Annotated in this window: 61 protein-coding genes and 1 riboswitch; of the genes, 33 read left to right on the top strand and 28 right to left on the bottom strand. The window is 39.6% G+C overall.

The genetic code is table 11. The features are described 5' to 3' along the window. Positions 1–185 precede the first annotated feature (185 nt). The 3 genes from PSF42_RS00900 (at position 186) to fabV (ending at position 2535) form a co-directional block, all read left to right on the top strand. Positions 186–341, top strand: coding sequence for an MbeCy (locus PSF42_RS00900; protein WP_125890884.1), 156 nt, complete (start codon positions 186–188; stop codon positions 339–341). 114 nt (positions 342–455) lie between these two features. Continuing rightward, positions 456–1016 (top strand): hypothetical protein, encoded by a 561-nt coding sequence (locus PSF42_RS00895; RefSeq protein ID WP_125890885.1) that lies wholly within the window; start codon positions 456–458, stop codon positions 1014–1016. Positions 1017–1335: 319 nt separating this feature from the next. Further along, a complete protein-coding gene (fabV, locus tag PSF42_RS00890) occupies positions 1336–2535 on the top strand; it encodes an enoyl-ACP reductase FabV (protein ID WP_125890886.1) in 1200 nt (399 codons plus the stop codon). A 101-nt stretch (positions 2536–2636) separates the two neighbouring features. Here fabV and PSF42_RS00885 read toward each other — a convergent pair whose 3' ends face one another. Continuing rightward, positions 2637–3194: a toxin-antitoxin system YwqK family antitoxin gene (locus tag PSF42_RS00885; protein ID WP_125890887.1), complete on the bottom strand. Its 558-nt coding sequence runs from the start codon at positions 3192–3194 to the stop codon at positions 2637–2639. 220 nt (positions 3195–3414) lie between these two features. On the opposite strand from PSF42_RS00885, the gene PSF42_RS00880 reads away from it, so the two are divergent. Continuing rightward, positions 3415–4620 carry a nicotinamide mononucleotide deamidase-related protein YfaY gene (locus PSF42_RS00880; RefSeq protein ID WP_272679284.1) on the top strand — a complete coding sequence of 402 codons (1206 nt, stop codon included), beginning with the start codon at positions 3415–3417 and terminating at the stop codon, positions 4618–4620. Between the two features lie 6 nt (positions 4621–4626). Further along, positions 4627–5400 (top strand): nucleotidyltransferase domain-containing protein, encoded by a 774-nt coding sequence (locus PSF42_RS00875; RefSeq protein ID WP_272679283.1) that lies wholly within the window; start codon positions 4627–4629, stop codon positions 5398–5400. A gap of 5 nt (positions 5401–5405) precedes the next feature. On the opposite strand, the gene PSF42_RS00870 is transcribed toward PSF42_RS00875, so the two are convergent. Beyond that, complete coding sequence (locus tag PSF42_RS00870; RefSeq protein ID WP_213913303.1) at positions 5406–5837, bottom strand: hypothetical protein; 432 nt, start codon at positions 5835–5837, stop codon at positions 5406–5408. Between the two features lie 137 nt (positions 5838–5974). Next, positions 5975–6400 (bottom strand): universal stress protein, encoded by a 426-nt coding sequence (locus tag PSF42_RS00865; RefSeq protein ID WP_125890891.1) that lies wholly within the window; start codon positions 6398–6400, stop codon positions 5975–5977. A 326-nt stretch (positions 6401–6726) separates the two neighbouring features. Between PSF42_RS00865 and PSF42_RS00860 the strand changes: the two genes are divergently transcribed. Continuing rightward, positions 6727–6933 carry a ParD-like family protein gene (locus PSF42_RS00860; protein WP_004910200.1) on the top strand — a complete coding sequence of 69 codons (207 nt, stop codon included), beginning with the start codon at positions 6727–6729 and terminating at the stop codon, positions 6931–6933. Continuing rightward, entirely contained in the window at positions 6926–7696 is a 771-nt protein-coding gene (gene map / locus PSF42_RS00855) for a type I methionyl aminopeptidase (protein ID WP_125890892.1), read from the top strand. The genes PSF42_RS00860 and map overlap by 8 nt, the downstream gene beginning before the upstream one ends. Before the next feature lie 66 nt (positions 7697–7762). Here map and PSF42_RS00850 read toward each other — a convergent pair whose 3' ends face one another. The 5 genes from PSF42_RS00850 to PSF42_RS00830 form a co-directional block, all read right to left on the bottom strand. Beyond that, positions 7763–8194: a carboxymuconolactone decarboxylase family protein gene (locus tag PSF42_RS00850; RefSeq protein ID WP_125890893.1), complete on the bottom strand. Its 432-nt coding sequence runs from the start codon at positions 8192–8194 to the stop codon at positions 7763–7765. Between the two features lie 106 nt (positions 8195–8300). Further along, positions 8301–9077 (bottom strand): DeoR/GlpR family DNA-binding transcription regulator, encoded by a 777-nt coding sequence (locus tag PSF42_RS00845; RefSeq protein ID WP_442959215.1) that lies wholly within the window; start codon positions 9075–9077, stop codon positions 8301–8303. A gap of 3 nt (positions 9078–9080) precedes the next feature. Further along, the gene (locus PSF42_RS00840) at positions 9081–10037 is read right to left on the bottom strand and encodes a D-threonate 4-phosphate dehydrogenase (protein WP_442959216.1); all 957 of its coding nucleotides are present in this window, start codon (positions 10035–10037) and stop codon (positions 9081–9083) included. A gap of 16 nt (positions 10038–10053) precedes the next feature. Further along, positions 10054–11328 carry a D-threonate kinase gene (gene dtnK / locus PSF42_RS00835; protein ID WP_272679280.1) on the bottom strand — a complete coding sequence of 425 codons (1275 nt, stop codon included), beginning with the start codon at positions 11326–11328 and terminating at the stop codon, positions 10054–10056. A 10-nt stretch (positions 11329–11338) separates the two neighbouring features. Further along, positions 11339–12292 carry a 2-keto-3-deoxygluconate permease 1 gene (locus tag PSF42_RS00830; protein WP_272679279.1) on the bottom strand — a complete coding sequence of 318 codons (954 nt, stop codon included), beginning with the start codon at positions 12290–12292 and terminating at the stop codon, positions 11339–11341. A 427-nt stretch (positions 12293–12719) separates the two neighbouring features. Between PSF42_RS00830 and PSF42_RS00825 the strand changes: the two genes are divergently transcribed. Next, the gene (locus tag PSF42_RS00825; protein ID WP_004263460.1) at positions 12720–13664 is read left to right on the top strand and encodes an SPFH domain-containing protein; all 945 of its coding nucleotides are present in this window, start codon (positions 12720–12722) and stop codon (positions 13662–13664) included. 163 nt (positions 13665–13827) lie between these two features. Here PSF42_RS00825 and PSF42_RS00820 read toward each other — a convergent pair whose 3' ends face one another. Beyond that, positions 13828–14571 (bottom strand): ankyrin repeat domain-containing protein, encoded by a 744-nt coding sequence (locus tag PSF42_RS00820; RefSeq protein ID WP_213913297.1) that lies wholly within the window; start codon positions 14569–14571, stop codon positions 13828–13830. A 108-nt stretch (positions 14572–14679) separates the two neighbouring features. Between PSF42_RS00820 and PSF42_RS00815 the strand changes: the two genes are divergently transcribed. After that, on the top strand, positions 14680–15003 hold the full coding sequence (locus PSF42_RS00815; RefSeq protein ID WP_272679278.1) for a hypothetical protein: 324 nt from the start codon (positions 14680–14682) through the stop codon (positions 15001–15003). A gap of 28 nt (positions 15004–15031) precedes the next feature. Continuing rightward, the gene (locus PSF42_RS00810) at positions 15032–15301 is read left to right on the top strand and encodes a hypothetical protein (protein WP_272679277.1); all 270 of its coding nucleotides are present in this window, start codon (positions 15032–15034) and stop codon (positions 15299–15301) included. 52 nt (positions 15302–15353) lie between these two features. On the opposite strand, the gene PSF42_RS00805 is transcribed toward PSF42_RS00810, so the two are convergent. From PSF42_RS00805 to PSF42_RS00795, 3 genes are read right to left on the bottom strand one after another with little or no spacing between them, the layout of a single operon-like run. Further along, complete coding sequence (locus PSF42_RS00805; RefSeq protein WP_272679276.1) at positions 15354–16610, bottom strand: PTS ascorbate transporter subunit IIC; 1257 nt, start codon at positions 16608–16610, stop codon at positions 15354–15356. An 11-nt stretch (positions 16611–16621) separates the two neighbouring features. Next, entirely contained in the window at positions 16622–16909 is a 288-nt protein-coding gene (locus PSF42_RS00800) for a PTS sugar transporter subunit IIB (protein WP_004910231.1), read from the bottom strand. Between the two features lie 22 nt (positions 16910–16931). Further along, on the bottom strand, positions 16932–17378 hold the full coding sequence (locus PSF42_RS00795) for a PTS sugar transporter subunit IIA (protein WP_125890898.1): 447 nt from the start codon (positions 17376–17378) through the stop codon (positions 16932–16934). A 359-nt stretch (positions 17379–17737) separates the two neighbouring features. Between PSF42_RS00795 and PSF42_RS00790 the strand changes: the two genes are divergently transcribed. Next, positions 17738–18772 carry a LacI family DNA-binding transcriptional regulator gene (locus tag PSF42_RS00790; protein ID WP_125890899.1) on the top strand — a complete coding sequence of 345 codons (1035 nt, stop codon included), beginning with the start codon at positions 17738–17740 and terminating at the stop codon, positions 18770–18772. Between the two features lie 255 nt (positions 18773–19027). Beyond that, entirely contained in the window at positions 19028–19921 is an 894-nt protein-coding gene (locus PSF42_RS00785; protein ID WP_125890900.1) for an endonuclease/exonuclease/phosphatase family protein, read from the top strand. A gap of 70 nt (positions 19922–19991) precedes the next feature. Here PSF42_RS00785 and PSF42_RS00780 read toward each other — a convergent pair whose 3' ends face one another. Beyond that, positions 19992–20279, bottom strand: coding sequence for a hypothetical protein (locus PSF42_RS00780; RefSeq protein ID WP_125890901.1), 288 nt, complete (start codon positions 20277–20279; stop codon positions 19992–19994). A gap of 1053 nt (positions 20280–21332) precedes the next feature. On the opposite strand from PSF42_RS00780, the gene PSF42_RS00775 reads away from it, so the two are divergent. Beyond that, positions 21333–21722 carry a hypothetical protein gene (locus tag PSF42_RS00775; RefSeq protein WP_125890902.1) on the top strand — a complete coding sequence of 130 codons (390 nt, stop codon included), beginning with the start codon at positions 21333–21335 and terminating at the stop codon, positions 21720–21722. 124 nt (positions 21723–21846) lie between these two features. Here PSF42_RS00775 and PSF42_RS00770 read toward each other — a convergent pair whose 3' ends face one another. Next, on the bottom strand, positions 21847–23454 hold the full coding sequence (locus tag PSF42_RS00770; RefSeq protein WP_272679320.1) for an FGGY-family carbohydrate kinase: 1608 nt from the start codon (positions 23452–23454) through the stop codon (positions 21847–21849). Between the two features lie 65 nt (positions 23455–23519). Continuing rightward, entirely contained in the window at positions 23520–24248 is a 729-nt protein-coding gene (locus tag PSF42_RS00765) for an SDR family oxidoreductase (RefSeq protein WP_213913292.1), read from the bottom strand. A 233-nt stretch (positions 24249–24481) separates the two neighbouring features. Between PSF42_RS00765 and PSF42_RS00760 the strand changes: the two genes are divergently transcribed. Further along, the gene (locus PSF42_RS00760; RefSeq protein ID WP_125890905.1) at positions 24482–25516 is read left to right on the top strand and encodes a LacI family DNA-binding transcriptional regulator; all 1035 of its coding nucleotides are present in this window, start codon (positions 24482–24484) and stop codon (positions 25514–25516) included. Between the two features lie 51 nt (positions 25517–25567). Here the strand turns inward: PSF42_RS00760 and fetB are convergent, their stop codons facing one another. Together fetB and fetA are read right to left on the bottom strand one after the other, a co-directional pair. Continuing rightward, positions 25568–26344 carry an iron efflux ABC transporter permease subunit FetB gene (gene fetB, locus PSF42_RS00755; RefSeq protein WP_125890906.1) on the bottom strand — a complete coding sequence of 259 codons (777 nt, stop codon included), beginning with the start codon at positions 26342–26344 and terminating at the stop codon, positions 25568–25570. A gap of 9 nt (positions 26345–26353) precedes the next feature. Beyond that, complete coding sequence (gene fetA, locus PSF42_RS00750) at positions 26354–27007, bottom strand: iron efflux ABC transporter ATP-binding subunit FetA (RefSeq protein ID WP_125890907.1); 654 nt, start codon at positions 27005–27007, stop codon at positions 26354–26356. A gap of 467 nt (positions 27008–27474) precedes the next feature. On the opposite strand from fetA, the gene PSF42_RS00745 reads away from it, so the two are divergent. Beyond that, a complete protein-coding gene (locus PSF42_RS00745; protein ID WP_272679275.1) occupies positions 27475–28236 on the top strand; it encodes an SDR family oxidoreductase in 762 nt (253 codons plus the stop codon). 153 nt (positions 28237–28389) lie between these two features. Here the strand turns inward: PSF42_RS00745 and tkt are convergent, their stop codons facing one another. Then, positions 28390–30399 carry a transketolase gene (tkt, locus tag PSF42_RS00740; RefSeq protein WP_272679274.1) on the bottom strand — a complete coding sequence of 670 codons (2010 nt, stop codon included), beginning with the start codon at positions 30397–30399 and terminating at the stop codon, positions 28390–28392. 36 nt (positions 30400–30435) lie between these two features. Continuing rightward, positions 30436–30888 (bottom strand): ribose 5-phosphate isomerase B, encoded by a 453-nt coding sequence (gene rpiB / locus PSF42_RS00735; RefSeq protein WP_004263541.1) that lies wholly within the window; start codon positions 30886–30888, stop codon positions 30436–30438. A 323-nt stretch (positions 30889–31211) separates the two neighbouring features. Between rpiB and PSF42_RS00730 the strand changes: the two genes are divergently transcribed. From PSF42_RS00730 to PSF42_RS00695, 8 genes are all read left to right on the top strand, one after another. After that, positions 31212–32324 carry an MDR/zinc-dependent alcohol dehydrogenase-like family protein gene (locus PSF42_RS00730; RefSeq protein ID WP_004910265.1) on the top strand — a complete coding sequence of 371 codons (1113 nt, stop codon included), beginning with the start codon at positions 31212–31214 and terminating at the stop codon, positions 32322–32324. 129 nt (positions 32325–32453) lie between these two features. Beyond that, positions 32454–33725, top strand: a complete 1272-nt coding sequence (locus PSF42_RS00725; RefSeq protein ID WP_125890910.1) for an MFS transporter — start codon at positions 32454–32456, stop codon at positions 33723–33725. A gap of 11 nt (positions 33726–33736) precedes the next feature. Then, positions 33737–34738, top strand: a complete 1002-nt coding sequence (locus PSF42_RS00720; protein ID WP_102139240.1) for a dihydroxyacetone kinase subunit DhaK — start codon at positions 33737–33739, stop codon at positions 34736–34738. A gap of 10 nt (positions 34739–34748) precedes the next feature. Then, on the top strand, positions 34749–35402 hold the full coding sequence (gene dhaL, locus PSF42_RS00715; RefSeq protein WP_125890911.1) for a dihydroxyacetone kinase subunit DhaL: 654 nt from the start codon (positions 34749–34751) through the stop codon (positions 35400–35402). A 158-nt stretch (positions 35403–35560) separates the two neighbouring features. Then, on the top strand, positions 35561–36523 hold the full coding sequence (locus tag PSF42_RS00710; RefSeq protein ID WP_125890912.1) for a sugar-binding transcriptional regulator: 963 nt from the start codon (positions 35561–35563) through the stop codon (positions 36521–36523). A gap of 266 nt (positions 36524–36789) precedes the next feature. Continuing rightward, positions 36790–36859: riboswitch (Fluoride riboswitch) on the top strand. A 110-nt stretch (positions 36860–36969) separates the two neighbouring features. Then, positions 36970–37350 carry a fluoride efflux transporter CrcB gene (gene crcB / locus PSF42_RS00705; RefSeq protein WP_213913287.1) on the top strand — a complete coding sequence of 127 codons (381 nt, stop codon included), beginning with the start codon at positions 36970–36972 and terminating at the stop codon, positions 37348–37350. Positions 37351–37450: 100 nt separating this feature from the next. Further along, a complete protein-coding gene (locus tag PSF42_RS00700) occupies positions 37451–38608 on the top strand; it encodes an AAA family ATPase (protein WP_272679273.1) in 1158 nt (385 codons plus the stop codon). Next, a complete protein-coding gene (locus tag PSF42_RS00695; protein WP_272679272.1) occupies positions 38608–39075 on the top strand; it encodes a hypothetical protein in 468 nt (155 codons plus the stop codon). Before PSF42_RS00700 ends, PSF42_RS00695 begins: the two co-directional genes overlap by 1 nt. Before the next feature lie 38 nt (positions 39076–39113). On the opposite strand, the gene PSF42_RS00690 is transcribed toward PSF42_RS00695, so the two are convergent. Beyond that, on the bottom strand, positions 39114–40064 hold the full coding sequence (locus tag PSF42_RS00690) for a sugar-binding transcriptional regulator (RefSeq protein WP_125890915.1): 951 nt from the start codon (positions 40062–40064) through the stop codon (positions 39114–39116). A gap of 177 nt (positions 40065–40241) precedes the next feature. Here PSF42_RS00690 and dalD point away from each other — a divergent pair, with 177 nt between their 5' ends. From dalD to PSF42_RS00660, 6 genes are all read left to right on the top strand, one after another. Continuing rightward, complete coding sequence (gene dalD, locus PSF42_RS00685) at positions 40242–41630, top strand: D-arabinitol 4-dehydrogenase (protein ID WP_272679271.1); 1389 nt, start codon at positions 40242–40244, stop codon at positions 41628–41630. Positions 41631–41641: 11 nt separating this feature from the next. Next, positions 41642–43111, top strand: a complete 1470-nt coding sequence (gene xylB / locus PSF42_RS00680) for a xylulokinase (RefSeq protein WP_272679270.1) — start codon at positions 41642–41644, stop codon at positions 43109–43111. Between the two features lie 90 nt (positions 43112–43201). Further along, positions 43202–44491: an MFS transporter gene (locus PSF42_RS00675; RefSeq protein WP_125890918.1), complete on the top strand. Its 1290-nt coding sequence runs from the start codon at positions 43202–43204 to the stop codon at positions 44489–44491. Positions 44492–45130: 639 nt separating this feature from the next. Beyond that, positions 45131–46354, top strand: a complete 1224-nt coding sequence (locus PSF42_RS00670) for a hypothetical protein (protein ID WP_125890919.1) — start codon at positions 45131–45133, stop codon at positions 46352–46354. A 6-nt stretch (positions 46355–46360) separates the two neighbouring features. Next, a complete protein-coding gene (locus tag PSF42_RS00665) occupies positions 46361–47596 on the top strand; it encodes a Zn-dependent hydrolase (RefSeq protein ID WP_272679269.1) in 1236 nt (411 codons plus the stop codon). Positions 47597–47652: 56 nt separating this feature from the next. Beyond that, positions 47653–48837 carry an amidohydrolase gene (locus PSF42_RS00660; RefSeq protein WP_272679268.1) on the top strand — a complete coding sequence of 395 codons (1185 nt, stop codon included), beginning with the start codon at positions 47653–47655 and terminating at the stop codon, positions 48835–48837. A gap of 130 nt (positions 48838–48967) precedes the next feature. On the opposite strand, the gene PSF42_RS00655 is transcribed toward PSF42_RS00660, so the two are convergent. Next, the gene (locus tag PSF42_RS00655) at positions 48968–49141 is read right to left on the bottom strand and encodes a DUF2526 family protein (protein WP_125890922.1); all 174 of its coding nucleotides are present in this window, start codon (positions 49139–49141) and stop codon (positions 48968–48970) included. Positions 49142–49208: 67 nt separating this feature from the next. After that, positions 49209–49769 carry a helix-turn-helix domain-containing protein gene (locus tag PSF42_RS00650; protein ID WP_272679267.1) on the bottom strand — a complete coding sequence of 187 codons (561 nt, stop codon included), beginning with the start codon at positions 49767–49769 and terminating at the stop codon, positions 49209–49211. A gap of 81 nt (positions 49770–49850) precedes the next feature. Here PSF42_RS00650 and PSF42_RS00645 point away from each other — a divergent pair, with 81 nt between their 5' ends. Together PSF42_RS00645 and PSF42_RS00640 are read left to right on the top strand one after the other, a co-directional pair. Further along, positions 49851–50516 (top strand): AzlC family ABC transporter permease, encoded by a 666-nt coding sequence (locus tag PSF42_RS00645; RefSeq protein ID WP_125890924.1) that lies wholly within the window; start codon positions 49851–49853, stop codon positions 50514–50516. A gap of 3 nt (positions 50517–50519) precedes the next feature. Beyond that, the gene (locus PSF42_RS00640) at positions 50520–50837 is read left to right on the top strand and encodes an AzlD domain-containing protein (protein WP_410480058.1); all 318 of its coding nucleotides are present in this window, start codon (positions 50520–50522) and stop codon (positions 50835–50837) included. 176 nt (positions 50838–51013) lie between these two features. Here PSF42_RS00640 and PSF42_RS00635 read toward each other — a convergent pair whose 3' ends face one another. After that, a complete protein-coding gene (locus PSF42_RS00635; RefSeq protein ID WP_004263611.1) occupies positions 51014–51202 on the bottom strand; it encodes a YegP family protein in 189 nt (62 codons plus the stop codon). A 299-nt stretch (positions 51203–51501) separates the two neighbouring features. Continuing rightward, the gene (locus tag PSF42_RS00630) at positions 51502–51900 is read right to left on the bottom strand and encodes a hypothetical protein (protein ID WP_272679266.1); all 399 of its coding nucleotides are present in this window, start codon (positions 51898–51900) and stop codon (positions 51502–51504) included. A 178-nt stretch (positions 51901–52078) separates the two neighbouring features. Here PSF42_RS00630 and PSF42_RS00625 point away from each other — a divergent pair, with 178 nt between their 5' ends. After that, positions 52079–53083, top strand: a complete 1005-nt coding sequence (locus tag PSF42_RS00625) for a luciferase-like monooxygenase (protein WP_272679265.1) — start codon at positions 52079–52081, stop codon at positions 53081–53083. Positions 53084–53176: 93 nt separating this feature from the next. Here PSF42_RS00625 and PSF42_RS00620 read toward each other — a convergent pair whose 3' ends face one another. From PSF42_RS00620 to hxpB, 4 genes are all read right to left on the bottom strand, one after another. Continuing rightward, the gene (locus tag PSF42_RS00620; protein ID WP_102139226.1) at positions 53177–53566 is read right to left on the bottom strand and encodes a YkgJ family cysteine cluster protein; all 390 of its coding nucleotides are present in this window, start codon (positions 53564–53566) and stop codon (positions 53177–53179) included. 247 nt (positions 53567–53813) lie between these two features. Then, positions 53814–55205, bottom strand: coding sequence for an L-cystine transporter (locus tag PSF42_RS00615; protein ID WP_272679264.1), 1392 nt, complete (start codon positions 55203–55205; stop codon positions 53814–53816). Positions 55206–55386: 181 nt separating this feature from the next. Next, positions 55387–55962 (bottom strand): metal-dependent hydrolase, encoded by a 576-nt coding sequence (locus PSF42_RS00610; RefSeq protein ID WP_272679263.1) that lies wholly within the window; start codon positions 55960–55962, stop codon positions 55387–55389. Positions 55963–56154: 192 nt separating this feature from the next. Then, complete coding sequence (hxpB, locus tag PSF42_RS00605; RefSeq protein WP_004263628.1) at positions 56155–56820, bottom strand: hexitol phosphatase HxpB; 666 nt, start codon at positions 56818–56820, stop codon at positions 56155–56157. A 284-nt stretch (positions 56821–57104) separates the two neighbouring features. Between hxpB and PSF42_RS00600 the strand changes: the two genes are divergently transcribed. After that, positions 57105–57644 (top strand): YniB family protein, encoded by a 540-nt coding sequence (locus PSF42_RS00600; protein WP_125890929.1) that lies wholly within the window; start codon positions 57105–57107, stop codon positions 57642–57644. Positions 57645–57671: the final 27 nt, after the last annotated feature.

Genomic DNA, 57671 nt, shown 5'->3' with positions numbered 1-57671 from the left:
TGTTTTGTATCCGCTCAATTAATATCAATTCCTAGTAGTATTTCTTATTTTTATTCAATGGCTTATTAAAAAACAAAACGTTTTTTATTGTGTCAATTAACGCGTAATTCGTGTAAAAAACCGTAAGTCAGACCGTTCCGTTAGTGTTTTATGTCACTATTCTGGTTCTTGAAGAGGAACGGGCTATGTCTAACATGAAAACTGAAGTTGTAGTTGTACGATTAACTAAACATGAACGAGCATTATTAGATACAGTAAAAACAAAACCTTTATTGGCTGACTGGTTGAAGGAAATTGCTATGGCAGAGGTTAAGCAACAGGAAAATAAAAAGAGTAGTTAATTATGCAGAAATCAATCGAGTCATTTAATGTGATGATAGAAAAGTTAATTTTTTGATTAATTATTCGTTTTTGATAGTATCAAATTAGATGACTTAATTGGAATTTGAGAAGTGATGATAAAAGGACTTTTGTTTACGTTAATACTCGTATTTGTGTCTGGTTGTACAACGAAAAAACTGGATGCCCCTTATGGTTTTAGGTGGGGGCAAACCCCCGAACAGATACGTAAATTGCATTTAAAAGAATTACAATGTACTGAATTCCAAGAGGGAGGTGCATTATGTTCATCAACGGACTCCCCTCAAATAGCAAATAAGCTGTTTTTATTGATGTTTTCCCGGGAAAAAAATACGTTAATGCTAGTTTCTTCCCAAGGAAAAGTGAGTCGAGACCAATCAGTCATTTTGGCTGAGTATGATGCAATTAACCAGAAAATGTTTGAAGTTTATGGTTTACCAAAGCAAACAATCGAACGCTATAAACGGGATGTTTATTTCTTAGATAAGATATCGGATGACGAAACAACGCCATTTAAGCGAGTCTATGAAAAAGATGGCATGCAGATTATGGTCGGTATTGTTAGTAATGCCCATTTTCGCAAAATTCACGATAGAAAAGACATTGTTTACTCAGTGATGGTTATCCATAATTTAATACCAACTAAGCCACAATAAGCAGCTATTAAGCTGTTTTACACTCGTTAATGCTATTTGTTCTTTCATTTGGCAATGCGTTTTCATCTATTGTTTTGTCTCTAGATGCGCTCTTGGCTTTGTTAGGCAATCAGCCCAGAGGAAAAATAATTAACTTGAATCGATAATTAGATTTATGACGACGTGTTATTGAAGCTATTAATGATTTTAAATGAGCAATTAATGGAAAAATCATCAATAAACTGGTCTGTTCTCCTTATTTATTGTCACACTGTCTTAAGTAAATGGATAATATCAGGTATATTAGAGCCTGATTGTTAGCTACCAAGAAAAAAATACTATGATTATCAAACCTAAAATTCGTGGTTTTATCTGCACTACAGCTCACCCAGCAGGCTGTGAAGCCAATGTGCGTGAGCAAATTGCCTACGTGAAATCACGTGGCGAACTGAAAAATGGCCCTAAGAAAGTTTTAGTTATTGGTGCATCCACCGGTTACGGTCTTGCCTCTCGTATCAATGCTGCATTTGGCAGTGGTGCGGCTACCATCGGTGTATTTTTTGAAAAGCCAGGCAGTGAAGGTAAAACAGGCTCTGCGGGTTGGTACAATTCTGCAGGTTTTGACAAGGCAGCAAAAGAAGAAGGCCTGTATGCAAAAAGCATTAATGGTGATGCTTTTTCTGATGAATGTCGTCAAACCGTTATTGATTTAATTAAACAAGATTTAGGCCAAATTGATTTAGTTGTTTATTCACTGGCCTCTCCAGTGCGTAAAATGCCTGAAACGGGCGAAATTGTACGCTCGGCCTTGAAACCTATTGGCGAGCCGTATAAATCTGTTGCGTTGGATACCAATAAAGATGTGCTGATTGAAGCTGTTGTTGAACCCGCAAACGAACAAGAAATTGCAGATACAGTAAAAGTCATGGGCGGCCAAGACTGGGAGCTGTGGATGAACGCATTAGATGAAGCCGGTGTTTTAGCCGATAATGCACAATCTGTAGCTTATTCTTATATTGGTACGGACTTAACATGGCCAATTTATTGGCATGGTACATTAGGTAAAGCGAAAGAAGATTTGGACCGTGCGGCTTATGCAATCAACCAAAAATTGCAAGCTAAGGGTGGAGCCGCTTATGTTGCGGTATTAAAATCCGTCGTAACTCAAGCCTCTTCTGCAATTCCGGTGATGCCTTTATATATCTCTATTGTATTTAAAATTATGAAAGAGAAAGGGATCCATGAAGGTTGTATTGAACAAATTCAGCGCTTATTTGCCACTAAATTATTCAATGGCTCAGTACCAGATACTGATGAAAAACATCGTCTACGCTTAGATGATTGGGAATTGCGTGATGACGTACAAAATACATGTCGTGAAATTTGGCAGCAGCTGAATGATAATAACATCAATGAGCTAACGGATTACCAAGGTTATAAAGCTGAGTTTCTCCGTTTGTTTGGCTTCGGCTTAAATGGTGTCGATTATGATGCAGATCTCAGCGGTGAAGTAAATTTTGAAGTGAAAGAGCTGATTTAGTCATATTAAGCACGATTTTAAATTTCTTAGAGACCCGCTATTTGCGGGTTTCTATTTTTAACTATCTTTGTAAATCACATGTTTTTGTCTTGTTAGCTGAATTATTGTAATACGATAATTTCACCATCACGGATCACGGCTTTAGAAATAACAGTTCCATTTTCATCAAATTCGGTGACTGTGCCAACGAGATCGCCATTTTTAAATGTACCAGTAATGTTTGGTTTATTACTCGGAGTGTCGTGATAAATTTTAAATGGTCCCGATAGTTTACCTTGTAGCGCAGTGAATTCGGTATCGATACGGCCACTTTCATGGTAGTTACGGATAGTTCCATTTACATTACAATTTTTAAGTTGAATTTGGGATTCAGGCTTGCCATTTTCATAGTAGGTCTTAATGTATTTATCAAAGCATCCTTTAGATACCCATGTTTTAAATTTTGGCTGACCATTATCGAACTCAGTCTCAAATGCTCCTTCAGAAAGGCCTTTCGGAGCCTCTATGGTCGGAAACTCTATCTTTTTTAATTCACTTAACTCCCCAAATTTCGAATCTGAGTTTGAATTGGAATTTGTTAAGCTTCCAAGTTGACATCCAGAAACAAATAAAACTAAAGAAAGTAATGCAATAGATTTAATTGGTTTTAGCTTGAACATGTAGCACCTATTATTGCTGTAAAAAAATAATGGATTCAATTGCATATAAAACTATAGCCTTTTTATGACTGTATATTGTGAGAATCATCCTAAACTACTTATTTTAATAAGCTATAAACGATTTTTAGGGCGTGGTAAGTGAATAAATATTGATGTTAGTCATCTTGATAATAAGGTAGTTTAGTAAGTTAATGCGATTTGTATAATCAGGGAGTCATGAATGTTAGTTGTTGAAATGTTGAGTACCGGTGATGAAGTTTTGCACGGACAAATAATTGATACAAATGCAGCTTGGTTGGCAGACTGTTTTTTTCAACAAGGTCTCTCTTTGAGTAAGCGAACCACTGTTGGCGATAATTTAGAAAGCTTAGTCGCTACTTTTCTTGAACGTAGTTTGTCTGCAGATGTTCTGATAGTAAATGGCGGACTTGGGCCAACGAGTGATGATTTAAGTGCTTTGGCTGCGGCTAAAGCTGCGGGAGTTCCATTAGTTGAGCATTTGCAGTGGATTGAAGTTATGGAGCGTTATTTTATTGCTAGAGGGCGAGTTATGCCTGAAACAAATCGCAAACAAGCACTACTTCCCGCCAATGCTGAATTAATTGATAACCCTGTAGGGACGGCTTGTGGCTTTTCCTTAGTTTTGAATGATTGTCTGATTTTTTTTACTCCAGGGGTTCCTTCTGAGTTCAAAGTCATGGTAAATGACCAAATTTTGCCTAGGTTACGTGCACGTTTTACTTTGCCAGAGCCGCCAATTTGTTTACGCCTAACGAGTTTTGGCCGCAGCGAAAGTAGTCTTGCGAAGCAATTTGACAGCTTACCTTTACCTGAAAATTGTGTTTTAGGTTACCGTTCTTCAATGCCTATTATTGAATTAAAATTAACAGGCCCTGCGTCACAAAAAGAGTTGATGGAGAGGGATTGGCAACTCGTGAAGCAAGGAGTAGGGGATAATTTGATATTTGAAGGTACTGAAGGTTTAGCTCAAAAAATTGGAAAATCCCTAAAAGAAAAGAAATTACACGTAGTCGTTAGTGAACAATTTAGTGCAGGGTTGTTAAGTTGGACATTAAATTCTGCAGGAATAGTCATGTCTTCCAGCCAAATCCTATCACTTGATGCGGGACAAACATTAGAAACCCTTGTGCAAAGAGCTCAAAAAATAGCGGCTAATCATCCGTTATCTATTGCTTTAGTCGTTGGTGAATATCATGAGCAATATTTAAACGTTGTATTATCAACACCAGATAAGTGTTATGCGCAAAGAATTCACTATTTACCAAACAACCATTCACAGAAAGAAAAGCAAGAAGTCAGTGTAATGTTAATATTAGATATGCTGTCTCGTTGGTTAAATGGTCGAGAGGTTATTGGCTATTACGAATGGTTAGTACAAACTGAAACACTTATCCTTGAGAGTTAGTAGGTTATGAAGTTAAACGATTATGAGTATATTCCTGTTCTTGAAGAGAAACCGTTTCAATCGGAATTTAAGTTAATAATAACAGAATCTATTAATTGGCTTAGGTGCATATTAAAAGAAAAACTCCATAGCGTTTATGTGTATGGCAGTGTGGCAAAAGGCTGTGCAAAGCCACAACAATCAGATTTAGACCTGTGTATTATACTGTGTGATGGTCTTACTCAATTAGAGGCTACCAAACTTAATGAATTACAAATTCAATTAATGATTAAGCACACCGAAGTCAGCAAAATTGATTTTGATATTGGTATTATTACGGATGTGATGAGTGAGGCTAATTTATATAGTTGGGGGTATTGGATTAAGCATCACTGCCGTTGCATTTATGGGGATGATTTAGCAACATGTTTTAACCAATTTACCCCTTCACGAGCAATAGCCGAAGCCGTTAATGGTGATTTTGTTGATGTGCTTAATGCTTATATCGACCAAATCAATAATTGTAATGATGATGCTGAGTTAACGTTATTATATCGGGCGGCATCGAGAAAGCTCATTCGTTCGACAGATATTTTACGTTGGAAAAATGATAATGACTGGCCAGAAACATTATCTGAATATGCACAAAAATTCGTTCAACGTTATCCAGAACGACAAAATGAAATAAATTATTTTTTATGTCAAAGTTTACAGCCTTTTGTTGATGTGCAATTCTTGGAACATTTAGTCCAGTTTATCTGCTGGTTGGATGTTGAACATTCTAATATTATTAATAAATGAGCCAATTATGGCTCATCGGGTTGTAGTGTATCAATGATATAATTAATACTTGAAATTCCGCTCTTGCAAGCTTTGTCTTTTAAAACAGTCGGCGTTTTATCAATGGCCATTTTTACTGAAGATAACTGTTCGGTGTAGGTTTGCGCTCCAATAATCTCTGGATTATTATGTAAGTATTCAATAACTCCATCGACTTTTTGATAAAACTGGTCACATGAGTCGCCATCCATTTTTAAAGTTTTTAGCTCATTAAGAGAATTTGGAATAAGCTGTTTCGTTTGCTGCTGTATTTGCTCGACATACTTCCCTGACTTTACTTGCTCAACTATAGTCATTACCTGATTTTTCATGTTAAAAAATGAGGTAATAGCGATAATTAAAGCGACAGCTAGAATAATATTGATGCTAATACTGATCCAAAGTAAGTATTTTTTCATTACATTCCTTGAGTGAAAAATAAATCTGTAATATCAATATATAGTCTAATTACGTGATTAACACTTATATATAAGATTAACACGAAAAAAAAGGTAACCGAACAATAGGCTACCTAGATTATCATAATTGATAACGCCTATCGCACAGTCAAAACAGAAATTTTTGAATTTTGAATAACCATTGATGCTGTCGAACCTAAAAAGTATGTGGACATGCCAGGGCGCTTTGAGCCAATAACGATTAAATCTGCAGAAATTTCTTCAGCAACACGTAAAATTTCATCTCTTGGTGTTCCCATTAAAACTTGTGCGCTGTACTTATCACTTGAAAGATTAAATTCTTTAATAATCTCCGCGAGTTGCCTTGTAACATTATCTTGTTCACTATCCGCTTTTTCAGCAAAACCAAATCCCATTGTGGTATAGAAAGGGATAGTAGGGATAATTGCTAAAAAATGAATATGTGCTTTTTCATATTCTGCAAGGTATTGAATATGAGTCATAACTAAATGTGCTAAGCTTTTTTCTGTTATATCAATAGGAACTAAAATTTTATTATACATGTTTTTCTCCAGCTTTTATTTATTGAGTTCATGTAGTAATCGGGTCGTTAGTTTATAAAGAGTAGGGTTGTTAAATCAGTAGATGGCTGAGTCAATCAAAATAATGTTAACTGACACATAGGAATTACACGCCTCGGGTTTCATCATAGCGGATCAACAACATAAATACTTTGACAGCGGATTTAACTTAAGAAACTTAATGGTGATATCTATAGGCTGTTTTTCATGCGCTTTGTGCTATGCAAAACTTGAGTGCTTTGAATCATCTTCTTCCTGTTATATGATCTATACATGGTTTGTATACATATCATATTGTTGAGGTTGCTTTGGGTATCGTAAAAATTTCAGATGAACTGCATGATTATCTACGCCATGCGAGCCAGGTTATGTCCCGTTCGATTAATTCACAGGCAGAATTTTGGATTAAAATTGGTATGCAAGCTGAACTAAACCCGAATAAGACATTTACTATGTTAATCAATGAAATGTTAGAGAAAGAGTCAATTGAATTAAAAGGAAAGGTTCATGAATAATATTACAATTAAAACAGCAGAAGAAATTGAACTAATGCGTGAGTCTGGACGACTTTTAGCTAGTGTTTTTAAGATGTTGGATTCATTTATTGTACCAGGTATTTCTACAATGGAGATTAATGATAAAGTTGAAAACTATATCGTTAATGAATTACAAGCAAGGCCTGCGAGTAAAGGCCAATATGGCTACCAATATGTTTTGAATACATCGTTGAATGAAGTCGTTTGCCATGGTGTTCCAAAAACAGATGAAATTTTAAAAACAAAAGACATTATTAATGTTGATATTACGCTAGAAAAAAACGGTTTTATTGCTGATTCAAGTAAAATGTATGTGATGCCTGAAGCTTCACCACTGGCACGTAAATTGGTCAAAGATACTTATGCTGCTATGTGGGAAGGCATAAAGCAAGTTAAACCAGGCGCAACGCTAGGTGATATTGGTTCTGCTATTCAACATTATGCGGAATCTAAAGGTTATAGTGTCGTGCGCGAATATTGTGGGCATGGTATTGGCCGTGAAATGCATGAAGATCCGCAAGTTCTTCATTATGGAGTACGAGGGAAAGGGGTTGAATTAAAAGAAGGGATGACATTTACGATAGAGCCAATGATTAACCAAGGTGGGATGAAAATAAAAACAAAGAAAGATGGCTGGACGGTCGTAACGAGAGATAAAAAATTATCAGCTCAATCCGAACATACGGTATTAGTCACTAAAGATGGATACGAAGTTTTAACATTACGTGATGAAGAAAAATAGCGTTAAAAATAGACTTTATAAGCTTGTTACCATAAAGGTAACAGGCTTTTTTTAAATTAATTTTTACTATTGTCTCAATGCTATTGCTATACGGTTAAAGGCACTCATTAAACCAATAGCGATAGTTAAATCAGAAATTTGTTCATCAGAAAAATGGTGTTTTAATTCATTAAAGAGAGCATCTGATGTACCACTGGTAGCTATATTAACGACAGCTTCGGTCCAAGCTAATGCAGCGCGCTCTAATGAATTAAAATGATGACTAACCTGCCAGCCAGCGAGAGTATCAATTTTTTTGTTACTGACACCATTTGAACGTAATGAGCTTGCATGCATATCTAGACAAAATGCACAGCCATTGATTTGTGAAACTCTTAAATAAACAAGCTCTATTAGTTCTTTGCCTAACCCGCTTTTATCCAATGCATTTTTGCAATCAATAAGCCCTTTATAAGCTTCGGGTGATAAATTGTTATAGGCTAATCTAAGTTCATTCATGCGGGATCCTTTACATATTTCGTTGTCAGATGAAATGCAATGTTTGGTGCGGTTTGGTTGGAAGGTTGAGCTACTTTATTTTATAAGGAAATCAAGTTCAATAGCATTAAGTGGCATTTGTGGAAACCAATATTAGATTAGTACGATAAGAATCTATAAATTTTTGCTGAATATCGAGTGGAAGTTGGTTATCTGTAATAATATCTGTCAATTCGTCTATTTGAGCGACACGAAATAATGACCATTTACCGTATTTACTACTATCAGCAAGCATAACAGAGCGTGTAGCATTTGTTATTAGGTCACGTTTTAGACCTGCTTTTTCTTCTGTTGGTGTTGTAATTCCTTTTTCTAAACTCCAAGAGTTACAACTAATGAATGCGATATCAGGATAAATACTACGTAATAAAACACGCCCATGCTCACCAATACAAGATTGGCTACTATCGTCAATTCTTCCACCAACAATTGTGACTTCAATTTGTTTGAATTCAGAAAGAAAAAGGGCAATATGGAGGTCAGAGGTAATAACACGCAGGGGCATATGAGTGAGCTCTCGCGCTAGCTCAAGCATGGTTGTTCCTGCATCAAGTAGAACCGTGCTACCTGGTTCAATTAAACGGGTTGCCACTTTCGCAATAGCCCGTTTCTCTCTTAGATTACGCTGGTTTTTTTCGGGCGTAGTGGGCTGAACAGGAATGAAACGGTTTAGGGTTACACCGCCATGTGTGCGAGAGATAACCCCAGTTTCATCAAGTTTAATGAGATCACGCCGGATAGTGGCCGCTGACACGGATAATGCTTGTACTAGTTCTTCAACAGTGACGAGGTTATGCTGTTTAAGATACTCAAGTATTAAATCTAATCTATCCATTGTGCTCATTAGTTATACTACATTCATCGCAAGTTTAAGTGAGATGGCCATACTTTCAGGATTTGCTTTACCCGTCCAAGCAATATCAAATGCGGTTCCGTGATCGGCTGAAGTGCGCAAGAACGGAAGGCCTGCAGTGATATTAACACCATCATAAAAACCTAATAATTTCAAAGGAATATGGCCCTGGTCGTGATACATGGCAACGACCATATCATATTGCCCTTGATAGGCTTGTAAAAATACAGTATCTGGAGGACAAGGGCCATAAACATTAATACCTTCAGACCTTACCTGTTCTATAGCTGGTTGTAAATATACGATTTCTTCATCACCAAATAAACCATTTTCCCCAGCATGAGGATTAACGCCTGCGATCGCAATACGTGGTTTTTCATAGCCAACGCGTTTTAAAAAGTCTGATGCGATACGAGACACGGTTATGATACGCTCGCTATTTAATGTATCTAAAAATTTACGCAATGCAATATGTGTTGTGACATGGATGACTTTTAATTTTTCGGTATAAAGCACCATGGCGTAATCTTTGGTATTGGTTAGCTGGGCAAGTAGTTCAGTGTGACCTGGGTAGTTGTGCCCGGCAAGGTGCAATGCTTCTTTATTTAAAGGTGCAGTGGCAACCGCTTTCACTTCACCAGCGAGTGCTAGTTCAGTCGCACGTTTAATACAGCGAAATGCTAAGTCACCAGCTTGAGCTTGAACCTTCCCCGCAATAAGCGCGCTAGGGTCGGCTAGGGGTTCATCAATAATATTGATGGTATCCGCTGAAAATAGGGCTTCTTTGATATTTTGTATCACATTGATTTTTATCTGAGGAACTACCCCCGATTTAATTAATCGCTGCATTGTTGATGCACAACCGATAACAACGGCAGAGGCTCCTGCAAGTTCACCTTCTGAAAGGGATTTGACGATAATTTCTGGGCCAATACCTGCAGGATCTCCCATCGTAATAGCAACAACATTATTTTTCACAATAAATTTCCTCAATATATTTGATGGCTTCGCATAAAGTGGTTATTTGACCAAACCCTCCCGCTTTGGTTATCACGGGTAAGTCATCGATTTCACTATCAATAAGTGTGCCGCAAGGTATACACGGCAGTACTTCAGATTGAATTCGATAACCTTTTGCTCCCAAAGTATTGGCAACCGCAATCGCAATATCTCCACCTGTTAAAAAAAGTCCCCCGATGCTGGCAACAGACAGCGTATTTAAGGTCAGCAAACTAATAAAGTCGCTGATATTTTTCCCCAATTCATTACGTGTCATACCGTAGGTATTGCATAGGTCATCAATATGATGCCTATCTTGCACATCTCGGCTGGTTCGTATGATGGTGTGTTTTTGTTGGTTTAATGTTTGACTAATTTCTTTGATGAGTGCAGCCATGTAGTTATCTTGTGTAGTGGCTGCAAGTGCTTGCGTGACATCAACATCAATGACACTGGCATCACAATGTGCTTGTGCATAGTTTACCTGTTCAATTGTTGTACTGCTCATTGAGCCAGCGACAATAAATAACGGTAGCCCTTGCTTTTTATCCATGAAAATGTTCTCAGGCAATGCATTTGCAAAGCCCGCAGCTCCAACGAGTAGGCAAGGTTGATCTATTGAAAATACGGCTTCAGCAATTAGTGCTAAATCTTCATCATTTTCAGCGTCCGTGACGATGATACTGCCTTGCGTTGGCGCTTGTGCTTGTAACCATGTTGCGAATTGTCCTGAACGTATTCGGTCTAGATAAACTTCAATAACGGGCAGGGTAGTCTGCTGATGGAGAATAGTTTGGATACGTGATGAAACTATTGGTGTTTTAGGGTCAGAAGCAAATTCAGTTTCAATAAGTGCTTTTCCATGAACGAGACATTCACCATTTAACGTTACACGTCCTGCCGCAGGAATAGCTGCGGCAACAATAGCAAGTTTTAAGCCTGTTTCTGACATAATTGTCTCTATTTCTGTCCCGATATTACCGCGAAATGTTGAGTCAATTTTTTTATAAATGACAGGTTTATCCTTCTGAGATAAAAAAGGTTTCAGGCTATTTCGTAGGTTTTCTGAAGCAACTTGTGCATTTAATGCGCGACTTTCTGTATTAAGCACAACGACATCAGCAAACCAAGAATGTTTTTGTGTATTATCAAGAAGTATCTCTGTGCGCGCATGCTTTTTAGCAAATTGAACACCGGTATCATTTGCCCCTGTAAAGTCATCCGCAATAACTAATAGCTTCATAAATAACTCCTTACTCTTCAGTTTTTTGGGGTTGTCTTGCTTGTTGGCGTTTAGCAACCCAAGAGGTCAGGATAGGGGTTAGAATAGCGGTGGTGATCACGGATGCAGCAATCAAAGGAGCCGCAGAAAGCGCGATAGCCTCTAAGGATGGGTCGGCTTGTGCGATAGCGAGTGGTGTTGCTACAGCATTTCCTGCGGTACTTGAGGCAGCAGCGCCTGCGATACCTGAACCTCCTACTAGACGGTCTGCTCGAATATTAAACCAGCCGCCAACAAAGGTAGTCAGCACACCGAGCAAGATACCTGCGAGTCCACCTTGTAATAGCATTTCTAAGTTGATCCCTGCGCCTAGTGCAAAAGCGAAGAAAGGAATTAATATTGGCCCACCTTTTGTTAGAAAATCGCGCATATGTGGGTCTAGATTACCTAAGATCATGCCAACAATTAACGGAACAAGAACCGCAACTAATGCCATTAAAGGGATATTTGCCATACCAGCTGCGCCTAGCGCAATCATGGTAAAGAAAGGCCCATCATTAAGAGATAAAATTGAGATAGCACCAACGTCTCGTTTATTACCAAACTCCCCAACTAAAGCGGCATATAAGCCACCATTTGAATTGCTCATTGCTGCAATAATTGCAACACCAGTTAAACCAAAAATTCCTTCCATTCCAAAGAGATAATCGACGCCTAGACCAAGAGCAATCGCAACGACTAGTTTTGTTAAGGTAATTGTACCTCCTTGTAATAAAGCTTGTGGCGCCGCTTTAAAACTAATTCCTGCACCCATACAAAGCAAGAATGCACCAATAAGAGCAGGGGCACCATTTTTAAACAGTGATGTTGTAAAGCCTCCGATTTCGAGGGCTTGAGGAGCAAAGGTGTTGATTAGGGCACCGAGTACTAATGGCACAACCATCATGCCACCAGGTATACGTTCAATCGATTTTTTTATTTGCATGGTTTTCTCCGCCATGATTTATTTTAGTCATAATGATTATATTTAATCAAATAAAAACAACAGTGATCAAGATCTCAATAATTCCCCTTACCATTTTTTGATGTTATATTCTGATTATTTTCATTAATTTGACCTAAAATAACGATAATTTGCTTTTTTATGGTATTTGTGTCATTTGAACGAATGAGGGAGTGATTATAAATAATCATACATGTGTTCTGTGATTGAAAATAAGCATTAATAATTTAAAAGGATAAAACTAGGTTTATAACAAAATTATCTGTAATGGCTCAGCGATTCATTTTTACCAAGATAGAAATAGCAGATTTAGTGCTTTTAAATTTAGGAATATTAGACTTGTAGTTAGAAAATAAGTGGTGACAATAAGGCGCTTTATTATAATTATTAATTTGATAGGGATTAACTCATGCAATTTAAATCAATGATTAAATTGGTTGTCGGTGCTGCATTACTTCTCGTTATTGGCCTCGTTGGTATTAACTCATACACCATTGTACAGGATGGCTCGGTTAAGGTGGGGACATTTTTAGGAAAAGTCGACCCAGTTGCTTATGATGCAGGTTTACATTTTCCAATTAATCCGTTTACAACATTTGATACGTACTCAACAAAAGATATTCGAGTATCTCTAAAAGAGTTAAGAGTACCTTCGCAAGATAAATTAAAATCTATTGTTGATATTACGGTAATGCTTCAGTTTGATGGTGCGAAAGCGCCTGTATTACGTATTAATGGGGGAACAGAAAGCGAAGCTTTGGATAAATATGTACGTCAAAAACTGATCTCAACGATTTTAGAATTTGGTAAAGATGTTGCTAATGCTCAAGATCTTTATACTGCAGATACACAGAGAAAATTACAAGAATCTATTCGTGATGCTATTCAAGGGTATGCTTCCCCTTATGGCTATACAATAAAAGAAATTATGATCCAAGATATTACTTTGCCTGAAGTTGTACAAGAGCAAGTAGTTAATACTAAAATGCGTCAAGAGCAAATTAACCAAGCAAAAGCTGAGGCTGAAAAAGAGCGTGAATTAGCTCAGAAAAAGGTTGTTATTGCTGAAGCGGAAAGAGAGTCTGCTGAACAACAAGCCATCGCTAGAGAGCGTAACGCACAAGCAAGTTCATTTGCTATGCGCCAAGAAGCTGATGCAAAATTGTATGCTGCACAGAAGGAAGCTGAAGCGAATGCGATATTGCAACGTACTATTACCCGTGAAATGATCAATTGGAAACAGTTAGAAATTGAACAAATCAAAGCCCATAAATATAAAGGTGAGGTACCTAATATTGTTGTTGGTGCAGACTACGATGGTAAAATGATTATGGATATGCGTAATAGCCAGTAATTTTAATGAATAAGAATAACTGCATTTAAAATCAGTTTTATTAATCTTTAAGTGAAAATATAAAGTTTAGCACTTTTATTCGCTGTTTAAATAGCCTGATTTCGATATCGAACTGGGATCAGGCTATTTAATTTATAGAGGGTACAGCCAATGTTCACATAAATTAATTACAAGATGGTTTACCAGTACGATGATTTAGAGCACCATTATCAATAAGTAATTTTTGCATTTCTGGAAGATTGTTCTTACATGCATAAGTTAATGCACTTTGGTCATAAGAAAACATGGTTACATCATCAGTCGTTGTGCTTCGGTTAATATCTGCTCCTTGCGATAATAAATATTTAACTGTTTCCATTCTATTATTACTTGCGGCTATCATGACTAATGTTTCACCATCACTTTCAATTTGTTGATTATTCAAATCTACTTCATCTTTCATCAGTTGATGGACTTTTTTTACAACATTGACATTATTACCAAGTACTGCTGATTTCAGCACGTTATATACGTCACCCGTATCGGTTGCCCAAAGATTCGCATTTTGCGAGATAAGATAATCAACCATTGCTTCATCGCCAATAAAGGCAGCCCATCCCAGAGCCGTTTGGTCTAAGCTACCGGTGTCTTTGGCTTCGATATCTTGTCCTTTAGCGACCATCTGTTTTACTTTATCTAAATCTCCCTGTTTTACGGCATCAAACCATTCGGCATTGGCACCTTCACTAGGGCTTTCATAGAAAACTCTCCAAGGTAAGCGTTCTTTATTCGCGAGTTCGAGCATAGTCGTGTAATCTGTTTTAAAATGCCTATATTCTGGAGGGTTATTATTATTAACGACTTGGGCTTGAGATACTGCCCCAAAAGTAATTAATGAAAAAGCAAATATAACTTTTTTAATATTCATATTGAAACCTTATTAATATTTAGTTATGTATCAGTATTGAAAAATAAATGGTATAAAGCAATAAAAATCATGTTTATTCTATTTTATATGGTTATTCTGATTTGTATTATGCTTATTGATAGAGGTTATGTTATCAATTTAATTAATGGTTATAACAACCGCCAGCAAACAGAAGAAAATGAAGCTATTGCTATTGGTACAGCATACCAGCGAGCACAGCTATTGAGTACAGATGATAGAAGTAAAGCCTCACAGCTTATTCAACAATATTTGGAAGCTCGGATTGAGTTTTTTAAGTCGGGTATCAGTGACGAAAATAACCAATGGTTGATGACTTCTTTGGAGAAGCAAAGCCAGTTGTGGGGAAATAGCGGTAAAAGAAGCAAGTCAAACACCAAACCCAATTGTGGCTTCTGTATTAAATGCATTTAGTGGCCTTTATCTTTCTCAGCAAAAGACGATGGCAAGTTGGCGACACCAAATTCCAAATGCCACTTGGTTTTTACTGATCTTTTTTGCTATCTGTTCAAATACTCTTAATGGCTACAATATACGCGGAACAAAAGGGAAAAATGGCTTGATACTCATATTGCCGTCATTAACCATGTTGGCGCTATTTATGATTGCTGAAATTGATGTTCCTGGTGAAGGTATGATCCACGTGACACCGGATGATTTGATTTTATTACAGGAATTCTTATTTAGGGATGGTGTTTGGTTGGGAAAGTAGTGTAGCTGTAAAAAAACTCCCCGCTAGCAAATTTGCCATGGGGAGTTCTGTTTTAGCGGACGATAATACCTAATAGAATTCCGATTGCGCCAAAGTCAGCGTCACTGAATGTAGTATTAGCAATACCAATATCCCCAAGAACAGGTAACAGGAATACGGGTAGGAAGGTAATCAATAGTCCTTGAGCGAATGCACCCAAGATAGCGCCACGACGACCGCCTGTTGCGTTACCAAACACACCAGCAGCTGCACCTACGAAGAAATGGGGGACAACGCCTGGAATAATAACCGTCATATTTAATGCATATAAAACGAACATTCCCAAAACACCCGCAGCAAAACTACTTAAAAAGCCGACTAATACTGCGTTTGGTGCATATGGAAAGACCACTGGGCAGTCTAAAGCAGGTTTTGCGTTAGGGACTAATTTGTCAGAAATACCTTTAAATGCAGGGACGATTTCTGCAATAACCATACGCACACCTTGCAGAATAATGTATACGCCCGCAGCAAATGTAATAGATTGCATTAATGAGAACATGAACCAATTCTTACCACCACTGACTTCACGAACGAAGTCACCGCCTGCAAACAAGCATGTGATGATAAAAATAATGAACATGGTGAAAGAGATAGCAACAGGAGTATCTCTTAAAAATAGTAAGCTTTTCGGGACATTCATGTCTTCTGTTGAATGTTCTTTATTACCGAATTTGCTGCCGATGAAGCCCGCTAGGACATACGAAATTGTTGAAAAATGGCCTATCGCAACATCATCTGAACCCGTTACTTTTTTCATGTAAGGGTGGGCAATGGCAGGGAAAAACACCATACAAAAACCAACAATCAGTGAGCCAACAGTCACTAACAGTGTACCTTCCATTCCTGCAGTGGCTAAAATAACCGCAATCATCATGGACATGAATAAAGTATGATGCCCTGTGAGGAAAATAAATTTCCATGGGGTTAAACGAGCAATCAAAATATTGATTAGCATCGCAAAAAACATAATTATTGCCATTTCACGGCCGAAGCTTTTTTGTGCAATAGAAACAATAGCTTCGTTATTTGGTACCACACCATTAATACCAAAAGCATGTTGGAAAATAGCTGAAAAATCACCTAACGAGCTGACAACTAATCCCGCACCAGCACCTAAAATCACAAAACCCATGATGGTTTTGATGGTGCCTTTAATACATTCAGTTACTGGTTTTTTCTGCGCGATCAAACCAATAAGTGCGATTAAACCCACAAGAATGGCTGGCTCAGATAAAACATCCTGCATCAGAAAACGAAAAAATGACATAGTGCCTCCGCTTACATTGCCCCAAGTTTTTGTAAAGCAACAGTCAGGCGTTCTTTCATTGCTACTTTATCAATCATATTTTCGAGAGCAACGATTTCGCCACCAACTTGTTGTGCAACTAATTGTTCTGCAATATCGCTTGTCCCAACAAAGATGTCACTCACAGTGCCTTTTGCCGATCCTAAATCGACATGGTCAACATCAGCGCTAACTTGTAAATCTTTCAAGATATTTTTGATGCTCATTTCCATCATCAGACTGGTACCTAAACCATTCCCACAAACAACAGTAATTTTCATAATGTTTACCTTAATATTGAGTTTATTCGTATTTAGCGATGATTTTTAGAATGTCATCGACGTTTTCTGATTGCATGATGTTATCTACATCTTCTTGGTTATCAAATAGTTCAGCTAATTTTGCGATAGCACCAATATGGCTATTGCTATCAGTTGCTGCCAATACAATTAACAACCGGATTGGGTCATTGCCTTCGGAACCAAATTCAACACCTTGTTTGATAACGGTTAGTCCAAGAGATAATTGGTTTACTCCGTCTTCTGGGCGCGCGTGAGGCATGGCAATACCGGGGCCTAATACATAATAAGGGCCAATTTTTTCGTGCGATTGAATTATTGCATCAATATATCTCGGTTCGATGAATTTATTATTAATTAATGGATTACAGGCGATTTTTATCGCTTCTTGCCAATCACTGGCACTGTCAACAACTTGAATGACGCTAGGGGTCAGTAATGTCGTTAGCATTGGGTTGCTCCTGGTAGAGTGAAATTATTATCTTTGTAATGGTTGAATGAATAGTAGTGCTCTATGGTAGCGCTATCTAGTTGAATCTTTCATTTTCGTGATAGCGCTATCATTTTGAGAAAATATAGCGAACAAATATGAAATGAGTACACTTGTCGGCTGATTAACAAATTCAACCTGTGGTAAGTTAATTGAGTTGGCGTTTTTTACTGTTTTTTAGATCTAATATAATGATATTGGCTATCTTTTAGTGTATTTAATTGAAAAAACGATAAAAAGTAAAAATACAGGGACAATGGTTACCAAAGATCTGCGTATCTTAGGGTTAATAATCAGCTTAGGCTAAGTAAAAGTATTACATGCAAAAATTACGAAAAAGAAAAAATACAGGGCGAGTCACATTGCAGGATGTCGCAAAATACGCAGGTGTTGGATCCATGACGGTATCTAGGGCTTTGCGTACACCTGAATTAGTATCTGATAAGCTACGAGAAAAAATTAATGCTGCAGTTGAAGAGCTTGGTTATATACCTAATTCTGCGGCAGGTATTTTAGCTTCAGGTCAAAGCCGTACAGTTGCTGTTTTAATTCCGTCTTTGCGTGATCATGCTAGTTCAGTTTTTCTGCAATCTTTACAGGAAGCTCTGAACAAAAATAGTTATCAAGTTGTTATTGGTAGTCATGATTACCAGCAGAAAAAAGAGTCTGAAGTCTTATCGACACTGTTGCAGAGCACCCCGGCTGCCTTGATCATTTTTGGGGCGATAAATTCAGAAAATGTGCTTAATTATCTAAAAAATTTAGATATTCCAGTTGTCAGTGTTGCAGGGGAGTCCAATCATCCAGTCACGTTGAACATCAAAAGCAATGTTGGAGATGCTGTCAGCTTTTTAACCAACTATATGTTACAAAAAGGATATAAGAAGATAGGCTATATTGGTGCTCAAATGGACAGCAAAATGCAAAGTCAGCAACTCAGTGGCTGGAACCGAGCGATGCTGACGTATAACCAAAGTGCAGACCAAAGTATTACAACTCCGTATGTGGCAACGATGGATTTTGGTCGTCAGGCAATTAGTGAGATGTTGACCCGTCAACCAGAACTGGAAGCTGTGATTTGTAGCCATGAAATGATTGCACTTGGTGTCATTTTTGAGTGCCAGAGGCGTTTAATTCAGATACCTAAAATGTTAGCGATTGCTTGCGTCGAAGGTTCTTCTAATTGTGATCATATCCATCCATCACTGACTTCAGTACGGATTGATTACAGTAAAATGGCTCGAGAGACAGCGAAAAGATTACAAAAATGGCTTGCTGATGCCGATTGTGATTTTATCGAACGTAAAGAAGGTGTTGTTTTCCCTTATAAATTTGAAGCAAGACAAAGTGCATAAAATTTAATTTTTATATTGGTCACATTTTTTTTGAATATTTTGCTTATCTTTAGCGCCTAATGGTGTGGTAACTCACTACTTTGATGGTTAAAAATGGTTTTTTTTTCTCTCAAAATAAGATTGTCGGTTTGGTCACTATATCTTTTTTATTCTCTGTTAATGTATGAAAACTGCAAGTTGATGAATTCAGGTTAGCTAGAATTTCATTCGATACTTGCATTATTTTGTCATATTAGACATTAACAGGGGAAAATAATGAAATTACTAAAAATAGCTATTTCTGGCGCAATTTTAGTTTCTTGTGGTGCAATGGCAACGATGACGGGTTCTGAAATTCTGAAGGTGCAGGACGGGGGAGCACCGAATAAAGTTTATATTTCAGACAAACCTACCATTAAAGTAGCCACTTATAACATTGGTAAAAATGAGTTGGCATCAGATGTCAGTAATTTTGATGGACTGAATACAGCGATTGCAAAAATAGATGCAGATGTGATTGTTTTAACTGAAGTTGATAACAAAACAGCCCGCAGTAAAAAAGTTCACCAGCTAGAAGAAATAGCTAAAGCCAATAAGATGGATTTTGTTTTTGGTAAGGCTTTGGATTTTGATGGGGGGGAATATGGTGTCGGAATTTTATCGAAATATAAAATCGATAAATCTAAAGTGATTAATTTACCCTCTGGTGATGCAGAGCAACGTGTTGTATTAATATCTCAGATATCAAAACCAGGCTTCGATACGCCAATTATTGTAATGGGTACACACCTTGATTGGCAGAAAGATCCAACCATTCGCATTGGGCAGGTTCGTCATATTTTAGATGCGAGTATTGGGGATACGGATACGGGATTTGATAATATTGCAGCCTCAATAAAAATATTAGCGGGAGATTTTAATTCAACAGCTAATGAACAGCCTATCCAAGAAATTCGTTATATGTGGAACCCAGTTGAGTTAAAAGGTGTTGATTATCGTAGTTGGCCAGCTGTGAACCCAGCCATTGATATTGACCATATTTTTACATTTAAAGGCCAAGTTTGGGATGTGAAAAAAATGGAAATTCCAACGGATAGTAAAGAGTTTCAATGGTCTAATGTTAGTGACCACCTACCTATAATTGCGGAATTAGAGCTACAAGAGCAATAAACACTTAACAGAAAAATTTTTGATAAAAGGCCTCATTTAGTTTGAAGGCCTTTCCAACTGTAATGATAAGTTAATTGGCTAGTATTTTTTTCCTTTCAATATAGCGTTTTTCAGCTATGCCTAAATAATACTCAACTGTTGAATATATTTTTTGGTGCTGTTCAGTCAATTGTTGTGATGTATCTAATGTCGCACTCATTTGCTGTTTAAAAACGGTAAGAAAACTTTGTATGCTATCGAAATGACCGACGATATTAGTATAGTAAAATTGGTATACATAAGATTCCTGAGAGTGGCTTAACTCGGTGTTATTTTTGATGTTATTAGTTGCAAGTAATAGTAATTGAATATTTGTCATGGTTTACCCTTTTCTTTGGGAAGCAATGCTACATGAGATGGAAAAATTATTTTGTCAAATTTAGCCGGATAATTTTATATATTGGCTAAAAGAAGTAATTTTCCCTAGGAATAATCCGTAATTTGCATTGGTTGGATATATCGAAAATTGGATAAAAGTAGGTATATAGAGAAATCTAATGGTAAATTACTATATAGATATTGTTAAATATTCTAATGTTTTTTGTGTTAGGTGACTACTGTTAACTTTTTTTTATCAAAAAACAAACATTCTGTTAATTAAATCGAATTTAATTTTAATCTTATTAATCAAGTAATTGCGGTTTATTGCGCTTAAGTTAAAACTGTGATTTGGTTAATTTTCTCTAAAAAAAGAGACACAAGATAATCGCACGTTAAAAGGGAGAGGGGAGATATAATATAAATCAATGTTTTTTATATTGAATTGAATTTTAAGTGTTTTCTTGTTTGGTTGAGTTAAAGTAGTCGAATGAGGAATTATTTTAAAATAAGGAATATATTATTAATTAATTTAAATTTACGCCTAAATTGAGTTAAAACGTGCATCAAATGAGTTAAATAATATTTAGACATGGTTATTATTAAATTGAATTGTTTTATTACATGTTTTTGCTTTTTTTTGTTAAGTTATGATGAACAATTAAATCTTATTATTGTTTTCGGTTTTTAGTGGGAAAAATTTTTTAGTTTAAAAATTAAAATTGAAACAGTTAATGTTTTAAGTACTATTTATATTCTTGGTTTAATATTGACATGCTTACTCACTCAGTGAGTGAAATGAAGGGTAAATAAGGATGACTATATAAATTTAATTGTATTTTTTCTCTGTTAGTGGTGGTTATTGGTTATGGTAATTAGAGCTAAATAAGCTGTCTTATAAGGTATTCTTATATAGATAGGGCTAGCAATTATTAAAATAATTATTATTTACTTACAACCAACCAAGGGTAATTACTTAGGTCTATTTTTGGGCTGGACTATTAGGTCATTTTGGTCAATTGGTATGTTATTGAGTAAATGAGAGCTTAAGAATATGAATATCATAAAGTTGCTCACAATTTTGTTGTTAACTGGGGGTTCTTTTATTTTAGGCGTAACATTGAACTACGCCCCTACACCTGATCTTGTGAAATTGGCAAAGAGTAGTGTTGAAGACTATTTATCTTACCCAGAATCTGCTGCATTTAAAAATGTGAAATATAATTTTATTCGCCAAACTGCGGATAAAGGGGATTTAGGTTATGTATGTGGCGAAGTGTTTCGAATTAAGAATGCAAGGTTAGAAGGCTATAAAAAATTTATAGTGAAAGCATACAGTGATAAACAAGGAAAGGTTTCCTTGTCTATTCCAATGGTTGAAGGTGATTACGATTTGGTACCAAAGGAAATGGTCGATTCGCTATGGACAAGATATTGTTTCTAAAAGTGAGTTATAACACAGGTTTTTCTATTAAATAAAACTCGATAAGCAAAACGAATTCTAATAAAGAAAGCCGATTTACGGCTTTCTTTAGTTTAAATATTATCTGAGTCTTGTTTCAACGTGATTAACCTTTTAATTCTCTAGCACATTGCTGCAAATGCAAGAAAGAGGCGAATCTTGTATCATGTCGACTTTTATAAGCTTTATTGGCTTGGTAGGTTAAGTCAATCGCACTAAATTGGTCCATGGCTTGCGCGACATCCGCACAGGCTTTCCCTGCAACTGCACCTAGGATAGCAGAGCCAAGCAATACGGGCTCACTGGCTTGTGTTGAAATCACTGGGACGCCACACGCATCAGCAAGTAGCTGGCGGATTAATGGGTGTTGGCCTGCACCGCCACTGATAGCAATATTGTCAATCTCAGCGCCAGATTTTGCCTGTGCTTCAATGATTTGTCGTAATCCATAGCCGATCCCACACACACCAGCAACATAGAAAGAAAGTAAATTTTCTAGGCTGTTATCCATGGTTAAACCAGCGATGACGGCTCTGGCATGAGGGTCAGCAAAAGGTGCTCGATTCCCTAAAAACTCAGGAACCACGTGTATTTTTTCAGCTAGTTCAACAGACTGTGATGGTGAAGATGCTTTTTCTAATACTAAATCCGCTAACATAACAGGCAAAGGTTTACCTTGTTCTTTTGCCGTGAGTTCTGCTTGTGCTGAAGCGGGGTGCAAAGAAAGTAGCTGGTCAATTGCAGCGCCAGCCGCACTTTGTCCACCTTCATTTAGCCACATGCCGGGTACCATTGCACTAAAGTAAGGCCCCCATACCCCCGGTATAAAGATGGGCTCTTTGGTGGTTGTCATTGTGCATGAAGACGTACCAAATACATATGCCATATTGGCGGTTGCATCGCCATTAACGCCAACAGTACCAATACCACCAGCGTGAGCATCTATCATACCAGCGGCGACAGGAGTTCCTGCTAGTAAGCCCATTTGTTGGGCCGCGGCTTCAGTTAAGCCTTCACCACACGGCGTTCCAGGTTCCACAATAAGTTGACCAATACGTGCGAAATTTTCATCTGCTAATTCAGATAAGCCAATCTGTTGAAAGTAGCTCGCATCCCAACGTTTTTCATGGGCAAGATATGTCCACTTGCAGGTGACAGTGCAAGTTGAACGAGCTAAAGAATCAGTTGATTTCCATGTCAAAAAATCGGCTAAATCAAAAAATTGCCATGCATTATCATAGGATTGACGTAAATTTTCTTTTAGCCATAGAATTTTAGGCGTTTCCATTTCAGGCGAAATTTTACCGCCAACATAGTTTAAAACAGGGTGTTTTAATTGATTAATCCGTTCTGCTTGTTCAGTTGCACGGTGATCCATCCACACAATAATATTGCGTTCAGGATCATTTGATGGGCTAATCGTAATAGGCTGTTTATCTGCTCCAATGACAACCAGTGAGCAGGTTGCATCAAAGCCAATACCCGTCACTTGTTGTGGTTGTGCTTTCGATAATGCCATCGCTTGTTTGACACTATAACAAACCGCTTCCCAAATTTCGTTACTTGATTGCTCTGCAAAATTGGCGTTATCACGAAACAGTGTAATATCACGCTTGGCAGACGCTAACATCTTGCCAGACATATCAAAGACACCTGCGCGAGCACTGCCTGTGCCGACATCGATACCAATAACGACTTTATCGTTATTTTTTATTTGTGCATGTGAATTATTCATTTTTCCTCCAAGGTGCTAACTGCAATGAATTGCGAGATGACAAGTTAGAGATCAACACTGTTCGGTACAATAACAAGATCACGAATAGTGACATTGCGTGGGCGGGTTAACATAAATAATACCGCTTCAGCGACTTCAATCGGTTGCATTAAGCTACCATTTGCTAAGGCTTCTTCCATTTTTTCTTTCGGCCAATCATCAAGTAATGCGGTAACCACTGGGCCGGGTAATACTGCACCAACACGGACACCATGTTCCGAAACCTGACGGCGTGTGGAATGGACGAAGGCTTGGACAGCAAATTTTGATGCGGTGTAAATCGGTTCCCAGATCACAGGGACAACACCTGCAATTGAACTGGTGAATAATACATCACCGGATTTTTGGGCAATAAAATGAGGTAACACCGTGCGAACACAGCGGAAAGCGGCATTAATATTTAAATTTAAGACATTATCCCAGACATCAGGGTCACCCTCAGCAACAGGGCCACCAATATAGGCACCGGCATTAGCATGGAAAATATCTAAACGGCCAGCTTTTTGTAAGATGGCATCTAACATGCCATCAACTTGTTCTGGTTTCATTAAGTCGACAACTAACGGGATCGCGTTTTCACCTAATTCTTCAACAAGCTGGTTTAATCGCTCTTCTGCACGGTCAATTAAAACGACTTTTGCACCTGCTTTGATGAGTGTGCGGGCACATTCAAGACCGATACCGGAAGCAGCTCCGGTAATTGCTGCGACTTTGTTCTCAATAGAAATGGCCATAATTTACTCCAATCGGATATTTTAGCGAAATGTAAGAATAAAAAGCGCCTGAAATTAATGAAACAGCAATGAGTCACAGGGATGGATAGGTGGCTACATGGGATGGTTGATAGTCTTTATTTTGCAGTATATCAACTCATGTATCATCAATTTCAATGTTGCTCAATCGATGTAGCAGTATTGCGACTTTTCGACTTTGGTGTCAAGCTAGTAAAAAATGGAGATGAGAATCTGTGACAAAGATCAGACAAAATAAGAAAACAACGATCTATGACCTTGCTGAATTAGCCGGGGTTTCAGCGAGTGCAGTGAGTGCAATACTTAATGGTAATTGGCAAAAAAGGCGAATTAGCGCACAGCTTGCTGAAAAAGTGATCCGCATCGCCGAAGAACAAAATTATGCGGTCAATAAGCAAGCCAGCTTGTTGCGCAGTAATAAATCCAAAATAATCGGTATGTTAGTTCCGAAATATGACAACCGCTACTTTGGCTCTATTGTCGAACATTTTGAGGAAATGGCGCGTGAAAGAGGGTTGTTCCCCATCATTACCTGCACGCGACGTGACCCTGAGTTAGAAATAGAAGCCGCGCGCGCAATGATCTCTTATCAAGTGGATTGGTTGATTTCAACGGGGGCAACGAATCCAGATAAAATCACCGAACTTTGCCAAGCTTCGGGGGTTTCAACCTTGAATTTAGACTTACCAGGCTCGTTGGCGCCTTCGGTTATTTCAGACAACTATATTGGTGCAAAAAATTTAACTCAACGCATTTTAGACAAAAATACGTCTCAATTATCAACAAATGAAGCCTTAATTTTTATTGGTGGTCGTGAACATGACCATAACACGCGTGAACGTATTCGTGGGTTTATTGATGCGCATAATGAAAAAGGTATTACAGTTCCACAAGAAAATATTTTGGCCTGTGGTTATGCACCAGAAAAGGCGGAAAAAGCGCTTTCACGGTTTTTCGAACAGAATAATGATGACCCACAGAGAATAGTGAAATGCGGTTTATTTATTAATTCAACCATTTCATTAGAAGGGGTTATTAATTGGTTAGGTAAAAAAGGCTACATTGGCGCTCATCAACCACATTTAGGCTGTTTTGACTGGGATCCCTTTGTTGCACTTTTAGGTAATGATATCGAAATGGTCAAACAAGATGTGCCAACGATGCTAAACCATATTTTTAAGTTGATAGAGAATGAAAATCACCAAGCACAGTTAATCGAAGTATTACCTGTCGGCGTGGCTAAAGAGTGATATTGAGTGAGAGCCGCTTATCGTTGTTGACTGATAAGCGGCGAAAGGTCATTATTTATTCAGTGTTGTAACCAATAATTGGTGGCGTTGGTTATAGAATTTTGTATAGGTCATATAACCTGCTAATATGGTTGAAAGGCTTGCCGTGCCTAACAGCATAAAAGTCACCATAATCTGGTATTTAACGGCTTGTAATGGGTCGACTCCAGCAAAAATTAAGCCAGACATCATCCCCGGAAGGCTAACAATTCCCACTGTTTTTGCAGAATCCACCGTTGGGATCAACGATGCACGAATACTGTCACGGATAATAGCGGCGGAAGCAACTTTTGGGGTTGCCCCCAAACTTAACATTTCTTGAATCTGTTGTTGCTGGCTTGAAAACCGTTGGCCGAGGTTATTAAAGCATAATCCTACTGCAATCATGGCATTACCTGCGATCATACCTGTAATAGGAATGACCTGCATAGGCGTAAACGCGATGGCATTGGTTAATATCAGAATTAACAATGTAAGAAATGTACCAGAGGTAATGGCAATTAATGCAGTAACATAAATTTTATCAATATATTTACTTCTTTTCTTAGCGTTCCACGCGGCATTGACGCAAATAAACATCACCAATGCAATCGTGAGCAATTCGTGATCCACTCTAAATATGTATGTTAGAATATAGCCTGCGATCAATAGTTGAATAATCGCGCGGCACGTACTCCAGATAATATCTTTTTCAAGGGACAGTTTTTCTTTATGGCTAATAAAAATAGCCACTAGGACTAACAGGATAGAAAAGGTTAATGATTCATTGGAAATAGTTGGTTGGTGCACAGTGATATCCTATGATTCGTTATGATGAACAGGAAGGGTAATAATTTCATTAGTATGAGCAATTTCATCTTGATCATGGGTTACCCATAACACGCCTATTTTTTTATCTATCGCTAAATGATGAATAAATTCATTCACGATAATTTTGTTTTCTTCATCTAGGGCACTGGTGATTTCATCTAATAGTAAGACTTGCGGAAGAAATTGTAAGTTCCTAATAAGAGAAACACGCTGTTTTTCTCCCCCAGAAAGTTCATTAATTCCTTTTTCTAAAATAGAAGCATGTAGAGAAAACTGCTGCAAATCACTGATAACTTTGTCTTTGTTAAATGACAATTTTCTGATTTTATACGGAAAAACGAGGTTGTCATACACAGTCTGCCCAAACAAAGCAGGCGTTTGGGTACAGTATGAAACCAGCTGACGATACGTTTCTGGGAGGATGGTATTGATATCTTTCCCTTGAAACTTAATGGTTCCTTGAGTTGGTGAAATTAACGAGGCGATTATTTTTAATAAGGTGCTTTTACCACAGCCGGAAGGGCCCGTAATCAGTTTAAAGTCGCCTGCTTGTAAGTTAATCTGCACATTATCAAGAATTAATTTTTGCTCAATGCGATAGCCAATGTTATTAAGTTGTAAGAGTAAGTTGCTTTCTTCCATATTATCAATAACCTATAAATTAAGTGTGCAGTATTTAGTGCAAATGAGATTCATTTTAACATCTTACTCAATAACTCAGTGCTGATGTTGTTCAATATCAATTTAGATATAACTACTAATATTATGCGCCAATTAGTAGGAAAATTATAGGGGAAGAAAAATACACTTTTAACGAGATATTAGAACATAAATGCGTTTTTAGACGAATTTTTACAGGTAAAATAAAATACAAATATTCATTCGAATTATTATTTTGAACATATGTACATTTAGAATTTAGTAAAGTATTTAATTTGAGAGATATCTCTTTTTTTAGCTGAATAATATAGAATTTAACCAGTGATACTATTATATTAATAATACCAAATAATTTAATCTGCGCTTAATATTTTGTTGTCTCCCTAAGACAACCTTATATTTATTTCATCAGTATACCAAATATTACATCATGATATTAAGGAATTAAAATGAAAAAATTTAGTGGCTATAGCACCAACTTTTCACTTGATGGTAAGGTTGCATTAATTACAGGGGGGGCTGCTGGTATTGGCTTAGCGATTGCTCAACTGTATGTTGAAAAAGGGGCTAAAGTCGCCTTAATCGACAAGTCAGATAAAGTGATAGAAGTTGCGGGAAAACTAAAGAATTCAATTGGTATTCAATGTGATATTACGAACTCTTCAGCCGTTTCTCAGATGGTGGAGAATGTGATTGAACATTATGGTGCGTTAGATATTGTCGTCAATAGTGCAGGGATAGTCGCGCTTGCTCCCGCTGAAAACTTAAGTGAGTCAGATTGGGATTTAACGATGAATGTGAATTTAAAAGGGACTTTTTTAGTTTGTCAGGCCGCAGGTAATGCAATGATTAATAATGGAAAAGGGAAAATTATTAATATGGCTTCTCAAGCGGGGGTGATTGCCTTAGACCAACATGCCGCCTATTGTGCCAGTAAAGCAGCGATTATTAGTTTAACCCAAGTCTTAGCACTTGAGTGGAGCCCAAAAGGTATACAAACCAACGCCATTTCACCAACGATTGTCATGACAGATCTCGGTAAAAAAGCGTGGGAAGGTAAAAAAGGTGATGAAATGAAAGGAAAAATTCCTGCTAGGCGTTTTGCGGAACCATCTGAAATTGCCGCCTGTGCGTTATTTTTGGCCAGTGACGCATCTGACATGATCACAGGGCATAATTTAGTGATTGATGGTGGTTATAGTATTCAATAAGGATATTAAATTAATAATAAATAAAGCGAATATGAGTGGCTATTTGCTTTATTTTTATTTTAAATAAAAATAAGCCAAATAACATAGTCACTATTTGGCTTGTAATAGAAAATTACAAAGTAGGATAACAGATATTAATTATTGCTAGGTCAATTAACCATTAGGTTTTAATAATGAATGTGACATAGTAATAAGTTTTTCTACGGTGAAACCAAAATGTTCAAATAATTCATTTGCAGGGGCTGACTCCCCAAAGCTATTCATTCCCATAACTAATCCATCAATTCCTACATATTTACGCCAGTAATCACTAATACTGGCTTCGATAGCAATACGATGGCGAATGTGATTTGGTAACACGCGCTGCTGGTACTCTAAAGGTTGTTGGTCAAAGGTATCTGTTGATGGCATCGAAATGACATTCACATGAAAACCTTGTTCAGTCAGTAGCTTCCATGCTTCAACCGCTAATGTGATTTCAGAGCCAGTGGCAATTAAGAGTAATTCAGGGGTTTCACTACTACTGCGCAAAATATATCCACCACGTGCGATATTGGCGAGCTGTTCCGGTGTTCGCGAATGCTGTACTAGGTTTTGACGGGATAACACAAGTGCGGTTGGGTTCTGTTGATGAAGGATAGCCTGCTTCCAAGCCACGGCGGTTTCTACTTGGCAACAAGGGCGCCATACTGACAAATTAGGTGTTGCACGTAGTGACACAAGTTGCTCAACAGGTTGATGTGTTGGGCCATCTTCACCTAAGCCAATTGAATCATGGGTATAAATAAGCACTTGCGGTAATTTCATTAATGCGGCCATTCTCACGGCATTTTGTGCATATTCCGAGAACATCAAAAAGGTCGCTGTGTAAGGGCGAAAACCGCCATGTAATGCAATGCCATTGGCAATGGCGGTCATACCAAACTCTCTGACACCATAGTGAATATAGTTCCCTGTAGGTTGTTCATTAATCGGTAGTGACCCAGACCAGCAGGTCAGGTTGCTTGGGGCTAAGTCTGCGGAACCACCGATTAATTCAGGTAAAACAGGGCCAATAATATTTAACGTATTTTGTGAGGCTTTACGTGTCGCTATCGTTGCAGGGTTATCATTTAATTGTTGAATAAAGTTATCAATGATATCCGTAAATTTTTCAGTAAGTTGATTAGATAGCCGCAGAGTTAGTTGCTCGGCGAGTTCAGGATATTGTTTGGCGTATTCTCGTAATGCTTGTTCCCAACGTAATTGCTGTTCAGCACCACGCTCTAAGGCATTCCAAGGTTGATATATTTCGTCAGGGATCACAAAAGGAGGGTATTCCCAACCGAGTTGTTGGCGAGTCAGTGCGATTTCATTTTGCCCGAGAGGAGCTCCATGAGAATCTGCCGTACCAGCTTTATTGGGGGATCCATAACCAATCGTGGTTCTGCAGATAATAAGTGTGGGCTTCGCGGTTTGTTGGCGAGCTTGTTCAATAGCCGCTTTAATCGCAGGGCGCGAATGCCCATCAATGGATCTAATTACATGCCAGCCATAGGCTTCAAAACGCTTTGCGGTATTATCGGTAAACCAGCCTTCCACATCTCCATCAATAGAAATGCGGTTGTCATCATAAAACGCAATGAGCTTATTGAGTTTTAACGTTCCGGCTAATGAACACACTTCATGGGAGATCCCTTCCATTAAACAGCCATCACCTAAAAAAGTGTAGGTATAGTGGTCGACGACAGGGAACCCCGAGCGGTTAAATGTAGAGGCTAGCGTCTTTTCTGCTATTGCCATGCCAACTGCATTGGCAATGCCTTGGCCTAGAGGGCCTGTCGTGGTTTCGACTCCGGGGGTATAGCCTAATTCGGGGTGCCCCGGTGTTTTGGAATGGAGCTGTCGGAACTGTTTTAAATCATCGATAGATAAATTATAGCCTGTTAAATGAAGCAAGCTATAGAGCAGCATTGACGCATGGCCGTTTGACAAGACAAAGCGGTCACGGTTAGGCCAGTGCGGATCTGCAGGGTTGTGCTGTAAATAATCTCGCCAAAGAACTTCAGCAATATCGGCCATTCCCATAGGGGCGCCAGGGTGGCCTGAATTGGCTTGTTGTACCGCATCTATTGAAAGAAATCGAATGGCATTGGCTAATTTATTTTGTGGTTGAGTGGACATTACAAAGCTCCCAAAGTAAAAGCGCCTAACGTAAAACTAACGTTCCCCATTTTCATACTCACTGATCCGAGCCACTTTCGGCGCTGACCGTCCTCCTTCATAATGGGAAGCCAGCCATGTGTCGACAATGGTTTTAGCCAGTTCAGGGCCAATCACACGAGCACCAAAGGTAATTATTTGCGCGTCATTACTTTTCTGAGCCCGCTCAGCGGAGTATGTGTCATGGCACAGTGCTGCTCGAATGCCAGTGACTTTATTGGCAACTATGGACATACCAATTCCGGTACCACAAATTAAAATACCGCGCTGGTGCTTGCCTTGTACGATAGCAGTTGCAACCGCATGGGCAACATCAGGGTACATTTCGTCTGCAACCCCAGTGTTTAAACAGTAATCAGTCACTTCAATGTTTAGTTCTGCTAAGTGAGCTTTAATCAAATCTTTCATTTCAAATGCAGCGTCATCCGCGCCAATAGCAATAGATAGCATGATAGAGATCCTTATTGTTGAACAAAAGTTCATAAACCAATCAAATGTACTATTTAGAAAATAGGATCTTATGAACAAATAATCAATAGTTGAACATATGTTTTTATTTTTATGATGATGAATTCTGTGATCTACAGCTTCAAATTTAATTTTTTTTGCATAAAAGGTAAAAAATAGTCGTTTTAAGGCGATTTTATGAGAATTTTTGCACTGAATCACACTTTGACACTCTCACTATGGGCAAGGATGAAGAAAAGAAGGTATGGTTAATTTGTATCTTCATTGAACTTATGTTCATTTTACAAACCGCCGAGGATAGAACTATGTGTGAACACTGTGATTCAAAAGCAACGATGAGCGCGGGCATTCCAGAAAAAATGAAAGCCGTGGTTGCTTATGCACCAAAAGACTACCGTTTAGAAACAGTCGATGTCCCTAAAATTAGTGAAGAAGAGATTTTGGTTCGCGTAGAAGCTTGTGGTATCTGCGCGGGTGATGTGAAGGCTTTTGAAGGTGCCCCTAGTTTTTGGGGAGATGCGGAACAACCCGCTTATATTAAAGCACCAATGATCCCAGGCCATGAGTTTATTGGTCATGTTGTAGGTTTTGGCTCAAAAGTTGAAGGTTTCGCATTAGGTGACCGTGTTATTTCTGAGCAAATCGTACCTTGTTGGGAATGCCGCTTCTGTAAACGCGGTGAATACTGGATGTGTGAAAAACATGACTTGTATGGCTTCCAAAACAACGTTAATGGCGGCATGGCGCAATATATGAAATTTACCAAAGAAGCCATCAACTACCATGTGCCTGTTGAGATGCCAATCGAAGATGCCATTTTGATTGAACCTTACGCCTGCTCTTTACATGCCGTGCAGCGTGCGAATGTCAAATTGGGTGATGTTGTCGTGCTTTCGGGGGCGGGAACATTAGGCCTCGGTATGATTGGGGCTATTAAAAAATCCGGTGCTGGTAAGTTAGTCGTTCTGGATTTATTCGATAAACGCCTTGAATTAGCAAAAGAATTTGGTGCTGATATCGTATTAAACCCTAAACGTGATGATGTAGACAAAATTGTCAAAGAGATGACTGAAGGTTATGGCTGTGACATTTACATTGAAGCGACAGGGGCGCCTAAATCGGTAGAGCAAGGCCTTAAGATGATCCGTAAATTAGGTACTTTTGTTGAGTTTTCTGTATTTAAAGACCCAGTGACCGTGGACTGGAGCATCATCAGTGACCGTAAAGAACTGGATTTATTAGGTTCTCACCTTGGCCCATATTGCTACCCATTAGTGATTGAAGGCATTGGTAATGGCGATTTCCCAACCAAGGGGGTTGTGACGGATATTTTACCTTTAGATAAATTTGCGGAAGGTTTTTCGATGATGGCGAAAGGCGACCCGCACATTAAAGTGGTTCTCGACCCGAACCTGTAGAGCTGTCGTGGGTTGAAAAAAAGACGAATTTAAAAATATAACGATAAAAATTGGACCTGAATAAATGTCACCCTACCAAGGCTTGTTATTCAGGTCCTAACCCAGCGAACAAGCACTGAGGTCAACAATATGATAATCAATAAACTGTCTAAAGTAACGGGGTTTTCACCAAAGTTACTACTTGGCTATTTTGGCGTCCTGATCTTTATGATGGGAGAAGGCCTAGAACAAGGCTGGCTGTCACCTTTTATAATTAGCCGTGGAATGAGTATTGAAGAATCATCATTACTATTTAGTGTGTATGGTTTTTTTGCCGCTGTCGCCGCGTGGTTGTCCGGTGTGTTGGCTGAAATTTATACCGCCCGTCGTGTGATGATTTTTGGTTTTGTGATGTTTGTCATTGGCTCGATTATTTTCTTGTCTGTTGGCTTACCGAGTAACAGCCTGTCTATCATGATCCCAACCTATGCGCTGCGTGGTTTTGGTTATCCAATGTTTGCCTACGGCTTCTTAGTTTGGGTGGCCTATGAGGCGCCAATTAAAAAACTGGGCTCTGCAGTCGGGATCTTCTGGTTTGTTTATAGTGGCGGACTCGGTGTTTTAGGTGTGATGTATTCAAGTTATGCGTTGCCAGTTTTAGGTGAAATGGCAACGTTATGGAGTGGACTGATTTTTGTCACTATCGGGGCATTTATTGCTATCGCACTTAACCGCAACAAAGCGGGAGATACACAAGATGCACCGAAAGAAAAAGTCTCGCTCAGCTATGTATTTAAAGGGATCACTATCGCGTTTGAAAACCCAAAAATTGGTTTAGGCGGCATTGTTCGTACCATTAATACTTCAGCAGCGTATGGTTTTGTGATCTTCATGCCAATGTTTCTTGCTGACTTTGGATTTTCTCGTACAGAGTGGTTACATATCTACGCGGCACTTTGGACAGTGAACATCGCTTTTAATCTGATCTTTGGTGTAGTCAGCGACCGTATCGGTTGGCGCAACATTGTGATTTGGTTTGGTTGCGTAGGCTGTATGGTTTGTACCTTAATGTTTTACTATGTGCCTTATTATTTTGGGCACAGCTATACCCTGATGATGATAGCTGCTGGCTTATTTGGCGCATGCCTCGCAGGATACGTACCGCTTTCAGCCATCATGCCGAGTTTAGCGCCTGAAAATAAAGGCGCGGCGATGTCAGTTCTTAATTTAGGAGCCGGTTTAAGTACCTTTGTTGGCCCTGCATTAGTTGGGCTCTTTATTAGTAGCGTAGGTGCACTTGGCGTAATTTGGATCTTCTCGGGGCTCTATCTATTTAGTGCGATATTGATGAAATTTATTACTGTGCCGGAAGAATTACTTGAACAGTCGGCAAAGATGCAGCTAACACCAGAAAATAAGTAAATGAGGGAATTATGAATAGAATCATTAATGAACCTGATCTCGTTGTTGAAGATGCAATTCAAGGGTATTTGAAAGCGCACCCTGAATATTTTGCACAAACTGATAACGCGCGCGTTCTAAAATACCCAAAAGCACCAATACAAGGGAAAGTGGGCATTGTCACTGGTGGTGGTTCAGGTCATGAACCTGCGTTTTTAGGCTACGTGGGCGAGAATATGCTAGATGCGGTGGCCATTGGGGAAATTTTTTCCTCACCCACTGCGGGCGCTTTTTTAGACGCGTTTAAAGCTGCCGATAGCGGTGCGGGTGTTGCCTGTCTATATGGTAACTATGCGGGCGATAACATGAACGTCAAGATGGCGATGAAAAAGGCAGAAAAAGCGGGTATGCAAGTCAAAACCGTGGTTGCTACCGACGACGTTGCTTCAGCACCTGCGAGTGAAAAAGAAAAGCGCCGTGGTGTTGCGGGTGAAATTCTTATGTGGAAAGTGGGCTCTGCCGCAGCAAGCAAAGGCTATGATTTAGACGGTGTGATTAATGCAGCGCAAAAAGCGATTAATAACTGCCACTCTATTGGTGTTGGGTTAACGTCTTGCACTATTCCAGCTGTGGGTCATCCAAATTTCCATATTGAAGATGGGATGATGGAACTAGGCATTGGCCACCATGGCGAGCCAGGCATTGAAATCATGCCAATTCAATCTGCCGCGCAAATGGCACAAACCATGTTAGCGCCAATTTTAGATGATATGCAGGCAAAACAAGGTGATGAAGTGGTCGTCTTGGTTTCAGGGCTAGGTGCGACACCGGTTATGGAGCTATACATCTACTATGCAGAGGTTGAAAAACAACTCAGTGAGAAAGGTGTACGGATTGTTCGTAACTATGTTGGTAACTATTTTACCTCACTAGAAATGATGGGGGTCACGCTGACATTAATGAAAGTGGATGATGAATTGAAAACATTGATGGATGTCCCTGCATATTCATTGGGTTTAACACAGGTTAAATAAGGAGACAATTATGCAAGTTATTTCAACGGGCAACGGCAAGGAAATTACCCTTGATTTAGTGAACATTATTGTTTCTAACCGTGAATACCTCAGTGAAATTGATGGCGCAATAGGGGATGGAGACCACGGCATCAATATGGCAAAAGGTTTTAATTTATGTGCGAAAGCAATCGCAGACCGTGAATTATCTCTCAGTGAAGGCTTTGAAGAGATTTCTGATGCTTTGATGGAAGGTATTGGCGGCTCAATGGGACCACTTTATGGCAGTTTCTTTATGGGAATGTCAGACAGCATTTCAGGGAAAAATACGCTATCACAACAAGATTTCCTCGATATGCTGAAAAATGGTTTATCTGAGCTGCAAGACATCAGCAGTGCAACAGTGGGTGATAAGTGCTTGATGGATACATTGATCCCCGCAGTTAATGCTTTTGAAGAGGCGACAAAAGCAGGGAAAAACTTTAAACAAGCGCTTGATGCGATGCAGGCCGCTGCTATTGCAGGTCGTGATTCCACTGTAGATTTAGTGGCTAAAATTGGTCGTGCAAGCCGCCTTGGTGAACGTTCAAGAGGGGTATTAGATGCGGGGGCCACTTCTTGTTGTTTATTATTATGTCAATTAGCGCAGAGTATTGAAAAACAGGATGCATTAGCTAATGCATAATTGTTTTATATAATTCTTTCGTGGATATATAGTCAAATATCATTGCTATATATCCACTCTCTTTTATAACTCACTTATTAATTGCCACTAGAAACGCTATACTAAAACCTTATCACCCTTGTTGCGATTAACACCAATAAAGAGGAAATCACTATCTTATGGATAGATCACAAACATCTTCCGAAATCGAGCTACTGACGGAAATAGCGATAGCTTATTATCGTGATGAAATTACTCAGGAAGAGATCGCCAATAAGTTTGGTATATCGCGAATTAAGGTAGGGCGCTTACTCAAGCGGGCAAAGGAAGAAGGTATTGTAGAGATCAATGTTCGCTATCATCCTATTTTTAGCACTCAGTTAGAACAACAGTTACTTTCTCGCTTCCCGATTTCCCGTGCATTGATTGCCCTCGACCATCCCGACGAAGAAGAGCAACGTTACCAAGTCGGCACTCTCGTCGCTAACTATTTATCAACAACGTTACGAGACAATATGATAGTCACGGTCGGCCAAGGTCGCAATGTTGCGGTAGTGGCTGATAGCGGTGGGGCCGTCCCTGAAAAAGATTGCCGTTTTATTTGTGGGATAGGCGGAACCCATCGCCCAGGTGATTCCATTAATGCGGATCATATCAGTCGTCGTTTAGCTAAAAAGTTTGGCGGAACTAGCGAAACCCTATACGCCCCAGCTTATGTTGAAAATAACGAATTAAAGCAAGCATTTATGAAAAATGGCACCATTAAGGAAACCTTAGATCGTGCCCGTAAAGCGGATATTGCTTTAATTGGTATTGGCGATATGAATGAAGATAGCTATATGGTCAAACTAGGCTGGTTTACACCACGTGAAATCGTTGATGCGAGCTTGAACCAAGGGGTGATTGGCGATATCGCGGGATATGATTTTTTCAATGCACAAGGGCAACATGTAGATACAGTGATGAATGACCGAGTGATTGGTCTAAGCATTGATGAACTTAGAAAAATCCCCTGTGTAATCGCAATTGCATCAGAGTCATCAAAAGCGATGGCGATTATGGGAGCACTACGTACGGGGGCGATTGATATTATCGCTACGAGTGCGAGTAATGTGCGGACGATTTTAAAGATGTCCCAATAGCTCGTCATACTTCAAGCTGTCGCGTTGTTGACTACGCTCATTCGGCATTAGTCACATACTTGTGTATGCTCCTAATGACTCATTCACTTGTCGCCTAGCGACAACTTGAATTATTTAGAGCTATTATTTTGTCATACTTCAAGCTATCGCGTTGTTGACGACACTCACTTATTCGTTTTCTGCTTAGTTATGACTCCTAACTATTTAGGGTATCTATCATAAATTAGGTTTGCATCACCTAATTAGTTGCCTTATTATTTTTATGTAAACCTTTGGGAGATGGCATTCCTCCTCATATGAAACCGCCCGCAGAGGGCTGATGATGCCTACGTTAACCTTTTCATTGAATAGGGTACGTAGGTATTATGTGCCCTGGATTTTGGGCATAAATGCGGCAATAGGAAACTTTCCTTTCATTTATCCCACCAATATTAAAGGAAGTTTCTATGTACGCCTCTTTATTTGCAATCGCGATTGGTTCTGTTCTTGGTGGATGGCTAAGATGGTTTGTTAGCCTAAGACTTAATCATCTTTACTCAAATATTCCTCTAGGTACCGTCGCAGTCAATTTGGTTGGCGGCTTTGTCATTGGGTTTGCCATTTCGTATTTTGCCAATGCAAATATTAGCCCCGCTTATAAATTATTCATTGTAACTGGTTTCTGTGGTGCATTTACCACCTTTTCGACCTTTTCACTTGAAGTCTTGGTATTGATCCAAGAAGGTAAATTGGGTTTTGCCATTAGTACCATCGCCATCCATGTGATTGGCGCCCTGATCTTTACCTTGCTTGGAATGTTATGCCATCACTGGTTAGCACAGGGGTGAAGCTCGTAGTCTAATTTTGTCTGAATTGATAACAGCGGCGCTTGTTCAAGGTTAGGTTACTGCTATACTGAAACTATTGCTTTTAGTGGAGATAAACAGGATGTTAGACAAACATTTAGAGTTCGATGGGCTAACTGGTGTCGGTAAGGTTCAGCTTGATTTTGTACCTGACCAGCGTGTGTATACTCTAATTGGTGTCAATGGGGTAGGGAAGACCAAAACTTTAGAAGCACTGTTTCAGTTATATTTTTTTAGTAATCATATGGTAAATAAGCCATTGACAGGCATAAGCAAAATTTATCTAAAATTTAGATCAGCATTAATACATTCAAGTATTTTAGGTAATCATACAATTGATTTTCCAGAAAGTAACACGAGTGAATATTTTTGGGATCTAGGTTCTAACAGTGTGAAAGAGGTATTCAATAAATTATCTCACACTTATCCTGTCGTTTATTTAGGGGCTCAAGCTAGAGGTGCGATAAAGGAACAAAAAAATATCAGTACCATTTCATTAGGAAATATTGAAGGTAGACGTTTGAATTACTTTCATTCACTTACGAATCAAATGGAATCTGAATTTGGCTCTATGAATATGGCAACCAATATACAAGAGTGGTTTATTCAAATTGCCCGTTCATCAAATAGTTATCAAAGTGCTGAAGATAACCGAGAAATAGAGCTAAAAACGGTTTTACGCCTATTACATGAAATAGATAATCGCATTGATGAGCAATATTTAGTCATCGGTGGCGATGACCGAGTTAGTTTAAAAATTGATGGGCAAAAAATTCAGCTTAGCCAATTAAGCTCCGGTTTTTCCTCTATACTCAAACTGATCCAATCAATTGTTTCAGGGTATGGGCATTTTACTAATGAAACGAACTTGCAGAATGTCAAAGGCATTGTTTTTATAGATGAAATTGAAAGCCATCTCCATTTGTCTTGGCAGGCGAATATCATCCCATTACTGAAGCGTTTATTCCCCAATACCACTTTTTACGTGACTACACACTCGTCTGTGGTTTTATCACAATTGCAAGAAGGTGAAGCTTATGAACTGCAACGTGATAAACAAGATGGTATTGTAAAAAGCCGTTTAATCCCTTCACCAAATAAAGCAGCTTTTGCTGATATTTTACGGGATGTATTTCATGTGGATGTGAACAAAATCAAGTTAGAAAATAGCACTGTGGGTGAGCAACAAGAAGCTAAAAATAACCTACTGAATCTGCTGAGAAACCAAGAGGGACAGTAATGACAAGGAATGTATTACTCGATACTAACTTATTAATTTGTGCTTTTGATAATAACGGAAGCGCAGCGAAAGAAGATAAAGATAAAGCCATCGCAAAACTCACTACGTTATTATCCGATCCAGAAACCAAATTATTTATCACGCCGCTGATCCGCTATGAAGTCTTACGTGGCATCAAATGGGATAATTCTCAGTCCTATGCGGTAATGTGTGGTGTGTTAAATGATTTCCCTGAGCTGGATATTACGCGCAATGTTGCCGAGTTATCGGCTAATTTATTCCGTTTTGATACCCATCAATTAGCCATTGTAGGGCAAGGTACTCGGAACATTGAAAAGCGAAAATTCGATGTATTTCATTATTGCTGCGCCTGTTGCAATAACTTAGATTTGGAATCGAATGATACTGATATTGGCAAAATTAGGCAGTTACATAATCAATATTGTTCCACGGTTCCTAATATCTAAAACTACTCAAGCGACCTGATATCGCTTGAGTTTCAGGGCTAATTATTTGCTAACAAATGATGTGCAGTGGCTTCATCGGTCACTAAACCTGTAACCCAACCACCATTCATAACAGCTTGAATTGCTTTCGTTTTGTGCGTGCCACCCGCAAATGCGATCACCGGTTTATTCGGGGAACGGAAAAGCGGAACACTGGTGTGTGTGGCATCTAATGCGGTAGAAAGCCGTTCACCGTTAGCTTGGATAAAATGCCCCAGTAACTCCGCGGTCACCCCTTTTTCTAACAACATTTCCATTTGTTCATCCGTGACGAAACCTTCAGAATTGAGTGGGCATCCTTTACCGACTTCGCCAATGCCAATAAAAGTGATGTCCGCATTCAGTGCTTTTTCGGTAACTTCTTTATACACGCGATGTTGGCACCACATTGCTTTATCTTCTGGGCTATCGGCGTACAGTGGCGCAGGTAGAATATAGTGCCGGCACTGTAATTTTTCTGCAAAGCGCAATGGGATATCATAGCGAGTTGCTGAGCTATCACGAGCAATCGCACCAATTAGTGAAACACATTGGTGCTGGGCGGTTTCTAGGTAAGGAAGGGCATCAATAATACTGCGTAATGTTCTACCTGAACCAATACCTATAACTTGGGGTTTATCGGGTTCGATTAATTGTTCCATCAGTTCAGCACCGGCCACTGAAATCATGTCGAGCGTGGCTTCTGTATCAAGTTGACCTGACGGGACAACAAAGCAATGTGTTAGGTGATACTTTTGCTGGATTTGATTAGCGAGTCTTAAACACTCCGTAATCGGGTGTGTGATTTGCACCTGAACCATACCTTGCTCTTTTGCTAGTGAGATAAGGCGCTGGGCGACTTGTCTTGATAGCCCAAGTTCATGCGCAATTTCTTGTTGTGTTTTACCTGCCACAAAATATAGCCATGCCGCACGCGCAGCTTGTTCCATTTTTTTTAATTCTTTCTGCATGGACGTTCTCCTGCTGGTTTCGCTTATTGTAATTCTGGGCAATTGTTTATTAAAAGGGCAAAAGTCAATAGTGTGAGCATTATCGCAGTAATTGTGATCAGATTGAAACTAAAATATAACAAACGGGCATATGCCCAATAAGATAGCAATTATTTAATTTTAGGTTAAGGAGTCACAATGTTAAAGCAGAAATCAGTGTGGATGCACATCGGTGCTGGGTCATTTCATCGTGCTCACCAAGCGTGGTATTTGCACCGCTTGATCCAACAAGGGGATGATAGTTGGTCAATTGCCTTAGGGAATATTCGCAATGATACGAATTCATTGCTTGATAACTTAACCAAGCAAAATGGGGAATATACCCTTGAAACTGTTTCACCTGAAGGTGAGCGCCATTATGAAAAAATCACTTCAGTGCGTAAAGTATTGCATTGGGATGAGAATTTAAGCCAGTTAGTCGAACAAGGCCGTGATAAAGCAACACGCGTGATAGCCTTCACGGTCACGGAGGCGGGCTATTATTTAACCCCACAGCATGAATTAGATGCAGAACAGCCAGATGTTAAAGCAGACTTAACGGGCAAAATGAGCACCATATATGGTGCGTTAACGCATATTTTACGTGCACGTTTAGCTGCGCATGGTGAACCCGTAACCTTATTAAACTGTGATAATTTACGCCATAACGGTGAGCGTTTCAGACATGGCTTTTTATCTTTCTTACAGCTAAAAGGTGAAAGTGAGTTATATCAGTGGGTGAAAGAACATACCCGTTCACCGAACACTATGGTGGATAGGATCACTCCTCGGCCAACACCAGATGTGGCTGAGCGTGTTAAACAACAAACGGGTTGGGATGATAAAGCTCCTGTTATGGGGGAAGCATTCATTCAGTGGGTGATTGAAGATGACTTTATTAATGGGCGCCCTGCATTAGAAAATGTCGATGTAGAAATGGTTGAATCCGTTTTACCGTGGGAAGAAGCAAAAATTCGTATTCTGAATGCGAGCCACAGTTGCATTGCTTGGGCTGGAACCTTAATTGGTTTGAGCTTTATTGATGAAAGTACCCGCCAATCCGCTATCAAACAAATGGCATGGAATTATGTCACATATGACGTGATACCGTCATTGTCACCTAGCCCTCTCGATTTAGAACAATACCGCGATGTGGTACTCGCACGCTTTAGTAACCCTTATATTCAGGATACTAACCAGCGTGTTGCCGCTGATGGTTTATCAAAAATTCCCGGTTTTATCACGCCAACATTGCAAGAATGCTATCAGCGCCAGCAAACTCCAGCCGCGACAGCGGTGCTTCCTGCTTTATTTTTTGTGTTTTTACAGCGCTGGGCTCGTGGTGAATTACCGTATGAATATCAGGATGGCGTGTTAGATGTGCCGCTATATCAAAAAATGATGAATAGCAGTGACGCATTGTCACAATTTGTCTCAAGTGAAATGCTGTTCGGCCCACTGGCTCATTCATCGGGATTCCACAAATTGATGAGTAACACCGTTGAAAAAGTTGAAAACTGGCTCAAGTCACCTGAACAACCTCTGTAAGGAGAAAGGCGATGTACCTCGGAATAGACCTAGGCACTTCAGAACTGAAGGCCGTTTTAATTGATGCTCAGGGTGAAATTGTTGCCTCAAGCCATATGGCATTAACCGTACAAAGGCCACATTCTCAGTGGGCCGAGCAATCGCCAGATAGCTGGTGGGAAGCCACCAACGCAGTTGCGGCTACGTTGCGACAAAAAGCCCCAGAAGCATGGGCGGCGGTAAAAGCAATTGGCTTATCAGGCCAAATGCATGGTGCGGTACTGCTTGATGAGCAAAATCAAGTGCTGCGTGATTGTATCTTATGGAATGACACCCGCAGTGCGAAAGAATGCGAATGGCTGATGGAGAATTACCCCGAGTTTCTAACCATTGGCGCTAATTTGGTGATGCCAGGTTTCACAGCGCCCAAATTATTGTGGGTTGCACGTCATGAGCCTGAAATATTCAAGCAGGTTGCTAAGGTATTGCTTCCTAAAGATTATCTGCGTTGGAAAATGACGGGGTTATTTACCAGTGACATGTCCGATGCCTCAGGTACATTATGGCTAGATGTGGCTAAGCGTGATTGGTCTGATGAACTATTGGCTGCAACTAATCTAACTCGTGAACAAATGCCTTCTTTAGTTGAAGGCGCTGAAAAAAGCGGTGTGTTACGGGCGGATTTAGCTTCCCAATGGGGGCTTAGCGCCGATGTAATTATCGCGGGTGGAGGCGGTGATAATGCAGCCTCTGCGGTGGGCGTTGGTGCGATTAATGATGGTGATGCGTTGATTTCTCTGGGCACTTCTGGCGTCATTTTTGTGGTTAATAATCAACTACAAGCCGCACCACACCAAGGCGTCCATGCTTTTGCCCATGCATTGCCAAATCGTTGGCACCAAATGAGTGTGATGTTAAGTGCTGCCAACTGTTTGCGTTGGCTTTGCCAGCTTCTTTCCACAACGGAAAATCAGCTAATGGATGAAGTGGGGCAATTGACCGATGACCAGAAAAAGCAAGCTCCGGTATTTCTGCCTTACCTCTCAGGGGAACGAACGCCCCATAATGACCCTTATGCTATGGGCTCATTTTTTGCGTTGAGAAATGAAACAACTCGGGCCCAGCTTGGTTATGCAGTGATTGAAGGAGTAACCTTTGCTCTGGCAGATGGCATGCAAGTACTTAAACAAACGGGGACGCAAGTAAGCCGCTGTAGTTTAACAGGAGGCGGTGCGCGCAGCCCGGTTTGGGCGCAGCTGATTGCGGATGTTATCGATATACCGATTGTAACCCACCCAGCGAGTTCATCAGGGGCTTTAGGTGCGGCTCGTCTGGCATGGCTGGCGGATGGCGGCAATACAGAAATGGTGTGCCAAAAACCAGAAGTGTTGAATACCTATTTACCACAAAAACAGTACCAAACTTGGTTAAATCAACGGCTTGATGCTTTCCGCTTATTATATCAACAGCAAAAACAAGCAAGAGAATTATTGCCTCAGTAGGCAATTGTGGCGGTGTTTCCCTACACATCACCGCCACAGTTATCTCTTCGCGATTGATTAAAATAACAAAATTAGAATGAGGAAACTGCAATGGAACAGAAGCAGTATTGGCTTGGTCTACCTAAGCATTTGTTCTGGGGTTTTATTGCCATCGCTATTTTTATGAGTGGTGATGGCTTTGAAATGGCTTTTTTATCGAAACATATCACTGATTTAGGGTTTACACCGGCACAATCAGCGATGGTATTTACTGTCTATGGCTTAATGGCAGCCGTTGCCGCATGGGCATCTGGCGTCGTAGCTGAAATTATCACCCCCCTAAAAGCCATGATGATCGGGTTTATTCTCTGGATTGTCATGCATGCCTTATTTATGGCATTTGGCTTAGGCATGAAAAGCTACGGTATGATGTTGTTATTCTATGGGATCCGTGGGCTAGCTTATCCCTTGTTTATCTATTCATTTATGATGATGTTAGTGCAAGTCATCCCTCGAGCGCATCTTGCTGCTGCCACGGGGTGGTTCTGGGCGATGTATTCTGTCGGAATTGGCGTGATTGGGAGCTATTTACCCAGTTTTTCAATTCCAATGATAGGGGAGACAGGAACATTATGGATGGCCATTGGTTGGGTCGCTATTGGTGGTGCAATTGCGTATTTTAGCCTACGCAATGTTCCAGTTGACCGCTCTAAAGTCAATTTACCGATGAAAGATAAAATGGCCGAATTATCGCGGGCTGCCACCATTTTATTTACCAACAAAGACATCTTTATGGCGAGTTTAATCCGTATTATCAATACAATCTCATTGTTTGGTTTTGCGATTATTATGCCATTACTGTTTGTTGACCGTTTAGGGTTTACCATTTCTGAATGGTTACAGATTTGGGCTGTTTTCTTCTTTGTGACTATTTTTACGAATATTTTTTGGGGAATTGTTGGTGAACATATTGGGTGGGTTCGTCAGGTCAGGTGGTTTGGTTGCCTAGGTATGGCAATATCTAGCCTGATGTTCTATTACTTACCGGTTTATTTTGGTCATAATTTTGCCATCGCATTAATACCCGCCATTTTATTAGGTATTTTTGTGGCTGCATTTGTTCCAATGACGGCGGTTTTCCCGAGTATTGAGCCACACCATAAAGGTGCTGCAGTCTCAATTTACAACCTTTCAGCAGGGTTAAGTAATTTTGCCGCACCCGCAATAGCCAGTTTAGTATTACCTTTCTTTGATATTGTGGGTGTTGTTTGGGCATACACTGGTTTATATATCTTTGCAGGAATACTGACATTTTTTATTAAAGTGCCACAACCTGGATTTGAAAATAATCGCAAAATAAAATCAGTGAAGTCGATGACAGAACAACAAACCAGTCATTAATTTACTTTATCTAATATTTATCAAGTCCTGTAGATAGTGAATATCTATGGGGCTTTTCTTTATTTAAAGAAACGCTATTGTCGTGACAAAGTAAATTGCAGGTGAAGGGATATCGTCCTTTACAACAGCAATATAAAGAGAAACGGTTTAAAAAGAAAATAAAGTAGAATATTTCCTATAAATAGAAATATGATTCATATTTATAAGGTGATTTTTTATCTTGTTGCGATTTTTATTGAAAATACAGCACTGGACAATAGAATATAATTTCATAGATTAAAAAATAATCTATAGTTGATTCGTTTATCAAAAGAAATTTAAATGACATAAAATATTAGCTTACAAACCTGCATTTAGAGAATATTAAGGCACTTGCCCCATTTCGATGTTATATCTGACTATTAAATTCACTGTATACCTTTATTCCAAGCAATTTAAATCCTGTTTGACTCTCTATACATCTGAATTTTCGGTGTTATGATGAATTTTGTTGCAATTTTGTATGTTTGCAGCGAAATACTCTCTATATTGGTGTTTTGTTGTACCAATTAAAATTTATAATTCAATCTTAATTAAAATTAACAGTTTATAATATTAAAAAACAATCTAATAAAAAAAGATAAATGCGGGGAAAAAGTTATGTCACAGATGTTAGCTCTGTTTCTGATAGTTGGGATATTATATATAGGGGATGCGATAGCCGTTAGGACTAAGGCTTGGATCCCCTCCGTATTTGTATGCGCAGTGCTCTTTCTTTTAGGTTATTGGACTATTTTCCCGAAAGACATTGTAAGTATTGCCGGTATTCCTCAAGTAGTTGCGGTGACCTTGATGTATTTGTTAATTACAAATATGGGAACCTTATTATCGCTAAAAGAATTGTTGCGCCAATGGAAAACCATTCTTATCTCCTTAGCTGGGATTTTAGGTATCATTTTCTTAACCTTTATTATTGGGGTTGCCTTATTTGATTTAAACACGGTATTAGTTGCAGTTCCTCCGCTAGTTGGCGGTATTGTTTCTTCGTTAATTATGTCAAAAGGTGCAGCTGAGGCAGGTTTGGTTGACCTTTCGGTTTTCGCAATCTTAATTTACGTTATGCAGGGATTTGCTGGCTATCCATTAACAGCCATAATGTTAAAAAAAGAAGGACGCCGGGTTCTAGAGAAATATCGAAGTGGCCAATGGCAGGAAACTTTATCAGTTGATGGCGCCAAAGAGGTTGAAGTGAAAACGGTGGTATCTGAAGATGAAATGCCACGTATGTTTAAAAAAATTCCTAATCACTATAACACCAGCTATTTTAAATTCTTGCGCTTAGCGGCGGTAGGGTATTTGGCTTATTTGGCGTCGTCCTTTGCTGCTCCTTATGTGAGTATTAGCCCATTTGTATTGTGTTTATTATTTGGTGTTATTGCCTCTTCATTAGGTTTCTTAGAAAGACAGCCGCTACAAAAAGCCAATGGCTTTGGGTTCGCAATTATGGCTTTAATGTTGTTTATCTTTGATACATTAAACCATGCGACCCCGGATATGTTATTACGCCTAGTTTATCCGATGGTGGTGTTAATTTGTGCTGCGGTTATTGGGATGTACCTTGCATCATGGGTCGTTGGTAAAATATTAGGTGTTACCAAAGAAATGGCGTTTGCCGTTGCGCTAACGGCATTATATGGTTTCCCAGCAGATTACATTATTACGAATGAAGCAATAAATGCATTAACGAAAGACGAAAAAGAACGCCAAGTATTAACTAGCCATATGTTAGGGCCGATGCTAGTTGGTGGCTTTATTTCTGTGACCATGGTGTCTGTCGTGCTAGCCGGTATCATGGTGGCTTATATTGTTCCAATTGCAGGGTAAAAAATAATGGAAACAAGTACTTCAAGAATTCAGCGCCATTTAGAACAGTTGGCAGAATACACCGCGACTCCGGGTCAGGGTACTACGCGGATGAGCTACAGCGAACAAGATAAACAAGCTCGTGCTTATCTCAAACAAGAAATGGCTGCGCTAGGCTTGCAAGTCCGTGAAGATGCGATAGGCAATATCTATGGGCGTTTAGAAGGCCTGCAAGCTGATTTACCTGCGGTTATTGTGGGCTCTCATTTCGACTCAGTTCCTCATGGCGGGGCATTCGATGGCCCCGCGGGGATTGTTACGGGTTTGGATGTTGTCGCGCGCATTCGCGAGCAAAACTTAACACCAAAGTATCCCTTAGAAGTGATCGCATTAGTTGAAGAAGAAGGTACCAGTTTTGGCCGCGGTTTGATGGCGTCGAGTGTAATAACAGGGCTGATAGGCACAAAAGAATTATACCAATTGAAAGATAGTCAGGGCGTGAGCGCCGCGAAACGTATGGCTGATGCAGGGTTCAATGCAGACAATGCATCCCAAGCGGTGCTTGACCCTAAAAAGGTTAAAGCATTTTTAGAGCTACATATCGAACAAGGCCCAGTATTAGAACAGGCCAATGAAGATGTAGGGATCGTAGAAACCATCGTTGGTATCAGTCAGTTAGAAATTAAACTGACAGGTAAAGCTGGCCATGCAGGTACCACGCCAATGAATATGCGAGCCGATGCATTAGTGTGTGCGAGCCAAATTATTAGCCATATCCCTGAACTCGCAAAAGCAGCAGGGGATAATACGGTTGCGACCGTGGGACGTTTAGCGGTATTGCCGAATGGGGCGAATGTCATCCCAAGCGAAGTCACCTTTAGCGTCGATATCCGTTCTAAAAATGATGTCGCTTTACGTAAAGTGATTGAGCAACTAATTGAGTTAACAGAACAAATTAGTAATTCGTTAGCCATTTCAAGCGATATTGTTCAGCCGTTATATGTTCAGCCAACGGAGCTCAATAGCGATATTCACCAACTGATGCGACAGCATGCCAGCGACCAAAACTTACGTTTTCGTTCAATGGTCAGTGGTGCAGGGCATGACACAATGATTTTTGCGGGTATAACTCAAACAGGGTTGATATTTGTGCCAAGCCGTAATGGGTTAAGCCATCATCCAGATGAATGGACGGATTATGCACAAATTGCACGCGGGGCAGATGTGATGTTTGCTACTGTAAAATCATTAATAGAATGCTAATTAATAAATTAGCTAGATAAAGTATCTGACTGTGTAATAGGGTAAAAGGTAGAAAAATGATCAACAAAACAATTGCAGCTGCAATCAAAAAACACACTCCTGAAATGATTGCTTTTCGTCGTGATCTACACGCTCACCCTGAACTACCGTTTGAGGAAATACGTACCACAAAACGTATTGCTGAAGAATTAGACAAGATTGGAATAGCGTATCGATTAACCGAACCTACAGGCGTTATTGCTGAAATTAAAGGCGGTAAGCCGGGCAAAACGGTTGCTCTACGTGCAGATATCGATGCATTACCCGTTTTAGAGTTAAATGATTCATTAGAATATAAATCAACAATTGAAGGAAAAATGCATGCTTGTGGCCATGATGCTCACACCGCAATGCTATTAACCGCAGCCAAAGCGCTATATGAGGTGCGTGAAGAATTAGCGGGTAATGTACGTTTAATTTTCCAACCTGCTGAAGAGATTGCTCAAGGCGCATTAGCTATGATCAAGCAAGGTGCAATCGAAAATGTCGATAACGTTTTTGGCATGCATATTTGGACAACCACACCATCTGGAAAAGTGTCTTGCAATGTGGGTGGGTCTTTCGCATCCGCGGACTTACTGAAAGTCACTTTTAAAGGACGGGGTGGCCATGGTTCAATGCCAGAGGCCACCATTGACGCTGCGGTTGTTGCGTCTGCATTTGTTATGAATTTACAAGCGATAGTTTCCCGAGAAACGTCTTCTTTAGAGTCAGCGGTGGTCACGATAGGTAAAATGGATGTCGGGACTCGCTTTAATGTCATCGCTGAAAATGCGGTGTTAGATGGCACGGTACGTTGTTTTGATATTGAAACTCGTAACCGCATCGAAGCGGCTATCCGTCGTTATGCGGAACACACGGCGGCTATTTATGGGGCGACGGCACACGTTGATTATATCTATGGGACATTACCAGTTATCAATGAAGAGCGGAGCGCGTTACTGGCTCAATCCGTGATTTCGCAAGCTTTTGGTGAGCAAGCGCTGATTAATGAAAGACCGACACCGGGTGGTGAAGATTTCAGCTTCTACATTGAAAATATCCCAGGATGCTTTGCTCTACTAGGCACAGGAAATGCCGAAAAGGACACTCAATGGGCACATCATCATGGCTGCTTTAATATTGATGAAGACACGATGGCGACAGGTGCTGAGCTTCATGCTCAGTATGCATGGAGCTATTTACAGCAACAGGAGTTTTAATTGAGCCTGTTAATGCTATTAGGGTTAGTTGTTTTACCAATACCAGGATTACCACTAACCCTACTGCCGATTTATTTTGGTTATTAAGATAAGTTAAGAGCGCGAATAGCGGCGAGTTGTGTAGCCGCTATTAATTATGATGAATAAAAATAGCGTCTCTTAAACGTTGTTGTTGTTCAAATCGTTGTTCTTGGTTGATTTGCGGATCATGGGATAGCTGCATTAGCATTTCATTCATATTATGAACTGAGTTTTCATCAATCAATCGATTTACTTTTTCAACAATTTCATCATAGTAGGACATCACACTGACTCCAATTAATATTCACTACAGCTATCATAACGCAAAATCTATTTGGGTAGATAGGCGGTTAATTCTGTTTATCGATCACCATAACTGCCATCGTATTCGGTTCTAAGGCTCGCATTATATGGGGCTCATCTCCGGGGTAGTGAATATAGTCACCGACTTGTAATTCAACAGGATTATCCAATGGGCCGACTAATGCTCTACCAGACATAATAATGATGTGCTCGCTAACGCCACGCATATGAGGCTCTGAAATACGGTCTCGCCCGGGCTGGGCCACCACAGTGTAAATATCGCGTCGCGAATCAGCAGGGGCAGACGAGAGCAAAAAGGCCAAATAATTTGCGTGCTCAGCACTAACAGGTATTGCCTCCCCATGGCGGATCACCGTGACAGCTTCTTGTTTTTCTTCAATTAATCGCGCGAAAGGAATATCCAACGCCACACAAAGTGCCCATAAGGTTTCAATACTTGGGTTACCACTACCCGATTCCAATTGAGAAAGTGTCGATTTAGCGATACCTGCTTTGCGAGATAGTTCTGATAGGGATAGCCCGCTTTTTTGTCTTTCACGAACAAGGGCTTTCGAAATCAACTCAATGGGAGGAGAAGGTAGATTCAATTTTCATTTCCTATTTAGATTGCACTTTACACTACATGTCGACATAATGAACGAATGTATTATATATCGAACGGTCTAGGAATGCTAACGTCAATAAGCTCAACATTAAATCATAGCACAGTGAAAAACATAGCTCTTGTCTGTTTTGCTGACTTAATTGTCGGCATTTCTTATGGCGCATTGGCGCTTTCACAAGGATTTGACTGGTGGGTACCACTCACTTTATCTATTTTGGTGCTCGCAGGGGCGTCTGAGTTTTTGTTTATCGGTGTTATTTTTGCAGGAGGTAGCCCGCTTTCGGCTGCACTTGCAGGGTTATTAGTGAATTCACGACATATTCCTTTTAGTTTTGCGACCAGTGATTTAACGGGTAAGGGAGCAAAGTCATTACTGGGCTTTCACATCATGAATGATGAGAGCGTTGTATTTGGTTTAGCTCAAGAAACTGAATCAGAAAAACGTGCGGCTTTTTGGTTGTGTGGAATAGGTATTTTACTGTGTTGGCCAATAGGTGTCGTAATAGGTGAGGTATTGGGTAGCTTTATCAGTGATACACATATATATGGGATGGATGCGATGTTTCCTGCGATTATTTTAGCGCTTTCCTTGCCTGCACTCTCAGATAAACGCCTGCGGTTAACTGCAATAATTGGTGCGGTCATCGCGGTTGCAACTACACCGATATTGCCTGCAGGGATCCCTGTATTACTCGCACTATTGAGCTTGGTTATTTATATAAGGAAATAAATGATGACAAATAACCCATGGTTAATTATTAGCGGTATCTTACTGCTGGCGGTTGGTACTTATTTAATGCGAGCATCAGGGGCTTTGCTGCGCGGTCGAGTAGTCCTTTCGGAGAATAGCAAAGTATTATTTTCAGCAGCAGCTATTGTTATTTTATTCTCGGTTGCAGCCACATCTACGTTATTTTCCGGTGATGAAGTTTCTGATTGGCCTAAAATTGTAGGGGTGTTAGTGGCAGGGATACTGACATGGTTTAAAAAGCCATTTATTATCATTGTCTTGTCAGCTGCGATTGTGACTGCGTTACTTAGGTTAATTTGAGACTAACTTGAGGTTAATCTGAGCTATTTAACCTGAAGAGAGGGTACTATGAACAATGGACTGAACCGCCGCTAATTTGAATCGTGCTGATTTATGTAAGCTTTATAACCAACAGATAAAATAGCCAACAGATAAAAAAAGTAGCCCCGACTTGAAAGGAGTGGGGCCACTGAAATTTACTCAGTTAGATCTTTTATTGTTTCAGAAGAGCCATTTTTTTGGACAGAGGCAATCCCTTTAAGCGCAGATTGCTTCGATGCATACATTTCACTTTTAGCAATCACTTCGTGATTTGCTGCTTTTAAAACGAAATAGTAAGGCTGAGCAACGTCTTTAGTGGATTTTTTTAATTCAAAATACCCCATGATAAGCTCCTGATTTTCTATTGAAAGGATGTCAAACAAAGTGTTAATAAGTCGCAGTTATTAACAATCTGCTTGAATTAAGATTAGTCGCTATTAGGTGTTATTACTAGGGGAAAGGGTTCAATTCAGATAAACTTTTTTCTAAAAAAAAGCCCCTGTGATACAGAGGCAATCGTAGGATATATAGAACTCTTTATTATTTAACTAAAATATCGGTTTTTACTCTCTACAGCTATCTGGTTGTACTTATCGATATAAAAGGTTTTGCCGATAACTTAATTAATATTCATTAATATTAACTATTGATTTGCTGCTGGCGCGCTAATCGGTTTCGGTGTTGGCATCGTATTCATTGGTTTAAATTCAGGGACTTCCGTCACGGTAACTTTGACAATATAGCGTTTGCCATCTTCAATTTTTGGGGTATTATTGACCAGTTTTTTTGCAGTTTCATTTGGTGTCGTCGTTTGTTCTGCAACGCTATATATTATGTTGTGGTGGTTACCCATGTGTTGACGAGGCATTTTCTGGTTAACGCCATTTGCTGCCGCGGTAAAACCCACGGTTAATAATGCTAATGCTAATAAACCGGTATTTAATTTTTTCATTTCAATTTCCTCTGTATTGTTGATGAGTAAATCATTCACCAATTCATTTTGCCCCGCAATCGCTTTTACCTCCCCTGACGGAAGCTCCATAATTACTGCACTTTTTATTCAAGCTTGTTCCATAATTTTTATAAAACAGTGGGTTAGTAGACGATAATTTACATTTTTAGACCACTTGTGCTAATGCAAATTTCAGTGCTGGAGACATCAAGGAGGATCGTCTAGGATGATAAGTTAGGTTCGTAAAACTCTTACAAAGTGAGTGTGTATGTCAGATAAAAAAATTCCCCTTTCTTTACTCGATCTTGCGCCAATTATTGAGGGTTCCACAGCGAAAGAGGCCTTTGCTCATTCCCTTGACATCGCCCAACTCGCAGAAAAACTGGGTTATCACCGCTATTGGTTAGCGGAACACCACAATATGACGGGGATCGCCAGCGCTGCTACGTCGGTATTGATTGGCTACCTTGCTGCGAATACGCAATCACTACGACTCGGTTCTGGTGGCGTGATGTTGCCGAACCATTCACCGTTGGTGATTGCAGAGCAATTTGGCACATTAAATACACTTTACCCTGAGCGTATCGATTTAGGCATAGGACGTGCGCCAGGAAGTGATCAACGAACGATGCAAGCGTTACGCCGCCATATGAATACGGATATCGATAATTTTCCTCAAGATGTGGCTCAAATTGTCAATTGGTTTGATGCAACTAACCCAGATCCAGCTGTGCGTCCCGTTCCAGGATTTGGTGAAAAAATCCCCGTTTGGTTATTGGGTTCAAGCTTATACAGTGCAAGGCTAGCCGCGCAAATGGGACTGCCATTTGCCTTTGCTTCCCATTTTGCCCCTGATTTATTGTTGCAGGCGCTGGATGTTTATCGTGCTAATTTCCAGCCATCGCAGAGACTCTCTAAGCCGTATGCGGTGGTGTGCATCAACATCATTGCCGCGGACACTCAACGTGAAGCGGAGTTTTTATTTACCTCGATGCAGCAAGCGTTTGTCATGTTACGTCGTGGCCAGCCTTCTCAATTGCCTGCACCGGTCGAGAGTATGGAAAATATCTGGTCGCCTGCCGAGGAATTTGGTGTTCAACAAGCACTAGGTATGTCATTGGTAGGGGATAAAACTAAAGTACGCCATGGGCTAGAAACGATATTGCGACAAACTCAAGCCGATGAAATTATGGTCAATGGCCAAATTTTTGATCATCAAGCTCGTTTACACTCTTTTGAGTTGGCAATGCAGGTCATGAACGAAATTATGTAATGTATATAGTGGAATGCTTAACACCAATGCAAGGACGCATTTTCAGGCTGGGTTTAAAAAAAGATAACCCAGAAAAATCTGGGTCATTGACGGCTAGCAAGCTATTTGTGGTTGATGAGGCTCTAAAGGGGGTAAACCATGAGCAGCACGTGCTCTATCGCAGGCCTCATTGTAAATACCATCCTGCCAAGATTGTTCGAACTCACGACACGGTGTGGGTCTTTGTGCATAAATCGAACAAGAGACACACTCACCAATAGTGCCTTCTAAGGCCTTACAGCGAGTATTTTGTTTTTGATTAGTCCCCTGCATACAACTCATAAAGGGGGTGACCTGCTCGGTTAAATGTTGGGGCACAATACCGCCTCCACTTTCAGCTTCAGCCCAATAAAAAGAGACGCGAAAATAGGCACAACACGCACCGCAGCTGACACAAGGGTTATCTGAAGGATCAGTTTTTAGGATATGGACATTATTAGTCATATTAAAAAACCATAAATGATTGTTGATAAATCCCCATAGGAAATGGGGGGACGCAACACAAGCAGGAAGCTCAAGAAAACGTTGCTCAGGTTTTATTATCTTACGAAATTCCAGTTTATTGCAATATTACTTAGCACAAAAAACTGGTTTTTTTGATATTATCCAAGGTAAATAAAATCAGCATGTTTATAACAACGATAAAAAAACCTGCCGAAGCAGGTTTCTGATATAGATAACAGTTTAATTATTAAACATGTTTTAATTCAGCATCATCATCTTGGTTAAATACAGTTTTATCTGTTTCCCCCATCAGCTGGCTGGTCACTGTGCCAGCTGTCATTGAACCACTGACATTCAATGCAGTACGGCCCATATCAATTAACGGTTCAACTGAAATTAATAGGGCAACTAATGTGACAGGTAAACCCATCGCTGGAAGTACAATTAACGCTGCAAAAGTTGCACCGCCACCGACACCGGCAACACCCGCTGAACTGATAGTAACGATACCAACGAGTGTTGCTATCCAGAGTGGGTCGAATGGGTTAATGCCCATTGTTGGTGCGACCATCACGGCTAACATTGCAGGGTAGATACCCGCACAACCATTTTGCCCAATTGTTGCACCAAAGGATGCAGAGAAACTAGCAATCGATTCAGGGATACCAAAACGACGTGTTTGTGTTTCAATATTCAGTGGAATACTTGCAGCACTTGAACGGCTAGTGAATGCAAAGGTTAAAACAGGGCCTGCTTTTTTAAAGAACTTAATCGGGTTCAAGCCTGTTGTCGCAACTAAAATGCCATGTACAACAAACATAATGCCTAACGCAACATAGGACGCAATAACAAAAGTTCCTAGGTTGATGATGTCATGTAAGTTTGAACTTGCTACGACTTTAATCATCAGCGCCATCACACCATACGGCGTTAAACGCATGACTAAACGAACTAATTTCATTGCCCAAGCCTGCATAACATCAATCGCTGCTAAGGCTTTTTCACCACGTTCTTTATCGTCTTTAAACAATTGTAGTGCGGCAACACCCAGGAAGGCGGCAAAAATAACGACACTAATAATTGATGTTGGGTTTGCACCCGTTAAATCCGCAAATGGATTTTTGGGAATAAACGATAAAATTAGTTGAGGTACGGTTAAGTCGGAAACTTTCCCAATATAGTTGCTTTCTATTGCAGATAAACGCGCTGTTTCGGATTGACCTTGAACTAAGCCTTCTGCAGTTAAACCGAATACATTGGCAATTAAAATACCTACTAACGCTGCAATAGCAGTGGTAAATAACAAGGTGCCAATTGTTAAAAAGCTTATTTTACCCAGCGAAGACGCTTTATGTAGCCTTGCCACTGCACTTAGTATTGAAGCAAACACCAATGGCATAATCACCATTTGTAATAGCTGCACATAACCATTTCCGACAATATTAAACCACAGAATGGAGTCTTTTACCGTTTGGTGGCCACTGCCATATACGAGGTGCAGTACTACCCCATAGGCAACACCGAAAACCAGGCCAACTAACACTTTCTTAGATAGGCTCCAGCCTTTAGCCCCTAGTTTTGCTAACAGTATTAGTAGTGCTACAAAACCGAGCACATTAATAATTAAAGGAATATTCATTCCGAACTCCAAATCATATTTTTATAAGGTATGTTACTTGCCCTTTAGTCCTTATTGGTTATAAGGATTTAGTTGCTTCAAACAACTGGTTATATGTTATCAGCTGATAAAACACATTTCTTATACCAAAAAGTAATAAGATAGTATTATTCATACTTACATTATATTACAAAACTATAATTTATGTGGGGAGATATGTATCTATTTGATTATGAATATATTTTATAATCACATCAATATGACTATAAAAATCGAATTGATAACCTGCAGGTAACAAGCAGGCACAAACAGTCAAAACAATGGCGACAAAGCGTTCTCCACGTTGGCTATTTTTACCGCGGATCATGGGAAAACAAAAACGCTGGGGGAGTGGCCATAGTAATGGTACTCCAGAAGGAGTGAGCATATCGGCGACGAGATGACTGATATAGCCCAATAAAAAGGCTTGAATAATATCATTTGGGATTGCCCATTCAGCAGGTAGCCATTGATAACAAGAAATCATCAAGAGAAACCATGCAACTAGACTATGAGTAAACCCTCGGTGCCCACACAACTTGGAAATGGGTAATGAAAAAATTCGCAGTAGTCGTCCAGGAATTGAAGAAGGGTGGTCAATATCGGGCAATAATGCGCCTAATAAGACGCCTGGAACCATGTGCAGCCAATCACCATAAGCAATCTCTGGGGTGATTTGAAGTTTATGAGCCATTATCAAAGAGGCGACGGAAAAAAGCAGATGCCCTTCAGCTGTCATGGTGGATAAAATACCATCTGTTTATCTATACAGTTGATTGGCAGTATAAAGTGTTTGAAAAGAATATGATAGTAGTAGAAAGGTAAAAAAACTCTTATTTATTAGCAGATAAGGGAAGAATTTTATAATTTTACATAATTCCCCTACCTAAGCTCGATAGGGGAGAACACTTATTAAGCACACAAAGTATTTTTAACGTAAATGTTCAGCTTTTAAGTCATTCAGTGAGGCCAATTTGATATCCGCTAAACCAAAGCGCGGGTCATTAAAATGTTTGCTATCAGGTACTACAATTGAACGCATTCTGGCGGCCTTTGCAGAAATCATACCGTTAAATGAATCTTCTAATGAAACGCAATTGACGGGTTTAGTCGATAACTCAGCTGCGGCTTTAAGATAAACTTCAGGATGAGGTTTACTCAAAGGTAAATCAGACGCAGAAATAACCGCAGAGAAATAGTCACGAATATCCAGAAGGTTTAATACTTTTTCCAACATATACAAAGGAGAGGCAGAAGCCAGCGCAATTTTTAAATCCATTGAACGGCAAAGTTCCATGGCATGCTGCACTCCGGGTAGAATAGGGCGAGTTTCTTCAACTAAGCCAACAACACGGTCAATGATACGTTGTGTGGCTTCTTCTTGGCTGCATCCTTGCCAAGGGGAGGCGTGGTACCAAAGCTCCACCACATGGTCAATACGTAAACCTAAAGTATCAGGCAGGGTATCTGCAATTGAAACGTCGACACCCAATTGTGAAAAAATCTCAAGTTCAGCCTGTGCCCAAAAAGGTTCCGAGTCGATCAGTAAACCATCCATATCAAAAATGACCGATTGGATGGGAAGATTATGGTACATGTCAAAACTCCATTCATGTCGTATCTATTAGCGAAGGAGCAATGATATCAGTAAACTGACCTCAAGCGTATTACTTGGGTTAGTATTAAAACAATATTCGGACTGCATGAAGTAGAAATATCATGATAAAGGAGAACCACACTATTTTGATTAGTCTGAAAGTCTAAACATTGTTATCAATTATGAATTGAAATTTGGAGGCAATGATTATTTTCAGCTATGATTAGCCTTGAGAAATCTTTGTAAAAACTTATTAAAAATAATAACGCTGAGGAAAAGCAGTAATGAATTACCATAATGCTAATTATGTCGCAGTCGGCAAACGTATTCTGGGTTGGGTTGTTTTTCTGTTAGCATTAATTTCGACATTGGCGTCTTTAATTAAATTGGCTGGCATGAAGGGGCTTGCAGGTGAAGGGATCAATGCTGTTGCTAATGATTTTATTAAATTAATGGCGGAAATGACCCGTCAAACTACACCATTCCTAAATTTCTTTTGGAATAATTCACCAGTACCTCAAGTCGCTAATGGGTTTTCCGGTAGCAATATCAGCTTTATCATCATTTTTATTTTTATTTTTGTTGGGTTAGCATTAAGTGCATCAGGTTTGCGAATGTACCGACAAATTAAGTTTATTCGTGAAAGCTTAGAAGATCACGTGATTATAGAAAAAGCAAAAGGCATAGATATTTCGAAAGAAGAGCTTGAAGCAAAGGTGACTATTCCACGACACACGATTTTCACTCAATTTTTTCTTCTTTATTTTTGGCCAATTGTATTGGGGGTAGGGTTGTATTTTCTTTTGCGCTTCCTTAATTGGTAATTTTCGTCATACTTCGAACTGTAGCTG

Source organism: Providencia sp. PROV032 (genome assembly GCF_028484875.1).
GTDB classification, from domain to species: domain Bacteria; phylum Pseudomonadota; class Gammaproteobacteria; order Enterobacterales; family Enterobacteriaceae; genus Providencia; species Providencia rettgeri_E.
Note: the sequence above shows the minus strand (reverse complement) of the source record. Positions and strands in the feature narration are given on the sequence as shown.

Bases quoted from the DNA above. Each gene is read 5' to 3' on its own strand.
- PSF42_RS00600 (WP_125890929.1), top strand. From the start codon at position 57,105: ATGAATTACCATAATGCTAATTATGTCGCAGTCGGCAAACGTATTCTG.
- dhaL (WP_125890911.1), top strand. From the start codon at position 34,749: ATGCAAGTTATTTCAACGGGCAACGGCAAGGAAATTACCCTTGATTTA.
- PSF42_RS00635 (WP_004263611.1), bottom strand. From the start codon at position 51,202: ATGGGGTATTTTGAATTAAAAAAATCCACTAAAGACGTTGCTCAGCCT.
- PSF42_RS00630 (WP_272679266.1), bottom strand. From the start codon at position 51,900: ATGGAGCTTCCGTCAGGGGAGGTAAAAGCGATTGCGGGGCAAAATGAA.
- PSF42_RS00785 (WP_125890900.1), top strand. From the start codon at position 19,028: ATGAAATTACTAAAAATAGCTATTTCTGGCGCAATTTTAGTTTCTTGT.
- PSF42_RS00780 (WP_125890901.1), bottom strand. From the start codon at position 20,279: ATGACAAATATTCAATTACTATTACTTGCAACTAATAACATCAAAAAT.
- PSF42_RS00800 (WP_004910231.1), bottom strand. From the start codon at position 16,909: ATGAAAATTACTGTTGTTTGTGGGAATGGTTTAGGTACCAGTCTGATG.
- PSF42_RS00805 (WP_272679276.1), bottom strand. From the start codon at position 16,610: ATGTCATTTTTTCGTTTTCTGATGCAGGATGTTTTATCTGAGCCAGCC.
- PSF42_RS00695 (WP_272679272.1), top strand. From the start codon at position 38,608: ATGACAAGGAATGTATTACTCGATACTAACTTATTAATTTGTGCTTTT.
- PSF42_RS00900 (WP_125890884.1), top strand. From the start codon at position 186: ATGTCTAACATGAAAACTGAAGTTGTAGTTGTACGATTAACTAAACAT.
- PSF42_RS00850 (WP_125890893.1), bottom strand. From the start codon at position 8,194: ATGAATGAACTTAGATTAGCCTATAACAATTTATCACCCGAAGCTTAT.
- PSF42_RS00670 (WP_125890919.1), top strand. From the start codon at position 45,131: ATGTCACAGATGTTAGCTCTGTTTCTGATAGTTGGGATATTATATATA.
- PSF42_RS00775 (WP_125890902.1), top strand. From the start codon at position 21,333: ATGAATATCATAAAGTTGCTCACAATTTTGTTGTTAACTGGGGGTTCT.
- PSF42_RS00745 (WP_272679275.1), top strand. From the start codon at position 27,475: ATGAAAAAATTTAGTGGCTATAGCACCAACTTTTCACTTGATGGTAAG.
- PSF42_RS00845 (WP_442959215.1), bottom strand. From the start codon at position 9,077: ATGAGCACAATGGATAGATTAGATTTAATACTTGAGTATCTTAAACAG.
- PSF42_RS00810 (WP_272679277.1), top strand. From the start codon at position 15,032: ATGGCAAGTTGGCGACACCAAATTCCAAATGCCACTTGGTTTTTACTG.
- PSF42_RS00675 (WP_125890918.1), top strand. From the start codon at position 43,202: ATGGAACAGAAGCAGTATTGGCTTGGTCTACCTAAGCATTTGTTCTGG.
- map (WP_125890892.1), top strand. From the start codon at position 6,926: ATGAATAATATTACAATTAAAACAGCAGAAGAAATTGAACTAATGCGT.
- tkt (WP_272679274.1), bottom strand. From the start codon at position 30,399: ATGTCCACTCAACCACAAAATAAATTAGCCAATGCCATTCGATTTCTT.
- PSF42_RS00865 (WP_125890891.1), bottom strand. From the start codon at position 6,400: ATGTATAATAAAATTTTAGTTCCTATTGATATAACAGAAAAAAGCTTA.
- dtnK (WP_272679280.1), bottom strand. From the start codon at position 11,328: ATGAAGCTATTAGTTATTGCGGATGACTTTACAGGGGCAAATGATACC.
- hxpB (WP_004263628.1), bottom strand. From the start codon at position 56,820: ATGTACCATAATCTTCCCATCCAATCGGTCATTTTTGATATGGATGGT.
- PSF42_RS00710 (WP_125890912.1), top strand. From the start codon at position 35,561: ATGGATAGATCACAAACATCTTCCGAAATCGAGCTACTGACGGAAATA.
- fabV (WP_125890886.1), top strand. From the start codon at position 1,336: ATGATTATCAAACCTAAAATTCGTGGTTTTATCTGCACTACAGCTCAC.
- PSF42_RS00720 (WP_102139240.1), top strand. From the start codon at position 33,737: ATGAATAGAATCATTAATGAACCTGATCTCGTTGTTGAAGATGCAATT.
- fetA (WP_125890907.1), bottom strand. From the start codon at position 27,007: ATGGAAGAAAGCAACTTACTCTTACAACTTAATAACATTGGCTATCGC.
- PSF42_RS00625 (WP_272679265.1), top strand. From the start codon at position 52,079: ATGTCAGATAAAAAAATTCCCCTTTCTTTACTCGATCTTGCGCCAATT.
- PSF42_RS00655 (WP_125890922.1), bottom strand. From the start codon at position 49,141: ATGTCCTACTATGATGAAATTGTTGAAAAAGTAAATCGATTGATTGAT.
- PSF42_RS00875 (WP_272679283.1), top strand. From the start codon at position 4,627: ATGAAGTTAAACGATTATGAGTATATTCCTGTTCTTGAAGAGAAACCG.
- PSF42_RS00645 (WP_125890924.1), top strand. From the start codon at position 49,851: ATGCTAACGTCAATAAGCTCAACATTAAATCATAGCACAGTGAAAAAC.
- PSF42_RS00725 (WP_125890910.1), top strand. From the start codon at position 32,454: ATGATAATCAATAAACTGTCTAAAGTAACGGGGTTTTCACCAAAGTTA.
- PSF42_RS00820 (WP_213913297.1), bottom strand. From the start codon at position 14,571: ATGAATATTAAAAAAGTTATATTTGCTTTTTCATTAATTACTTTTGGG.
- rpiB (WP_004263541.1), bottom strand. From the start codon at position 30,888: ATGCTATCTATTGCTATTGGCGCGGATGACGCTGCATTTGAAATGAAA.
- PSF42_RS00815 (WP_272679278.1), top strand. From the start codon at position 14,680: ATGCTTATTGATAGAGGTTATGTTATCAATTTAATTAATGGTTATAAC.
- PSF42_RS00665 (WP_272679269.1), top strand. From the start codon at position 46,361: ATGGAAACAAGTACTTCAAGAATTCAGCGCCATTTAGAACAGTTGGCA.
- PSF42_RS00615 (WP_272679264.1), bottom strand. From the start codon at position 55,205: ATGAATATTCCTTTAATTATTAATGTGCTCGGTTTTGTAGCACTACTA.
- crcB (WP_213913287.1), top strand. From the start codon at position 36,970: ATGTACGCCTCTTTATTTGCAATCGCGATTGGTTCTGTTCTTGGTGGA.
- PSF42_RS00795 (WP_125890898.1), bottom strand. From the start codon at position 17,378: ATGCTAACGACATTACTGACCCCTAGCGTCATTCAAGTTGTTGACAGT.
- PSF42_RS00660 (WP_272679268.1), top strand. From the start codon at position 47,653: ATGATCAACAAAACAATTGCAGCTGCAATCAAAAAACACACTCCTGAA.
- PSF42_RS00640 (WP_410480058.1), top strand. From the start codon at position 50,520: ATGACAAATAACCCATGGTTAATTATTAGCGGTATCTTACTGCTGGCG.
- PSF42_RS00610 (WP_272679263.1), bottom strand. From the start codon at position 55,962: ATGACAGCTGAAGGGCATCTGCTTTTTTCCGTCGCCTCTTTGATAATG.
- PSF42_RS00880 (WP_272679284.1), top strand. From the start codon at position 3,415: ATGTTAGTTGTTGAAATGTTGAGTACCGGTGATGAAGTTTTGCACGGA.
- PSF42_RS00895 (WP_125890885.1), top strand. From the start codon at position 456: ATGATAAAAGGACTTTTGTTTACGTTAATACTCGTATTTGTGTCTGGT.
- PSF42_RS00840 (WP_442959216.1), bottom strand. From the start codon at position 10,037: ATGGGAGATCCTGCAGGTATTGGCCCAGAAATTATCGTCAAATCCCTT.
- PSF42_RS00885 (WP_125890887.1), bottom strand. From the start codon at position 3,194: ATGTTCAAGCTAAAACCAATTAAATCTATTGCATTACTTTCTTTAGTT.
- xylB (WP_272679270.1), top strand. From the start codon at position 41,642: ATGTACCTCGGAATAGACCTAGGCACTTCAGAACTGAAGGCCGTTTTA.
- PSF42_RS00730 (WP_004910265.1), top strand. From the start codon at position 31,212: ATGTGTGAACACTGTGATTCAAAAGCAACGATGAGCGCGGGCATTCCA.
- PSF42_RS00825 (WP_004263460.1), top strand. From the start codon at position 12,720: ATGCAATTTAAATCAATGATTAAATTGGTTGTCGGTGCTGCATTACTT.
- dalD (WP_272679271.1), top strand. From the start codon at position 40,242: ATGTTAAAGCAGAAATCAGTGTGGATGCACATCGGTGCTGGGTCATTT.
- PSF42_RS00690 (WP_125890915.1), bottom strand. From the start codon at position 40,064: ATGCAGAAAGAATTAAAAAAAATGGAACAAGCTGCGCGTGCGGCATGG.
- PSF42_RS00620 (WP_102139226.1), bottom strand. From the start codon at position 53,566: ATGACTAATAATGTCCATATCCTAAAAACTGATCCTTCAGATAACCCT.
- PSF42_RS00765 (WP_213913292.1), bottom strand. From the start codon at position 24,248: ATGGCCATTTCTATTGAGAACAAAGTCGCAGCAATTACCGGAGCTGCT.
- PSF42_RS00870 (WP_213913303.1), bottom strand. From the start codon at position 5,837: ATGAAAAAATACTTACTTTGGATCAGTATTAGCATCAATATTATTCTA.
- PSF42_RS00830 (WP_272679279.1), bottom strand. From the start codon at position 12,292: ATGCAAATAAAAAAATCGATTGAACGTATACCTGGTGGCATGATGGTT.
- PSF42_RS00700 (WP_272679273.1), top strand. From the start codon at position 37,451: ATGTTAGACAAACATTTAGAGTTCGATGGGCTAACTGGTGTCGGTAAG.
- PSF42_RS00790 (WP_125890899.1), top strand. From the start codon at position 17,738: ATGCAAAAATTACGAAAAAGAAAAAATACAGGGCGAGTCACATTGCAG.